A 42,167-nucleotide genomic window follows, 5' to 3' on the forward strand; every position below is an offset into this window, starting at 1 on the left:
GGGGCCTTCGGCCTGTCACGCCGGGCAGCCCCCAAACGTCGGCGCGATCCCGCGTGGTGGGCAAGTTCAGGGAAGCGGCCGGGCGGTGTCAGCGTCGTAGGAAGGCTAGGACGGTGGCTTCCCAGGCCGCTTTTTGCTCGATCATGACCCAGTGGCCGCAGTTCGGGAAGATGTGGATTTCGCCTTTTGGGAGAGTGCGCATGGGGAGCAGGGACATGTCGATGGGGCTCACGCGGTCGTCTCGGCCCCAGGTGATTAGCGTGGGGGTGTTCAGGCGGTGCAGGCGGGCCCAGGCGGGGGTTTCCGCGTTGCGGGCGGCGGCGGCCATGGCGGTGAGGGCTGCGGCGCCGTACATGCGGCGGGAGTTTTCCAGGGTGGCGGGATCTGTTGCCTGGGCCCAGCGTTCCTCGATCAGCTGCTTGGTGACCATGGACTGGTCGTAGACCATCGAGCGCAGCCAGGCGACCAGTGCGTCGCGGGTCGGGTTTTCCACGAACTCGCTCAGGCGGACGATGCCTTCCCCTGGTTGCGAACTGAAGATCGGGGTTCCGATGCCGCCGATCGTGACCAAGCGCTCGACGCGTTCGGGGGACGAGAGGGCGAAGTCCGTCGCGACGAAGCCGCCCATTGAGTTGCCTACCATGCGCACGCGGTCCAGCGACAGACCGTCCAGCAGCGCGCGGACGGCGGTCCCGGCGGACTGCATCGGGTGTGCGGCGCCGAAATCGTCGCTGACGCCGAAGCCGGGGAACTCCAGCACGATGGTGCGGTAGTGCGGGGCGAAGGTCGGAAGGTTGGCGCCGAAGTTGCGCCAGCCTGTCACGCCGGGGCCGGAACCGTGCAGCAGCACCAGCGGCGGGCCGTCGCCGCTTTCGCGGTAGCGCAGGACGCCGTGTTCGGTGGGGAGTTCGCGGAGTTCGGGAGCGGGTTCGGCGGTCATGACTCGACTTTGCCAGCGGAATCTGCCCCGGTCGGACGGCTTTCCCGATCAGCGGACGCTCTCAGGCGGGCACGGTGATGCGTCCGTAGCGGCCGCGGAAGAAGACCAGCGGCTCTTGGTCCGACGAGTGCAGGTGCCGTACGCGGGAGACGACGATCGTGTGGTCGCCCGCCGCGTGCTCGGTGTCGAGTTCCGCTTCGATCCACGCCAGGGAATCGGTGACCACTGGTGCGCCCGAGGGTGACGGCGTCCAGTCGATTCCGGCGAACTTGTCGACGCCGCGGGCCGCCAAGCTTCGGCAGACGGCTTCCTGGGATTCGGACAGGATGCTGATCGCGTAGCAGCCCGCGGCGCGCACTCGTGGCCACGACGTGCTGGTCGCGGCCACGCAGAACGCGACCAGCGGCGGGTCGAGCGACACCGACTTGAACGAGTTCGCCGCCAGGCCGACCGGTGCGCCCGTGTCCGGGTCGATTCCCGTGATCGCCACGACGCCGGTCGCGAAATGTCCCAGCACGGCCCGCATGAGGGCGGGGTCCGACGGTTTGGTCATTCAACTTCTCCCTTGGCCGCAGCGAGTCCGGCCCGGCGTCCGTAGAAGCTGCCGTCTCCCAGTGAAGCGCCGCTGACGTAGCCGCCGGTGCAGATGCCTGCCGTGCAGCGTCCGGCGGCGAATAGGCCCGGGATCGGCGCGCCGGAGACATGCAGCACCCGTGAGTCCAGATCGGTCCGCAAGCCGCCCAGAGGGAATCCGGCGGTGGCGCCCCGCAGGTCGAAGGCGGCGACCGCGCCGGTGAGCGAGCGCAGCCACTTCGGTTTCTTGCCGAACAGCGGGTCCAGGCCTTGCGCGGCATGGGTGTTGTAGACCTCGACCGTGGTCTGCAAAGCGAGTTCCGGCAGGCCCATGTCGGCCTCCAGTTCGGCGACGGTCTCCGCGGCCCAGGTCGGCGGCACGCGGAAGACCGGGGTGGCGGTCTCGGTCGCGAGGGCTTCCTCGTGCGCTTGTTCGTCGATCACCAGGAAGGCCTGGTTGTCCTGATGGAACAGCGTCGCCTGGCCGATCCGGCCCGGGTAGGTGTCTTCGGTGACGTAGCGCTGGCCCTGGCCGTTGACGAGGATGCCGCGCGCCATCATCTGCGGGTCGCCGAAGAAGGCGACTTCGGTGGCGTCCAGGTGCGCGGTCGCCGCGCCGAACGCGGTCGCGGCCAGGATGCCGACGCCGTCGTGTTCCTCGATAGCAGCCCCGGGACGGCCGATCAGCCGCGGCGCGTGGTCGGCGACCATCTGCTCGGAGTAGGCGAACCCGCCGGTCGCCAGGACGACACCGAGTTCGGCCCGGACGGCGATCTCGCGCCCGTAGCGCCGCGCGAGCACCCCGACGACCCGTTCGCCGTCCACGATGAGACGGCTCAGGCGGACGTCGTAGGAAACGCGCACGCCGAGCGCTTCGGCGGTCTCCGCGAGCGGCTTCATCAGCATGTAGCCGCCGCCTCGCTCCCCCGTGCGCTTGTCGCGCATCCTCGGCACGTGTCCGCGCGGCGCGGGGCTGGCGACGGCGTTGAACGGAGCCGCGTTCTCGCCGCCGGAATAGGCCAGGCCCTCGTCGTGCGGCGGTTCCCAGCCCGGTTCGTCCCAGAGCGCTTCGCGGAAGGGCACGCCGTTGCCGACCAGCCAGTCGTAGTGTTCCAGGCTGCCGCGGCAGTAATCGGCGATCTTGGCCGCGTCGGCGCCTGGGCCGACGGCCGCGAGCAGGAACTTCTCCATGTTCTCCACGGAGTCCTCGAACCCGAGCGCGCGCTGGATCGGAGTGCCGCCGCCGAGGTACACGAAGCCGCCGGCCAGCGCCGCCGCGCCGCCCCAGCCGCTCGTGCGTTCCAGGATCAGCACCTGTGCGCCGGACCTCGCGGCCTCGATCGCCGCGGACACGCCAGCGATGCCGTACCCGGCGATCACCACGTCCGCGGTCTCGTGCCATTCGGCGATCGCGGCGGCCGGGACGGGACGCAGCTTGTCGGTCGTCATGGATCAACCTTTCCTAGGCCAGGAGGTCCCGCATCATCTGCCAGAGCTTCTCGCGCGCGGGTTCGGTCAGGGACAACGCCGGGATCGTCAGGAAGCCGTGGAACAGGCCCTCGAACCGGTGCGCGGTGACGGAGACCCCGGCTTCCCGCAGGCGCTGGGCGTAGTCGTCTCCGGCCGTGCACAACGGATCCAGTTCGGCGGTCGCGACCACTGTGGGAGGAAGGTCCACAAGGGACTCCGCCCGGGTCGGCACCAGGTAGGGGCTGTCGGTTCCGTTCGGCGCGTATTGCGCCCAGTACCACCGCATCGCGGTCTCGGTGTTGTAGTAGCCCTCGCCGTAGCGCTGGTAGGACTCGGTGGAGAAATCGTCGTCGATCACCGGGTACAGCAGGACTTGCGCGGCGATCCGCGGGCCGCCGCGGTCGCGGGCCGCGAGGCACACTGTCGCGGCCAGGTTGCCGCCCGCGCTGTCGCCAGCTACGCCGATTCGGTCCGGGTCTCCCCCGTAGTCAGCGGCGTGCTTAGTAGCCCAGACCACCGCCGCGTACACGTCCTCCATCGCTGCGGGACCGGGATGTTCCGGGGCCAGCCGGTAGTCGACCGCGATCACCACCGCTTCGATCGCATCGGCCAGGGAACGGCAGAATTCGTCGTGGCTGTCGAGGTCGCAGAACACGAACCCGCCGCCGTGCGCGAAGACCACGACCGGGAGCGGCCCTTCGTGGTGTGGCGCGTAGATCCGCAGCCTCAGGTCGCCGCCAGGGCCTTCGATCCAGCGGTCTTCCGCGATCCGCATCGCGGGCTGATGCGTCAGCGGCGCCCGGCGCGAGCGGATGAGCGCCCGCAGGTCAGCGGGGTCGTGCTGGGTCACGTCCGGGAAGTCCGCCAGACCGGCCAGCATCGCCTTCACCTCGGCGGCGGGGTCGTCGAGGACGAACCCGCGATACCCGTCGGACGCGACGTCATCGCAGATCGCGCGGTACTTGCCGAGCCCGCCGACGTACGGCATGAACACGCGAGGCTTGCCGGGGATGTTCGCGCCGAGGTACCAGGAGTTGGCGGCCGGGAACAGGGTCGCCGCCGCGTTGGCGTTGCACGTGGCCACCCATTCGGTGACGGCGTCCTCGCTCGCCTCGATCGTCGTCGCGCGGTGCTCGTCGAGATAGTCCAAACAGGACGCGATCCAGTCCACGTGCTGTTCGGCGGTCAGCACCATGTTCGCCAGCACGCTCGGGCTGCCCGGCCCGGACACGACGAACATGTTGGGAAATCCGGAAACCGCCAGCCCGAGGTAGGTGCGCGGGCCCGCCGACCAGGCGTCGCGCAGCGTGCGCCCGTCCCGGCCGCGGAGGTCGATGCGGGACAGCGAACCCGTCATCGCGTCGAAACCGGTGGCGAAGATCAGCATGTCGAGTTCACGCAGACCGTCCGACGTGCGGACTCCGCTGGGCGTGATCTCGGTGATCGGCGTGCGCCGGAGGTTGACCAGCTCGACGTTTTCGCGGTTGTACGCCTCGAAATAGCCGCTGTCGGTGACGATGCGTTTCGTGCCGATCGGATGGTCGTCCGGGACGAGCTGTTCGGCGATTTCCGGGTCGTGCACGAGTTCGCGGATCTTGGCTTCGACGTATTCGCGGGCGGTGTCGTTGGCGGCGAGATTCGTGGTCTGGTCCGGGAAAGCCTTGGCGAACAGGTATCCCCCGCGTTCCCACCACTGGTCGTAGATCCGGGTCCGCTCGGCGGCGTCGACTTCGAGCGCGCCGCGCGGGTGCGGGCTGTTGGGCGTGCCGCCGCCGCTGATCCGCGACAACCGCCGCCGTTCGGGATAACCGGCTTTGATGTCCGCGATGAACTCGGGCGGCAACGGACGGTTCCGCGCGGGAATCGAATAGTTGGGACTGCGCTGGAAAACCGTCACCCGCGCCGCGGTTTCGGCGACGACCGGGATCGTCTGGATTCCCGAAGACCCGGTCCCGATCACGCCGACGCGCTTGCCTGCGAACTCCACGCCGTGGTGCGGCCAGGCTCCGGTGTGGTAGAGCTCGCCCGCGAAACTGTCCCGTCCGGGAATCTCCGGCATGTTGGTGGCCGACAGGACACCGGTGGCCAGCACGAGAAACCGCGCGCTGACGGTCCGGGCGGTGTCCGTGCGGACCGTCCACCGCCCGGACCGATCATCGTACTCCGCCGTCGTCACCCTGGTCGAGAACTCGTACGCCGGGCGCAGGTCGTGCCGGTCCGCGACGTGGCCGAGATACCGCAGGATCTCGTCCTGGGCCGCGAACCGCTCGCTCCACGTCCATTCCTGCTGCAGTTCTTCGTCGAACGAGTAGGAATAGTCGATGCTTTCGACGTCGCAGCGCGCACCGGGATACCGGTTGTGGTACCAGGTGCCGCCCACTCCGGCCGCGCTCTCGAAGCCCCGCACCCGCATTCCGCGCGCACGCAGTTTGTGCACCGCGTAAAGCCCGGCGATGCCGGCGCCGACGACGACTGCGTCGAAAGAGTTTTCCACGTCACGCATCCACAGTGGACTCGGCGGCCTTCTGCGCTTCCTTCATTTCCTTCATCCAGAGCCATTCGTGGCCCCAGTAGCTGTCCGCGGTGATCTCCTCGGCGGTGTAATAGCTTTCGTCGACGGGCTGGCCGCCGTAGCCGTACTCGATGTCCCAGCCGCCGGGGACGCGCACGTAGAACGAGATCATCTTGTCGTTGGTGTGCCGGCCGAGCGTGGAGGACACCGGGAAATCGCGCGCCAGCACCTGGTCGTAGGCGCGGCCGACCGCGTCGAGCGAATCGACCTCCACCATCACGTGGATCAGACCCGGGTCGCGGCCTTCCAGGCTCGGCATGATCGCCAGGCTGTGGTGGCGCTGGTTGATCCCGAGGAACCGGATGCGCAGCGGACCGGCTTCGGGCGGGCCGGGCATCCGGAACGCGCCGCGCGACAGGAAGCCGAGCGTCTCGGTGTAGAACTCGAAGGACTCGTCGAAGCTGGTGGTCGGCATGACCACGTGGCCGAGTCCCTGCGCACCGGTGACGAACTTGTGGGCGTACTTGGTCACCACCGGGCTGTGTTCGAGCACCGGACCGTGGAAGAACTCCAGCGGCGTGCCGCCCGGATCCTTCGCGGAGAAGCCCGCCTCGACCTTGCGCCGGTCCGCGAGTTCCTGCGACATCGGCGTGCACTCCACGCCAGCGTCTTCGAGAGTCGCCCGGAGCCGACGCAACGCCGGAGCGTCGCGCACTTCCCAGCCGACCGCCGTCACGCGGTCCGCGTCGCCCTGCTCGACTGTGATGCGGGACGGACGCTCGTCCATCCGGAAGTGCAGCGCGTCCTTCTCGTCGCCGAAGCCCGGCGCGAAACCGAGCACGTCGAAGCCGAGTTCGCGCCAGCGCTCCAGGTCGGTGGCGATGACCCGGACGTAGCCGAGTCCCTTGATTTCGCTCATGACGGGGGTCCTTTCTCAGATCATCACGCGCAGGGGACCCTGCGGGACTTCGACGTTCAGCGACGCCAGCGCGGCAGCGTGGTAGGTGGTGCTGGTGACGTGGATCGCGTGGTGCAGCCCGGCGTGCGCGTCGCGCCAGAAGCGCTGCAGCGGGTTGTCCATCCGCAACGCGTTTCCGCCGGCGCGGTCGAAGATCTCGTCGGCGGCGCGCACCGCTCGCCACGCCGCGCGGGCCTGGTCGCGGCGGATCTGGGCGCGGGTGGCGAAGTCGATCTCCTCGCCGCGGTCGACCTTGTCCCACACTCGATCCACATTGGACAGCAGCTGCTGGCGCGCGGCGTCGATCTCCGAGGCCGAATCGCTGAGCGCGTGCAGCACGTACGGGTCGTCCTTGACGAGGGTTCCGGTCGCGCCGACACGGTTGCGCTGGTAGTCGACCCCTGCGGCCAGCACCCCTTCGCAAATGCCGATGGTGGCCGAGGTGATGCCCAGCGGGAAGATCGTCGACCACGGCATCTTGTACAGCGTCTCGGTGACGCCGTACTCCCTCGCCGCGGAGCCGTCGATGACCTTGTCCGCGTCCATCACCCGGTACGCCGGGACGAACGCGTCCTTGACCACGATGTCCTTGCTGCCGGTGCCGCGAAGGCCGACGACGTCCCAGGAACCGTCGATGATCTCGTAGTCCGAACGCGGCAGGATCACGTGCATGCTGTGCGGCGGCATCAGCGGCTGGCCGTCCTGGCCGCCGAGCATCGCGCCGAGGAAGATCCAGTCGCAGTGGTCGGTGCCCGACGAGAACTGCCAGCGGCCGTTCAGCACGAAACCGCCGTCGGCCGGAACCGCGACCCCGGCGGGCATGTACGGCGACGCCTGCCACGTGTCGGTGTCCTCGCCCAGGATTTCTTCCTGCACCTTCGGATCCGCGAAGGCCAGCTGCCACGGGTGGACGCCGACGATGCCGCCCACCCAGCCCGCCGAACCGTAGATGCTCGCGGTCTTCATGACCGTCTCGGCGAACTCGCGCGGGTGCGCCTCGTAGCCGTTGTACTTCTTGCGCTGCAGCAAACGGATGACGCCCGCCTGCTTGAGCCGCTTGGCCATGTCGTCGGGAAGGCGGCCGAGCGACTCGCCCTCGTCGGCGGCGGCCCGGAGTTCGTCGGCGATCGCCTCGATGTTGTCGAGCACTGGATTCGGCATAGGGCGCTCCTAGATCTTCGCAGTGGGTCGAGCTTGCCAACCAGGAAGCCGGATCGGACCAGGTCTCCTGATGAGTGGAACAGGGGCCTCAGTACTCGACGGCGATCTCGTCGCTGACCGGTTCCGCCTGGCACGCCAGGACGTATCCGTCGGCGAGGTCGTCTTCGGTGAGAATCTCGTTGCGCGCCAGGTTCACCTTTCCCGAGGTCAGCGCGCACACGCACGCGCTGCAGGCGCCTTCGCGACACGAGTACGGCGCGTCGACGCCTGCGGCCAGGAGGGCGTCGAGGAGTTTTTGCCCGGCATTCCAGGGCACGACGTGGTCGTCGCCGTCGAGCGAGACCGCTACAGTGCACGCGACCTCACCGGTCCCGGTCTCCGGGTCGTCGGCGAACGGATCTTGCTGCAGGGAAAGGAATCGCTCCGAGTGCACCCGGGTCCCGGGGATTCCGGCGCACACGTCCGCCGCCAGGTCCATCAACGGTTCCGGACCGCAGAGGTAGACGTCGCGGCCGGCAAACGGACGCAGCAGCACGGTCAGCAGGTTCCGGCCGGGATAGCCCTGCAGCGACTCCAGCAGGTGAATCACGGTGAAGCGATCAGGAAATTTGCTCTCGAGGGCGGCCAGTTCTCCGGCGAAGATCACCGACGCCTCGTCGCGGTTCGCGTAGATCAGCACGACGTTCCCGCTGCCGCCGAACAGGATCGACTTCGCGATGGCGATCACCGGCGTGATCCCGCTGCCGCCCGCGACCAGCACCACCGGCTGGTCCAGCGACGCGGGTGTGAAGGTCCCGGCGGGCGGGAGCACGTCGAGTTCGTCGCCGGCCGAGACGGTGTCGCACAGCCAGTTGGAACCGTGCCCGCCCCGCACGCGCTTGACGGTGAACTTCATCGCCTGGTCGCTGTGCGGCGAACTCGACAGCGAGTAGCAGCGCGCGGACCCCGTTCCGGCGTCCGGGACCCGGACGGTCAGGAACTGCCCCGCGCGGTAGCCGAACGCGGCGTCCCCGACCGGCTCCACGACGAACGAGCGCGCGTCGGCGGTCTCCTCCACGACGTCGGTCACCCGGACCCGTTTCCCGCGCGAACCCGGCGCGGCCTCGCGGCCGGTACTCGTTTCGGTGGACATCCACCCTCCTGGTCCTCGTCGCCTGATCGGGGAACGGTAGGGCCGCGCCCGGCCGCCGGACCGCGGTCGTTTCGCTGACTGGGAGGCCGGTCGCGAAAGATCTTGTCCGGCAGCGCTTCCGGCCAGGTCAGCGGTGAAATCGGCACCGGCTTCCCACCAAGCGGTTGCTCGGTCTCTGCCCCGGGCCCGGCTGTGCTTGCATCCCCGCATGCCGACCATCGACAAGATCACCCAGACCGTCGCGGAGTACGCGCGCCGGCTCGAAGCAGGCGACGCGGCCAAGATCGCCGAGCTCTACGCCGAGGACGCCACCGTCGAAGACCCCGCGGGCAGCGCCGTCCGCAAGGGCCGTGAAGCCATCGCCGCGTTCTACAGCGAACTCGACGGCCTCGCTCTCACCGCCGAACTGCTGACCGTCCGCGCGTCCGGCGACACGGCGGCCTTCCATCTGCGCGTGATCACCACGACCGAGGAGTTCGTCAGCTCGATCGAGCCGATCGACGTCATGACGTTCGACGAACGCGGCCGGATCACGAGCATGCGCGCGATCTGGAGCCCGGCCGACGTCGTGCACCAACGACGTTCCAGTCAGTGAACTGTGACCGGGTTCAAGGCCACAGCGCTTGTTAGAACCGGAACGCACCGGACTGACAGCTCCCCACCAACCCTTTCCAGGAGAGCGCGATGACTTCTCTGCAACCGGACGAGATCCGCCTGATCGAAGCGGATTCGGCGCCGTCCCGTTTCGCCCGCGGCTGGCATTGCCTGGGTCTCGTCCGCGATTTCGGCGACGGGAAACCGCATACCGTGCACGCCTTCGGCACGAAACTCGTGGTGTTCCGCGGAGAGAGCGGAAAGATCAACATTCTCGATTCCTACTGTCGGCACCTCGGCGGCGACCTGTCCCAGGGCGAGGTCAAGGGCGACGAGATCGCCTGCCCGTTCCACGACTGGCGCTGGGGCGGCGACGGCCGGTGCAAGCAGATCCCGTACAGCAAACGCGTCCCCATGCTCGCACGCACCCGGGCGTGGACCACGTCGGAACAGGACGGCTTGCTGTTCGTCTGGCACGACCCGGAAGGCAAGAAGCCGACAGACGAGGTCGCCATCCCGCGCATCGAGGGCGCGGAAAGCGACGAGTGGACCGACTGGCACTGGTACACGACCGTCGTGAACACCAACTGCCGCGAGATCATCGACAACGTCGTCGACATGGCGCATTTCTTTTATGTGCACGGATCGCTGCCGACGTACTTCAAGAACGTCTTCGAGGGCCACGTCGCGACCCAGTACATGAACGGCGACGCCCGCGACGACTACCCCGCGCCCGAGGGCCAGCCGAAAATGCTCGGCACCACTTCCGTCGCGTCGTATTACGGCCCGTCGTTCATGATCGACGACCTGACGTATCACTACGAGTTCGGCGATCACCACACGGTTCTGCTCAACTGCCACTACCCGATCACCGCGGATTCGTTCGTGCTGCAGTACGGGATCATCGTCAAGAAGTCCGCTTCGCTGCCGGAGGACGCGGCAATGGCTTCGGCGATCGCGCTCGGCGACTACATCAAGGTCGGCTTCGAGCAGGACGTCGAGATCTGGAAGAACAAGGCCCGGATCGACAACCCGCTGCTGTGCGAGGAAGACGGCCCGGTGTACCAGCTGCGCCGCTGGTACGAGCAGTTCTACGTCGACGTCGCGGACGTCCAGCCGGAGATGGTCGACCGGTTCGAGTACGAACTGGATCTCACCCGCCCGACGAAGGCGTGGCACGACGAGGTGGCCGCGAACATCGCCCGGCAGGCCAAGCCGACGGAGACCGCGCCGTGAGCGAACTCAGGACCGACAACCGCCTCGACGACGTGCCGATGCAGCCGCTGCGGTGCCAGCACTGCGCGGCGCGACTGCTGGTGCGCAAGAGCACCGTGCACCAGACGAGCCTGCAGTGGAACGCCGACGCCGTCGAAGCCTGCGCGGAACTCGGCGCGTCGCCGATGCCGGGACCGGCGCTGGCGGGATGTTCGCGGCTCAAGGAGTCCCTCGAGGCCGAAGTCGCGGCAGGACGGCTCCGGATCGTCCAGACGGTGTGACCGCACAGGTGCGCCGTGCCCGGTTCGCCCGGACACGGCGCACTTCTCTGTCCACGAGCCGGTTTACAGCCGAGCGTCGATGTGCCTACACTCCAATGTGTCAGATTCTGACAGGTAGTCTTAATCTGACACACGCAGTCTCTGGAGGTGGTGTTGCAATGGCGCACATCGAGGAAGCCCCCGCGGCGATGATCGACCGCGTCGCGTCGCTGCTGGAGTCCTTCGTGGGCGAACGGCCCCTGACGCTGGCCGAACTCGCCCGCCGCTCCCACGTGCCGCGGTCGTCGGCGCACCGGATCCTGCAGCGGCTGGTCGAACTCGGCTGGGTGGAGCGCAAGGAGTTCACCTACACGCTGGGCGTGCGGATGTTCGAACTCGGCTCGCAGTTCACCCGGCGGCGCACCGTCCCCCGCGCCGCCGTCGCGGTGATGGCCGAACTGCATCGCCGAAGCGGGCTGACCGTGTACCTGAGCATGCTGGTCGGCTCCGAGATCATGCATCTCGAACGGATCGGCTCGTGGCCGTCCGCCTCCGGGCAGTGGAGCGCGGGAGCCCGGCAGCCGGTCCCGCTGACCGCCCCCGGCCGGGCGCTGCTCGCCACCCTGTCCCCTGATCATTGGCCTGAACTGCATTTCGGCCACGCGCCCACCCAGTACTCCATCCAGTCGCGCAGCCAGCTCCTGCGAGACCTGGCCCGGGTCCGCGACCGCGGAGGTGTGGCCGTGGATGCGCAGGGCACTCATCACGGCGTGACTGTCGTGGCCGCCCCGATCACCACGATGGACGACGACGGGCACTTCGCGCTGTCTGTGTGCGGGCCGACCCGGGCGCTCGATCTGGTCTCCACGATCACCGAGGTCCGCAATGCCGCCGCTACCGTGTGGCGGGTCGCCAACGGCGTTCCTACGCTGCGGCCTCGGGCGGTGCCGGAGCTTCCGCCTGCGGTTGAGCTGCAACTGGCCAATGGCGGGCCTGCCGCTGGTTAGTCGGCCCTCGTTGCGGAGGGCCGACCAGCCCGGCCGTCAGGCGGTTTGGCCGCCGTCGATCACGAAATCCTGCCCAGTGCAGTAACTGCTCGCATCACTGGCAAGGAAAGCCACCAACGCGGCCACCTCGGCCGTCGTCCCCGGACGAGGGATTGGCTGACCTGCCACCGCTCCCCCGCCCGCGCGGGTCGTTTCGGAGATCATCTGCGTGTCGATCGCGCCCGGGCAGACACAGTTCACCCGGATACCGAACTCGCCAAGCTCCTTCGCCGCGGATTTGCTGGCACCGCGCAGTCCCCATTTCGACGCGCTGTATCCCAGCCCGCCCGCGAAGCCCATCAACGCCGCGGTCGAGGCGACATTGATGATCGAACCGCCGCGTTCTCGCATCAACGGCAGCACGGCCTGCATCCCGAGGACCGGCCCGATCAGGTTGACGCCCAAGGTTTGCGCCAGGTGCTCCTCCTCGAAACTCTCCAACGGTGCTTTGCGATAGAACCCGGCATTGTTGACGAGCACGTCGATCCGGCCGAACTCGGCGCGGACGCGTTCCATGGCGGCGGCCCAGTTCTCCTTGCTGCGCACGTCCAGTCCGACGGCTCGCCCGTCGATCTCCGCGGCGACCTTCGCGACGGCGCTCTCGTCGAGGTCGGCCAGCACGACGTCCGCGCCCAATCGGGCAGCCGTCCGGGCATGCTCCGCGCCCTGTCCTTGTGCGGCACCGGTGACGAACACGATCTTGTCCCGCAGATCCACGAGTTGGTCGGTCACGTTCCACTTCCTTCGGCTCGGGGTGCGTGGTCGCGCGAAGGTACCTTCGCCAGCGGGAAGAGCGGGGCGCATGCGTCGGCTCAGCGGACGCCTCCGGCTTCCGTTTGACCAGTGCGGCACGGCCTCGTAAGCTCGACCAAGCGTTTGCTTGCTGTCATGCCTGACGGGAGAAGACCGGCCCTTGAACGACTTTCACGGCAAGCCGGGCGTCGCGGTCGTGACCGGCGGCACCGGAGGACTCGGCGCCGCGATCTGCCGGACTCTCGCCGAGCGCGGCTGCGCGATCGCCTTCACCTACCGCAGCAACCGGGAAGCAGCGGAAAGCCTGGCAGCCGAACTCGGCGCGACGGCCGATTCTCTCGACCTCACCGACGCCGCGCGGAGCAAGGCGTACGTCGGCAGCGTGGTCGAGCGTTTCGGGGCGATCCACACCCTCGTCCACGCCGCCGGACCGCTCGTCCCGCAGCAGCATCTGTCTACAGTGGACCCTGACGAGTTCGGCGCGCGTCTCGCCGCGGAAGCCGCCGCGTTCTTCAATCTCGTCCACCCGGCACTGCCCGCGCTGCGGGCCGCCAAAGGATCGATCGTGGCGGTCACCACCGCGGCGACCAGGCGTTATCCGGTCCGCGACGGTCTGTCCGCCGGGCCCAAGGGCGCGGTCGAGGCGACCGCCCGGGCACTCGCCGCCGAGGAGGGCCGGTTCGGCGTGCGCGTCAACTGCGTCGGGCCGGGGATGTTGACCGACGGCATGGCCGCGGACCTGATGGCGCGCGGCGACCTCGACGAACGCGCTCTTGAGGCCGCGCGGCGCGCCATCCCGTTGCGCACTTTCGGCAGTGCGCGGGACATCGCGGAGGCAGTGTGTTTCCTGGCCTCGGACCGGGCCGGGTTCATCAGCGGGCAAAAGCTCGACGTGGACGGCGGATACGGCGTCTGATCTAGCCGTCCCAGACGCTGATGAACTCCTCGACCATCCCCGGCACGTCCGAGGCGTTCCCGACCAGTGCCGCGTGCATCATCCGCACCTGCAAGTCCTCCTGCCGCACCAGATAGTCGAGAAAATCCCCCGGTGTGCCGGACGCGGCCAAGCCGATCACCAGCGAACTCGGCGGGGTGTCGCCGACGATCGTCGTTCCCGGCCGCTGGTCCGCGCGGGACTTGGCGTTCCAGGCTCAGCAGCGATTGGGAGCAGAAGGACGCTTTCCTTGCCGCGCTTCGCAAAGCGTATGCCAAGGCCCGGAAGCGCACTCCTTACTATCCGGGCAGCAACACCCGCTGCGAGGCCGCCCTCGCCGAGCACCCGGCTGCGGAACGCTGGGAAGACCGGATCCTGCTCGACGTGCCCGCGGACGGCGACGTCGCTTTCACCGAGGAGTACTTCGGCCCGGTCCTGGCGGTCACTCAGCTGCCAGGAGATCCGCGGCAGTTCCTCGACCGAGCCGTCGACTTCGCGAACGAGAAACTGGCCGGGACGCTGGGCGCGAACATCGTGCTCCACCCGCGGACGAAACGGCGTCTGGGCCGCAGCTTCACCGAGGCGATCACGCGCCTGCGGTACGGCACCATCGCGATCAACGCCTGGACCGGCGTCGGCTATCTGACCGCCCGCGCCTCGTGGGGCGCGTTCCCCGGGCATGCGCTCACCGACGTCCAAAGCGGAATCGGCGTGGTGCACAACGCGCTGCTGCTCGACCACGTCGAACGGACCGTCGCGCACGGCCCGTTCCGGCCGTTCCCCAGGTCAGCCGCCACCGGGCAGCTCGCGATCTCGCCGCGCCCGCCGTGGTTCGTCACCAACCGGACGGCGCGGGTCACCGGACGCCGCCTGGCCGCCTTCGCCGGACGTCCTGGCTGGTCCAAGCTGCCCGGGATCTTCGCGTCCGCGCTGCGCGGCTAGCGTCCTGACGTGAGGATTTGCCTCTTAAATCATACGTACCACTAATGGTATGTTGCGCTCATGACGCCCGCCCACCCGAAAGGACCCCGGCCATGACTCTCGCCGGAAAGACCGTCCTGATGTCCGGCGGCAGCCGCGGCATCGGCCTGGCCATCGCGACCCGCGCGGCGCGCGACGGGGCGAACGTCGTCCTGCTGGCGAAGACCGCCGAACCGCATCCGAAGCTCGAGGGCACCGTCTACACCGCGGCGAAGGAGATCGAAACCGCCGGCGGCCAGGCGCTGCCGATCGTCGGCGACGTGCGATCGGAGGACGACGTCCTCGCCGCGGCCGAAGCGGCGGCGGCGCAGTTCGGCGGCATCGATATCGTCGTGAACAACGCGAGCGCGCTCGACCGGTCCGGCACCGAAGCGCTCTCGATGAAGCGCTACGACCTCATGCAGGACATCAACACGCGAGGCACGTTCTTGCTCAGCAAGGCGGCGATCCCGCACCTGCGCAAGGCCGCGAACGCGCACATCCTGACGCTGTCGCCGCCGCTGAACCTCTCCCCCGGGTGGATCGGCGCGCACCTGGGCTACACGCTCTCCAAATACGGGATGAGCCTCTGCACGGTCGGCCTCGCCGAGGAGCTGAAAGCGGACGGGATCGCGGCGAATTCGCTGTGGCCGCGCACCCTGATCGACACCGCCGCGGTGCGCAACATCATCGGCGGCGAGAGCCAAGCGCGTACGCCGTCAATCGTGGCCGACGCCGCGTACGCGATCCTCACCCGGCCGTCCCGCGAGTGCACCGGGAACCTCTTCATCGACGACGAGGTGCTCGCCGCCGAAGGCGTCACCGACCTGTCCGGCTATCAGCGCGGCGACGGCGAACTCGCGCTGGACATCTTCGTCGACCCGGCCTGATCCCGCATCCGGTCGAACTCCCCCGGCAGCACGGCGCCCTCGTTCATCTTGGCGAGCAGCTTGTGCAGGGAATCGTGGGAGCGCTGCGGAAGGTCGCTGAGCACGTGCTGGTCGAGGTCGGCCAGCAGCGTGTCGGCCTTGCGCAGCGTCTCCCGCCCCGCGTCGCTGAGGTCGACGACGTAGCGCCGCCGGTCCTCGGGGTCGCGGGCGCGCGCGGCGAGCCCGAGCGACTCCAGGTCGTCCAGGCTGCTGACCATGGTCGCCGGGTCGATCCGCAGGTACGAGCCCAGCGACAGCTGCGACATCGGCCCGTTGTCGGCCAGCGCCCGCAGCACGCTGTAGTGGCGGACCCGCAGGCCCAGCTCGTGCAGCCGGTCCTCGGCGAGGCGGAACACGACCTGGCCGAGCTTGACCAGGAGACAGCTCGTGTGCTCCCCGATCCCGCCCGGCGCCAACGGACCAGACATCGTTTCCCCTGCCCATCGTTAGCGGACCGTACGGTTCCCGATGATACGGGCCGGGGACCGGCGGGCGCGCGGATCGGGTGCGCCGCGCCGCGCCGGGCCCGGCAGGCGTTAATCTGGCCTGACCCGACAGCGCAAGAACACGGAACCCAGGTGAACCAGACCGGAGCACAGCCGCCAGCCGGAACGCAGGCCATCCGCCGGGCGCTCGGCATCCTGCGGCTCCTCATGGACGAGGACGGGGAGCTCACGCTGTCCGCGATCGCCCGCAAACTGGACCTCACGCCGGGCACGACGCACCGGGTCGTTCGCGCGCTGAGCTCCGACGGGCTCGTCGCGCACAACCCCCGCACCGACAGCTACCACCTCGGCCCCGGCGCCATCCTGCTCGGCCAGGCCGCCCAGCGCGTGCACGGGCTGCAGCTGGCGCTGCCGGTCATCCAGCGGATCAACGCGGACACCGGCGAATCGGTCAACATCACGATCCGCGAGGGCGCCGAGTCGGTGGTGCTGCTGCGCGCGCAGTCGACGCTCCCGTTGCGGTTCGAGCAACATCCCGGCGCGCGTTTTCCGTTGTACACCACAGCTTCCGGCAAGGCGATGCTCGCCAACTCTCTTGACGCGGAGTCCTATCTCGCGGGCCTCCCGGATCAGTTGCCCGCACTGACGTCGCACACGCTCGCCACCCGGGACGCCCTCGCGCTGGAGCTGACCGAGACGCGCTCTCGCGGGTACAGCATCGACAACGAGGAGAACGTCGCCGGGGTGCGGTGTGTCGGGGCTGGAGTCCTGGACGAACGCGGTCTTGCGCGGGCGGCTGTGGTGATCCAGGTGCCTACTGTGCGGTTGCCGGAGGATCGGGTTCCGGAGCTGGGGGCGCTCGCGGTCGAGGCGGCGAAGGAAATCGCGCCGTTCCTGCCGCCGGACCGCCTCACTCGCTAGGTCAGGTGTCAGTGAAGGGCTCCTTGAGGGAATCAGATTCCCTCAAGGAGCCCTTCACGGAACACGCCTCACTCGCTGCTGAGCCCCAACGCGCGCGCGGTCAGCGAAGCGAGATGTGCGGGCTCGCGGTCAGACAACTGCCGAATCTGCGTCCGGCAGCTGAACCCGTCCGCGTGCACCACCGTGTCCTCCGACGCCGCTCGCAACGCAGGCATCAGCTGGTGCTCCGCGACAGCGACGGAAACGTCGTAATGCCCCCGCTGAAACCCGAAGTTCCCCGCCAACCCGCAACACCCCTCCCGCAACACCTGCGTCTGCGACGACAACCGGCCGAGCAGCTGCGAATCAGCGTCATAACCGAGATCCGCGTGCTGGTGACAATGAACCTGAGTAAGCACCGGCGCCGAGGATTTCTCCAGAGCAGGCAGCTCCCTCTCCCCCAGATGCTCAGCGAACGTCCGCACACTCCGCTTCAGCAGGGCAGTCCGCGAATCCTCCGGCAGCAGCTCGGCACCGTCCTCCCGCAGGGTCGCCGTGCAGCTGGGCTCCAGGCCGATCACCGGAATCCCCTCCTGAAGCCACGGGTCGAGCGCGTCCAGCGACCGGCGCAGGACCCGGCGTGCCGTGTTCAGCTGGCCGGTGCTGTGCCAGGTCAGTCCACAGCAGACAGTCCGCTCCGGGATGACCACCTCGTGCCCCAGCGCCTCCAGCACGGCGACCGCGTCCCGGCCGACTTGCGGGTCGAAGAAGTTCGTGAAGGTGTCCGGCCACAGGACGACCTTCGACGACGACGTCACTCGTTCCCGGCGGCGGAACCACGAAGCAAAAGTCGGCGCAGCTAGCTGCGGCAGTTCGCGTTCGGCGGCGATTCCGCCCAGGCGGTTCAGTACCGGCCGGAGCGGACCCCCGGCAACGGCGTTGATCGCGCGGGCGAAAGGAGCGCCCAGCCGGAGCCATCGCGGCAGCGCGCCCATCGTGTAGTGCGACATCGGGCGAATCCGGCGTTCGTAGTGGCGGCTGAGGAATTCGGTCCGGTAAGAAGCCATGTCGACGCCGACGGGGCAATCAGACTTGCAGGCTTTGCAGCCGAGGCAGAGGTCGAGAGCGTCCCGGACCTCGGGGGAACGCCAGCCGTCCTCGATGACGTCTCCGGCGAGCATTTCGAACAGCAGGCGCGCCCGGCCGCGGGTCGAGTGTTCCTCCTTGCCGGTGGCGCGGTAGCTCGGGCACATCATCCCGCCGGACTCGGACACGCATTTGCCCACGCCCACGCATCGACGCGACGCCGCGGCCAGGTCGCCGCCGTCGGCGTGCAGGGCGAGGCGGGCGCGGGTCGGCAAGACTGGCGGGGCGATGACCGTGCGCAGGTCCGCGTCCAGCGGCGCGGGGTCGACGACTCGGCCGGGGTTCATGCCGTTCGCCGGGTCGAAGGACGCTTTGAAGTCGGCGAAGGCCCGCATGAGCCGTGGCGAGAACATCAGCGGCAACAGTTCGGCCCGGGCTTGGCCGTCGCCGTGTTCGCCCGAGAGGGAACCGCCGTGGGACACGACCAGTTCCGCGGCCTCGACCATGAACGACCGGTAGGCTTCCTTCGCTTCCGGCGCGGCCATCGGGAAATCGATCCGCACGTGGAGACAACCGTCGCCGAAGTGGCCGTAGACCACGCCTTTCCGGCCGTGTTTGTCCAGCAGCAGGTCGAATTCGCGCAGGTACGCGCCGAGCCGGTCCGGCGGGACCGCGGAGTCTTCCCAGCCCGACCACGCCTCGGATCCGTCGGCCAGCCGCGTCGCGAGACCTGCGCCTTCCTCCCGGATGCGCCAGAGTTTCCGTTGCTCAGCAGGAGCTTCCACGACCAAAGCGGTGGCGCCGACCTGCGGGGCGCGGGCGGCGACCTGGTGGGCGACAGCCACCGCCTCCGCCGCGTCGTCGCCGCCGGTTTCCAGGTACAGCCACGCGGTTCCGTCCGGCAGGGTGCTGCGGTCGCCGGGTTTCCGGGCATCCAATGCGGCGACGAGACCGGCTTCGATGCCTTCCATGGTGAGCACCGGAAGGTCGAGCAGCGAAGGGACCGCGTCGGCGGCGGCGACGCTGTTCTCGAAGCCCAGCACGGCGAGGGCGCGCGTCGCCGGGATCGGGGCCAGGTCGACTACCGCGCTCAGCATGGTCGCGCAGGTCCCCTCGGAGCCGACCAGGGCCTTGGCGACGTCGAAACCGTTCTCCGGCAACAGGTATTCGAGGTTGTATCCGGAGACCCGCCGGGGCAGTTTCGGGTAGCCGAGGCGGATGTCGGCCAGGTATTCGTCGCGCAGGTCTCGCAGGCCGCGGTACAGCGCGCCGACCGAATCCTCGCGGGCGCAGAACTCCTCCAGGTCCGCCGGTGAGGTCGGGCCGACCTCGAGGCGGGTTCCGTCGAGGAGGGCGATGTCCAGCGCGCGGACGTTGTCGACTGTCTTGCCCCACGCCACGGAATGCGAACCGCAGGCGTTGTTGCCGATCATGCCGCCGATCGTGCAGCGGCTGTGCGTCGACGGGTCCGGGCCGAAGGTGAGCCCGTGTTCGGCGGCCCGTTCGCGCAGCCGGTCGAGCACGAGACCGGGTTCGACGCGCGCGGTGCGGGCGGCGGCATCGATGTCGAGCACGCGGTTGAGATGCCGGGTGAAGTCCAGGATCACCGCGCGGTTCGCGGCCTGCCCGCCGATGCTCGTCGCCGCGCCGCGCGGGAGGACCGGCGCGCCGTGCTCCGCGCACACCTTCAGCGCGGCGACCACGTCATCGGCACTGCGCGGCCGCACGACGAGCAGCGGGATGTGCCGGTAGTTCGACGCGTCGGTGGAGTGGGTGGCGAGCGTGGCCGGGTCGCCGGCGACTTCGCCGGACACCGCCCGCGCGAGTGCTTCCTGCAGTGCCGAATGCGTACGGACTCGGGCCGGCATGGGCGTCTCCTGGGAAATCGGGGGTTCACAGCGCCGCGGTCCTCGGGCTACCGTGAAGGCTCGCCACATAGTGGATATAGCTTCCACATGTTGTCAATATCGACGTGAGGAGTGGTCTCCTTGACCGACATGCCCCGCAACGAAAGCGTGTTCACCTGGGCAGCGCCCCCGCTGAAGTTCGGTGCCGGCGCGCTCGACGAGCTGGGCGCGGAGGTGGCCGCCCGGCAGGCCAAGTCGTGCCTGATCCTCACCGACCCCGGCGTCCGCGGCACCGGCATCCCGGATCGGGCGCTCGACTCGATCCGCGCGGCCGGGGTGAAGAGCGAGATCTTCGACGGCGTCGGCGTCGAACCGACCGACGCCAGCATCGACGAGGCGGTCGCCTACGCCCGGCAGCAGGAATGGGACTGTTTCGTCGCGATCGGCGGCGGCTCGGCGATCGACACCGCCAAGGCCGTCAACCTGCTGACCACACACCCCGGCGAGCTGCTCGACTTCGTGACGCCGCCCATCGGCGCGGGCAAGGCCCCTTGGCTGCCGCTGAAGCCGCTGATCGCCGTCCCGACCACCGCGGGCACCGGTTCCGAATCGACCACGATCTGCGTCGTCGACCTGCTCGGCCTGCACCTCAAGGCCGGGGCGAGCCACCCGTCGCTGCGCCCGTCGCTGGCGGTCGTCGACCCGCGCACGACGATCAGCCTGCCCTCGGAGGTGACCGCCGCCAGTGGCATGGACGTCCTGTCGCACGCGCTGGAGAGCTACACCAGCGTCGCGTTCGACGCGAAGCCCGCGCCGGAAGAACCGATGAAGCGACCGGCTTTCTGCGGCTCCAACCCGATCAGCGACGTCTGGTGCGAGATGGCGTTGACCTTGGTGGGCAAGCACTTGCGCGCCGCTGTCCTCAATGGACGCGACCTGACCGCGCGCACCCAGATGGCGCTCGCGTCCACCTACGCCGGAACCGGTTTCGGCAACGCGGGCACGCACCTGCCGCACGCCAACGCCTACCCGATCGCCGGGGCGGTGAAGCAGTACCGCGCCGCGGGCTACCCGGAAATGCCGATGGTCCCGCACGGCCAGGCCGTGTCCGCGACCGCCGCCGAGGTGTTCCGCTGGACCTATCCCGCGTCGCCGGAACGGCATCTGCACGCCGCGCACCTGCTGTCCGGCGGGCAGACGTTCACCACCACGGACGGCGCCGACGCCCTCCCGCACGTGCTCACCGAGCTGATGGCCGACATCCAGATGCCGAGGGGACTGCACGCGTTCGGTTACGGCGACGAGGACATCGACACCCTCGTCGACGGCACGCTCAAGCAGACCCGTCAGCTGGCGGTCGTGCCCCGGCCGGTCACCCGGGCCGCGCTCGAAGACATCTTCCGCCGTTCGCTCTGACCACCGGGAGTTATCAATGGCGACAACTCCGGAGAAGAGCACCGACGTCCGCCTGGTGGTCGCGTCCAGCGTGTTCGGCACGACCGTCGAGTGGTACGACTTCTTCCTGTACGGCACCGCCGCGGGACTCGTCTTCAACAAACTGTATTTCCCCGGCTCCGATCCCCTGGTCGGCACAGTGCTGGCCTTCGCGACCTTCGCGCTCGGCTTCCTCGCCCGTCCGGTCGGCGGCTTCGTCTTCGGCCACCTCGGCGACCGGATCGGGCGCAAGAAGATCCTCGTCGCGACCATGCTCATCATGGGCACCGCGACCTGTCTCATCGGCCTGCTGCCCGACTATCAGATGATCGGACCGGCCGCGCCGATCATCCTCGTCGTCCTGCGGCTGGCCCAAGGCGTCGCCGTCGGCGGCGAATGGGGCGGCGCGGTGCTGATGGCCACCGAATACGCCCCCGCCGGGAAACGCGGCCTCTACGGCAGTTTCCCGCAAATCGGGCTGGCCATCGGGCTCACGCTGGGCACCGGCGTACTGGCCCTGCTCAACGCGATCACCAGCGACGCGGCGTTTCTCGCGTGGGGGTGGCGAATCGGCTTCCTGCTGTCCGCCGTGCTGGTCCTGGCGGGCCTGCTGATCCGGGTCAAAGTCATGGAAACCCCCGCCTTCCGCACCATGGCGGCCGAGGAGGGCACCGCCACCGTCCCGGCCGTCGAACTGGTCCGCGACCGGCTCTCCCGGCGACACCTGTTGCTGGGCATGGGCAGCCGCTTCACCGAGGGCGTGGCGTTCAACGCGTGGGCGGTCTTCGTGATCTCCTACGGCAGCGGAACGCTGAAACTGGACCGGCAGCCGCTGCTGGTCGGCGTGATGATCGCGGCCGCGGTGATGGTGGTGTTCATCCCGGTGTTCGGCAGGGTGTCGGACCGCTTAGGCCGGCGGCGGACCTTCACGACCGGAGCCGTGACGACGCTGGTGCTGGCGATCCCCGCACTGGCGGCACTGCACAGCGGCAATCCCGTGCTGATCACGCTCTCGTTGATTGCGGTGCTGGGCATCAGCTACCCGGTGATGTACGGCCCGCAAGCGGCGTTCTATGCCGAACTGTTCCCGATTTCGCGGCGGTGCACCGGGATCTCGGTCGTCTACCAGCTTTCCGGCGTCGTGGCTTCGGGACTCACCCCGCTGGTCCTCGCCTACCTCGCCGGGAAGACCGGGACGACCGGCATCCTGATCTACCTCGCGGCGACGACCGTGATCAGTGTCGTCTGCACGCTGGCGATCCGCCAGAGCGACCTGTTCGACGACGACGTGCGTGTTTCCCAGCCGGTGAAGGAGGTTCCGCGCGTCAGCTGACGGACCGCGTTCCGGGCGGCTGGCTGCCGCCCGGAACGCGCGCCGCGTTGATCAGCTCAGCGATCCGCTTCCGATCTTCGGGCCGGAGATAGAGGTAATGCCCGGCGTCGGGCAGGACCTCCACCGTCGCGTGCGGGACGAGGCCGCGGAGGTTCGCGGCCGCGGCAACCGGATCGTGGACGACGCTGCGTCCGCCGAACAGCGCCAGCACCGGCATCCGGATCGCGCGGAGTTCGGCCGCACGAGGGCAGGACTGGAGCGGGACCCGGGCACGGTAGTCCCGGATCCCGGCGACGACCGTCCGCGCGGCGGGTTGGTCAAACACGTCCTCGCCCGCCGACCAGGCCACGAAACGCCGCCAGCCGCGGTCGCGGTCCAGCACAATCGCTTTCAGCGCGCGCCATTGAGCGGCCGCCGAGAACTTCGCGCTGACGGTCGTCGGGTCGAGCAAGCACAGTGCGGCGAGCCGGTCCGGGGCGTGGATGGCCTGGTTGACCGCGTGCCAGCCGCCAGTCGACCCGCCGACCAGGAAGACGTCGCGCAGCCCGAGCCCGGCCAGAACGTCGTCGAAGCCGAGTGCGCGGTCGCGGATGTCAGCAAACGGCCTGGTCTGCACGCTTCGGCCGGCCTCGCCGAGAGTGTCGACCGCGTAGACCGGGCCGTCGAGCTCCGGAATCAGCGACGCGTAACACACCGAGGTCGACATGAGGCCCGGGAGGAGCACGATCGGGCGCTCGCCGTCTCCGAAGCGATAGACGCGGGTGGAGCCGTGCCTGCAGGCGACGTCGAAGACCTCGTCAGGCGGCGGGCATTCCCGCAGCGCCCGCTCGTACACCGGGAAATAGCGTTGCTGTGCCTCGGGATTCTTGAACTGTCCGATCTTCTTCATGCCCGGAACGCTATTTCGCGCGCCCCGGCGCGGTCTTGGACGAAAGTAAGATGGCGGCATGGCAGAGTGGTCGCTCGTCGTCCCGCGCAAGGAGATCACGACCTCCCGCGGACGGCATGTCTTCGGGAAGTCACTAGTTCCGGGCGTCCTGGACTACGCGGGCCACGAGTTCCCCCGTTCCGCCGAACAGCCTTGGCGGGTAACGCCGCTGGGCGCGATCACCATGATCCTGGACTTCGAGGCGCCCGCCCGGTCGCTGCCGCGGTCGCCGGTCCTGGGCTTGCGAGACCGCCCCTTGCTCGTCTCCCAAGCCGGGCCCGCTCGAGGAGTCACGGTCGCGCTGACCCCGCCTGCCGCGCACGCGTTGTTCGGCGTGCCGCTGCGCCTGCTGGCGAACGCGAGCGTCGCCGCCTCCGACCTCCTCGGCCGTGCCGCCGACCTGCTCGCCGAACAACTGGCGGCCGCTCCCGGCTGGAGCACGCGATTCGCCCTGCTCGACGACTTCCTGCTCCCCCGCGTGCTCTCCGGCCCCGCCCTGGCCCGCCCGGTGCGGGCCGCCTGGGACCGGCTGACGTCCGGCCCGGCGAGGGTCGAGGCCGTGGCCGCCGAAGTCGGCTGGACGCGCCAGCACCTGACCGTCCGTTTCCGCGAGCAGGTCGGTCTCTCGCCCAGCACCGCGGGACGGATCGCCCGCCTGCACCGCACGGTGGCCCAGCTCCCGGCGGCGCGGTCGTGGGCAGAGCTGGCGATCCGCTGCGGCTACGCCGATCAATCCCACCTGAATCACGATTTCCGCAGCCTTACCGGCTGTACGCCTACCGAATACGTCGTGGGATAGTTCTCCTGCATTGGAATCCGGTTGGCTACGCCTGATCAGCCGCCTCGGTGAGCTGCTCCCGAAGGGTGCTCAACGTCCGGGCCAGCAACCGCGAAACCTGCATCTGCGACAACCCGACCCGCTCCGCGATCTGGCTTTGCGTCATATTCGAGAAAAACCGCATGACGACGATCGCGCGCTCCCGCTCCGGCAGATCGCGCAACAGGGGCTTGAGCGTTTCCCGGTCCTCGAGCTTCTCGATTTCAGGATCGTCTTCGCCGAGAGTGTCGGCCAACGCGGTCGAGCCGGTGTCGTCGTGGGCCGGATAGTCGATCGACGCGGCCTGGTAAGCGTTCCCCGCGTGCAGGGCTTCGGCGACCTCGTCGAGATCGAGGTCCAGGTGGTCGGCGAGTTCGCGCGCGGTGGGCGCGCGGCCGAGGCGCTGGCCCAGTTCCGTGGCGGTCTGGCCGATCCGCAGGTGGAGTTCCTTGAGCCGGCGCGGAACCCGGACCGACCAGGTGTGGTCGCGGAAGTACCGGCGGACCTCGCCCATCACCGTCGGGACGGCGAACGCGACGAAATCCGTCCGCCGCGCCGGGTCGTAGCGGTCGACGGCGTTGATCAGGCCGATGCGCGCCACCTGCAGGAGGTCTTCGGACGGCTGGCCGCGGCGGGCGAACCGGCGGGCGATGTGCTCGGCCAGCGGCAGGTGTTCCTCGATGAGGCGGCGCCGCAGCCGGGAGTGCTCGTCGGTGTCCTCGGCGAGGTGGCTGATCTCCTCGAACAGCACGGCGCAATGCCGGTAGTCGTCGCCGCGCCGGGTGCGGGTCATGGTCGCCGCGGTCATGGAAATCCTCCTGACAGCCGAGGGGAACGTGACTCGTGTAGTGCCATGGAGCGCATCGCGTTGCCGACGCTCATCATCCTTAGTGGACAGTTCCCGGCGTCGCAAGGCGAGCGGGCGGCGGATCCGCGCGCCCGCCCGGGTCGCCACGCGGCCGGAGCGTCATGGCCGGGAGATACCCGCCGGGGAGCAAGATCAACCGGGCGGCCACCCGAATGGGGGCTCAAGTCACACCGCGCAGACGCAGGAGAGTGTCGAGTTCGGCGGAACTGCCCACGGAACGGAGAGCGGGCGGCGCGAGCTGCCCGATGCGGTGATCGTCCTCGCGCAATGCGGTGACGAACCCGAGGAGCTCCGCGGGCGGCGGCGTGACGGTGCCGCCGCCGAGATAGCGGAGCACGATGAAGTCCTCGCCGGAATGCGTTTCGACCGCGATCGCCCATCCGTGGACCTCGTCCCACAGCAACGCGAAATCGCGGCCGGGGTAGCCCGGCAGGCGGCCGTCGAGGCCTACGCACGCCGAAAGCGGCGGGCCCGGGTCGACGGCGCAGGATTCCAGGCCGGTCCGGAGCGCCCGCGCGACTTCGGCGAGGTAGCCCCGCAGCGCGGCGAGAACGGCGTGCTGATCGCCGGACGGGAGGTGCGCGATCACGGGCGCCACGCCCGAGAGCGATCAGCGTCCGGACCGCCAGCGCCCGCGCAGCGAACGGCGGTCGGTGCGGCTGAGCACGCCCGCGGTGTCGCGGGTCCAGTGGCCGCCGCGGGAATCGGTGAAGGAGAGGCCAGGGACGGCGGCCGCCGAGTACAGGTCGTCCACCGGCATGGCGTCCTCGCCGAAGGGCAGCGCGCGGACGGCGGTCGCGCCGGGCGGGATGATCGCGAACCGGGCGCGGTGCGGCTCCTCCTCGTCCGGACGGCAGACCTCCAGCGAGCAGTCGAACACCGGTGCGTCGCCGCTGTTGTGCGCGCACACGACGTAGTCCTCTTCACGCTCATGCCGGACGCCTTCGTCGAGCCACGCGGAGACCGATTGGGCCTGCTGCTCCTGCCGGACTTCCGCCTGGTCCTTCCGGTTGAGCAGCATGATCCACACATACGAGGCGAAGCCCAGCAGCGAGCCCGCGCTCCCGATCGCCGATACCCACGTCGCGGTCAGTTGTGATCCCATTTCCGGCAGGGTTCCCCGATCCGGCCCCGGCGAAACCGGATCGGGGAAAGGTTTAGACCTCCCGGCGACGGGGTAGCAAGATCGCAGCGCGGAACCCGCTCCGCGCACTGGACTTCCGTTGCCGCGGGGACGCCGGTGGTGCCGAGACACCGCCGGCGTTTCTGCTGTCCTCAATGGACCTCAGGCCTTCAGCCAGGCCGGCCGCTTGCCTTTCCGCACCGTGCGCCACTCCTCGGCGAACCTGTCCCGCAACCCGCGCGCCGCGGCCTCGTCACGGCCGTAGAGGAGACCGAAGGCGAACGTGTTCTGGTTCTCGCTGAAGCCGTCGATCGCGAAGTGCCGCAATGCTTCGCGGTCCACCACGGTGTCCTGATGCTTCCCGAGCGTGCCTTGCACTGCCTTGACGTTCTTGCGCCAGGTGCGCAACTTCTTGCCGAACACCGGCCGGACGGCGTCGGCGGCGTAACGGGCGCGCTTGGCCTTCTTCCGGACGTTGTGCAGCGCCTTCTCCAGTTCGGCGCCGCTGAGCCCCTCGGTCGCCGCAGTGGCTCGATACAGCTTGCGCGCGGTTTTGCGCATGGGCTTCCGCAACGCCTTCTTGCCCACGTGCGGGATCGTGTCGAGCAGCGCGGCGATCGACCGCAACAGAGTCGCGTATCGCTTGCCGGACAACGCGTCCATCGCGCGGGCCAGCTCCGTTTGCGAGTTTCGAGCGTACTCGCGGGTCAGATATTGCCGCAGCGGCCCGAAAAGCAGCTCCGGCGGGACCTCGTCGAGACAGGCTTCGAGGCGAGCTTGGCTTACCTCGACGTCGCGCGCGGGGGCGAGTTCGCCTCCCAGCCATTTCAGCTCCGCCGCGACCGCTTCGGCTTTCTTCTTGCCCACCAAGGATTTGAACGTCTGGAGCCCGCTTCGCAACTTCCGCGCCGCGACCCGGAGCTGGTGCACTGAATCGTCTTCCCCGACGCGGAAGCCCAAGTCAGCGCGACGCAATCGCTCGAATTGCTCGCTCAGGTACGCGGGCAGGACCTCGTTCGAGCCACGCTTGCCTTCAGCGGTGTCCCCGATCAGCCGCTCCAGTTTCGACGGCCACCAGGCGTCCTCCGCCCCGCGCTTGCGCAAGGTGCGATCGAGGCGGTCGAGCAGCTCCGGCCCGGACTCCGGCGCGAACTCGACGTCGAGCTCGCGCCAGCGGTCCAGGCGAAGTGCCTGTCCCCCAAGGAACTCTCCGGTGACGTGGTCGTCCGCCAGGGTCGCCAGCGTCCGGCCGGACGCGTCGGCCAACCGGTGCGTGAACCGGTCGGTCCGCAGCTGTGCGACCGGGCGCAGCTTGCGGTCCAGCGTGTACGCGCGGAGCAGCGTCGCGATCGGAACGGGTGTCTTCGGGTCGTCGTCGAGCGGAAACCGCAGCTCTTGGCCGGGCAATCGCAGGGACCATCCGGTGTCGCTGCTTCTTCGCAGCGCGATCCCGGCTCTGGTCAACCGGAAGTCCTTGGTGTCGTAATAGACGGTCTCCAGCGTCCGCTCGGCGGGAGATTCCTGTGTGATCCCCTTGCTCGCCAGCTGCGGCACCCGGGCCTTCAGGCTCAGTTCGTACTTGCGTCCGGACTGTGCGCTTCGCATTTCCCGCTCCTTCAGTCGTTTTCCGCCGCGCCGCCGACGCCCTCGGCGATCGCGGGCACCAAACCCTCGTCGAAGACGCTGGGCACGAGGTGGTCGAGGTCGAGGTCGTCGCCGACTGCCGCGGCCAGCGCGTGCGAGGCCGCGAGCAGCATCCGCGCGGTCACCCTCGGCGCGCCCGAGTCGAGCAGCCCGCGGAACATCCCCGGGAACACGAGGACGTTGTTGATCTGGTTGGGCAGGTCGCTGCGGCCGGTCGCGACGATCTCCGCGTGCTCGTGCGCGGCGTCCGGGTCGACCTCCGGGTCCGGATTGGCCAGTGCGAACACGATCGCCCGGTCGGCCATCCGGGCGAGGTCGTCGCCCTTGAGCAGCCCGCCGACGCTCACGCCGATGAAGACGTCCGCGTCGCGCAAGGCGTCTTGAAGGCTCCCCCGGACGGCGTCGCCGCGATTGGTGTTTTCCGCGAGCCACTGCTTCTCGCCGGTCAGGTCGCGTTCGCCCTGCAACACACCTTTGCTGTCGCAGACCACGATCCGCTCCGCACGGAAATCCGCCTTCAAGAGGAGACGGGCGATCGCGGACCCGGCCGCCCCCGCGCCGGAGATCACCACCGACGTCTCCCCCGGCGTGCGATCAGTCAGCTTCAGCGCATTGTCCAAAGCGGCCAGCACGGCTACCGCGGTCCCGTGCTGGTCGTCGTGGAAAACCGGGATGTCCAGCTCGTCGTGCAACTGCCGCTCCACGGTGAAGCACCGGGGCGCGGCGATGTCCTCCAGGTTGATCGCGCCGAAGGAGATCGCCAGATCCTTGGCGGTGCGCACGAGGTCCTCCGGTTCGCGGCTGACCGGGCAGATCGGCCAGGCGTCGACGTCGGCGAACCGCTTCAGCAGCGCGGCTTTGCCCTCCATCACCGGCAGCGCGGCGGCCGGGCCTTGGTCGCCGAGGCCGAGCAGCGCGGAACCGTCGGAAACGATCGCGACCGAATTGCTGCGCACGGTTTCGCGCGCCAGCACCGAGGGATCCTCGGCGACGCGCTTGGCCAGCTCGGCGACGCCGGGCGTGTAGTGCTCGGCGAGGTCGTCGGCGTCGTCGAGCCGCACTCGGGTGCTGACTTGGATCTTTCCGCGACTGCTCATGGGAGCCGGATACCCGGCTGCGGGGCGGAGGAATCCTGGGTCAGTCGAGGACGAGTGCTGCGTCCGGTTCGGTGACCCGGAAGCTGAAGCTCTCCTCCAGGTACAGCGTCAGCGTCTCGGCATCGTGGTGGCGGTAGCCCACCGAGAGATCCTGGCCGAGTTCCATGACGAAATCCCCGCCAGCCAAGCTCACCACAGCCGCACCGGTCAGCCCCGGGGTCCGCTTCACCCGGCCACCGCCCAGCGCCCGGCGAAGGTGGTCGAGCACGAGAAGACCGCCGTGCTCGGTGCTTTCCACAATGGAGGTGTACCCCTCAGGATTGATCGCCAGCGCGTACGGGTCCTCAATCCCGTTGCACCGCAACGTATTCACCGCATTGGCCACCACATGCGGATACCGCTCCGGATCGGTGCCCAGCGTCCCGTGGTCGTACGGGCTCGCCTCGACGATCCCGGTGATCCCCGCATCCGGCCAGCCGTGGAAGACCGCGCGGTTCTCCACCAAGCCGACCTGGGCAGCAGCCTGGTCGAGATCGTCGAACTCCAGGTCGTCGGCACCCCGCTCGGCGTCCTCCAGTTCCTTCCGCGCCACGGTGAACGGCACGCGCACCTCCACCAGCGGCAGCACCCGGCGCTGCTGCGCCAGAGTCTCGCGGGCGGCTTCCGGCGGATCGATCCGCCGGGTCCGGCCGAGTGGCGTGGCCGAGTGCGTCCAGCCGTGCGGGCCTTCGACGTCGACCATCTTGCGGGCCGCGAGGTGGGTCGCCAGCCGTTCCCGCGCCTCGTCGTCGATCTGGTTCCAGCCGTCGGCCGGGATCGGCGCGAGGTCGCGCATCAGGTGGTTCATCGTGCTCCCTTCAGGCCGCCGATGCCCAGCGAACCGTCGTCCGGCGGGGTTTTCCCGGCTTTGCGTTCCTGTTCCTCGACGTAGCGCTCCGGGTCGACGTCCCCGGTGTCGACGTCGCCCTCGTGCTCGGCCTTGAACGCGAGGAACTTCCGGCCGAGTTCCTCGCGCAGGCCCGGATCGGCGTGCTTGCGGAAGTCTGCGAGCGCGTCGTCCTCCTCCTCGGCCATGTGCTCGCTGTTGGCGGTGCGCGCTTGCCGGACCGCGGCGTGCCAGGCCGCGCTGCCCGCCGGGTGCCGCCGCGTTTCGGCGACGGCGTCCCGGATGTCGTTGTGGTCGCCGACCGCGTCGAGCGTCTCGTCCTCGGCGTCGGCGCCGCGCTGGATCAGCTCGGGGTAGAAGACCGCTTCTTCGGCTGCCGCGTGCAGGTCCAGCAGCGCGGCGAGCGGCTCCCACGCCCGCGCCAGCTCGTCCGGGCCGGCGAGGTCGTCCAGCTCCGCGAACGCCCGCCGGAACCGCTCGTGATCGTCGAGGATCAGGCTGGTGATGTCGCTCATGGCCCTCGACGTTAACCCGCCCGACGCGGTCGCGCCCATCGTGTTTGCGCGAGGCCCGTTGCGGGTAACGGGTTCCGGTGGTCTCGCATCAGGAACCGGGAGCCGAGCCGCCGGACACCACCAGCCTCGACGCTCTCCGCGCAGCAGCCCGCGATTGCCGCGGCTGCGGGCTGTACCGCGACGCCACCGCCACGGTTTTCGGCGCGGGCCCCGGGCGAGCGGACATCTTCGCCCTCGGCGAGCAGCCCGGCGACCAGGAGGACCGGCGCGGCGAACCCTTCGTCGGCCCCGCCGGGCGGCTGCTCGACCGGGCGCTCCGCGACGCGGGCCTGGAGCGCGATCGCCTCTATCTGACCAACGCGGTCAAGCACTTCAAGTTCCAGCTCCGCGGCAAACGCCGGATCCACGACAAACCGGCGCGGTCCGAGGTCGTCGCGTGCCGGCCGTGGCTGGTCGCCGAACTCCGGGCCGTCCGGCCGCGGCTCGTGCTGTTGCTGGGCGCGACGGCGGCGCAATCGGTGTACGGCAGCAGTTTCCGGCTCACCCGGCACCGCGGCGAGCAGCTGGATCCGCCGGAAGAGTTCGCCGGGATGTTCGCCTCGGCGGTCGCCACCGTGCACCCGTCCGCCGTGCTGCGCGCGCCCGACCGCGGCGCCGCCTACGACGATTTCGTCGCCGACCTGCGCGGCCTCTGACGTTTGCCCGTCCCGGCAAGGGGAATCCGGCCGCTATGAAAGCAGTGACCTGGCACGGCAAGCGGGACGTGCGAGTCGAGCACGTCCCGGACCCGAAGATCGAGCAGCCGACCGACGCCGTCGTGCGGGTGACCTCCACCGGCATCTGCGGTTCGGACCTGCACCTGTACGAGGTCCTCGGCCCGTTCATGACCGAGGGCGACATCCTCGGCCACGAGCCGATGGGGATCGTCGAGGAAGTCGGCAGCGGCGTGAGCGCGCTGAAGCCGGGCGACCGCGTAGTGGTGCCGTTCAACATATCCTGCGGGCACTGCTGGATGTGCGAACGCGGCCTGCAGTCGCAGTGCGAGACCACCCAGGTCAAGGACCAGGGCAAGGGCGCGGCGCTGCTCGGCTACACGAAGCTCTACGGCCAGGTGCCCGGCGGGCAGGCCGAGTACCTCCGCGTCCCGCAAGCGCAGTACGGGCCGATCAAGGTGCCCGACGGCCCGCCGGACGAACGGTTCGTGTACCTGTCCGATGTGGTCCCGACGGCGTGGCAAGCCGTGGCGTACGCGGACATTCCCGACGGCGGTTCCGTCGTGGTCTTCGGGCTCGGCCCGATCGGCCAGATGGCCGCGCGGGTCGCGCAGCATCAGGGCGCGGGCAAGGTGATCGGCGTCGATCTCGTGGCCGAACGACTGGCCCGGGCCCGCGCACACGGGGCGACGACGCTGGATCTGCGCGACCACCGGCGGATCGGCGACGCGATCCGCGACCTCACCGGCGGCCGCGGCGCGGATTCGGTGATCGACGCGGTCGGCATGGAAGCGCACGGCGCGCCGCTCGGGAAACTCGCGCACAACCTGGTCGCGCTACTGCCGCAGGCGGTCGGCGCCAAGGTGACCGAGAAGGCCGGGATCGACCGGCTGAGCGTGCTGTACGCGGCCATCGACAGCGTCCGGCGCGGCGGCACGATCTCGCTGTCCGGGGTGTACGGCGGGATGGCCGACCCGATCCCGATGATGGACCTGTTCGACAAGCAGATCCGGCTGCACAGCGGGCAGGCGAACGTGCGCCGGTGGATCGACGACATCCTGCCGGTGCTCACCGCGGACGGCGATCCCCTTGGCGTCGAAGGCTTCGCGACGCACAAACTCCCGCTCTCCGAGGCGCCGCGGGCGTATGAGATGTTCCAGAAGAAGCTGGACGGCGCCCAAAAGGTGCTGCTGGAGCCCGCGGCATGAAGACTCCGCTGAAAACGCTGCGGAAGGCTGTCGTGAGCCGGTCGCGGCTGCGCATCCCGGAACGCGCGTCCGACACGGAAACCGCCACACTGCGGTACTTGCTCTACGGCATCCTCCCGGCGTGGCTCGTGCCCGGGCTGCTCGACTGGTGGCAGCACCGCCGCACCCGGATCGAGGACACCGCCGGAGTCCGGGAATCGCTGATCCACCTGCTGATGATGGCCGAGGTCGGGCTGCCGATCACGCTCGCGCTGCTCTGCGAGATCAACCCGCTCGTGCTGACGATCATGGCCGCCACGATCGCCGCGCACGAGGCGACGGCGCTGTGGGACGTCAAGACGGCGGTGGAGAGCGACCGCGAGGTAAGCCGATCGAACAGCACATCCACAGTTTCCTGGAGTCGCTGCCGTTCATGGGGACCGCGGCGATCGCTTGCCTGCACTGGAAGGACGTCCGGGAGCTGCTGCACGCCGACGACCGGCGCAGCGCCTGGCGGCTGCAGCCCAAGCGCCGTCAGCTGCCGGGCGGCTATCTCGCCGGGATCGGGGCCGCGATCGCCGGGTTGATCGCGGTGCCGTACGGCGAAGAACTGTGGCGGTGCGTTCGGGCCGCCCGTTAATGGCCCGAACGCTTCTCCGCAAGCCGTTCCCGCTGCGGCACAACGACATACTTCGGGTCCTTTGTGGACTCAACTCCAGCCGCATAAACCCCGAACCGCGTGCACAGCCCCGACGCCAGATAAGCGGCCCCCGCGGCAACTCCCGCCGCGCGGTTCTTGCGGGCAGCCAACGATAACGTCGCGCCTGCCGCGGTAAGCACCTTGGCCGCCTTCAACAACCGTCCGGCCCGGCCGGTCCGGTACGGCTCCGAAGCCAAACCCAGACCGGTCTCCAGGTGGTGCTCCGCAGCCAACTCCGCGACAGCCCCGGCGATCCCGGCCCGCACCACCGGGCCATTCTCCTTCCGCGGCACCGAAATCAGCGCGATCCCGGCCCCGCTGGTCACCGCGCTGCCCGCGAACAGCACTGGCAGCGTCCCGTGCGCTTCGTGCCAAGACGGCGTCGCGGTGTCGGCGAGCAGCACCGCGGTGTACGTGCACATCGCCGGTCCGAGCACGCCCGCCCCTGCCCCGGCCAACCGGCCCAGCCGGGGGAAACGTCCGGTCATCGCCGTAAAAGCCGACACCGCGGCGAGACCGGAGAACGGCGACAGGATCCACGAACCCACCGACAGCGGCGAAGTCGGCTTGAGCACGCGCAGCATGTTCAGGAACCGCGTCGGCTTGCCGAGGTCGTGGATCAGCGCGACGACGCTGGCGATCGACCCGCCGGAAGCAGCCAGCCGACCGACCTTGGCCAGTTCCGGACGTCCGGTCGCATCAGCGAGCGCGGCCAGGGACGCCGACGCACCGGCCGCGCCGCCGAGGAACAGGTACAGCGGGACGTCCGGCTGTTTCCAGGCGGGCTCCTTGAGGATCGGCCTCCCGTAGTAGGAACGGAATTCGGCGGGCTCGACCATCGCCCGCTCGCGCCGCGGGCTCATCGCCGCCGTCCCAGGAACGACACGACCAGCGCCGCGGCCACCCCGGCGGCGGTCGTCGCGGCGCGCTTCCACATCTGCGGCAGATCACGCGTCGTCACGACCGGGTCCGGCGGGAAGCCGTAGACCTCGGGTTCGTCCAGCAGCAGGAAGAACGCGCCATCTCCGCCGACTCCGTCCTCGGGATCGTGCCCGTAGAGCCGCGCTTCCGGCACGCCGTCCTCGTGCAGCGTCGACACCCGCGCGGCGGCACGTTCGCGGAGTTCGTCCAGTTCGCCGAACTGGATGGAGTCTGTCGGGCAAGCCTTGGCGCACGCGGGTTCCATCCCGGCACCGAGTCGGTCATAGCAAAGGGTGCACTTGAACGCGCGGCCGTCGCTCTCGCGCTTTTCGATGACCCCGTACGGACACGCGGGCACGCAATAGCCGCAACCGTTGCAGATGTCCTGCTGCACCACGACCGTGTCGAATTCGGTGCGGAACAACGCGCCGGTCGGGCAGACGTCGAGGCAGGCCGCGTGCGTGCAGTGCTTGCAGACATCGCTCGACATCAGCCAGCGCACGCCCGGCTCCTCGGGCTGCTGTTCCGGCGCCCCGACCGTCGGCATGCCGAGATCCACCCCGGGCTTTTCCTGTTCGATGAACGCCACGTGCCGCCAGGTGTTCGACCCGAGGTCGCCGGTGTTGTCGTACGACAGCCCGAGCAGGTCCTGCCCGCCCGCCTCCGGGACGCCGTTCCACTCCTTGCACGCGACCTCGCACGCCTTGCACCCGATGCACACCGACGTGTCGGTGAAGAAGCCCATCCGGGCCTGGGCGCCGTATTCAGCCATGGGCTCGCCTCCGGTACTCCGCCACGAAGTCCAGCAGCGCCGGCCCGCGCGGCCGCCGTCCGGGACGGATGTCGCAGGTGGCCGCTTTGGCCTCCTGGATGTGCACGTTCGGGTCCAGCACGATCGACAGCAGGTCGTTGGCCGCGTCGCCGCGCGACAGGCCGTTCGGGCCCCAGTGGTACGGCAGCCCGACCTGGTGGACGGTGCGGCCGCGCACCTTGAGCGGCTTGACGCGGTCGGTGACCAGCACGCGGGCCTCGATGGCCGTCCGCGACGAGACGATGGTCGCCCAGCCGAGGTGTTCCAGGCCACGTTCGGCCGCCAGCGCGGGCGAAACCTCGCAGAAGAACTCCGGCTGCAGCTCGGACAGATACGGCAGCGTCCGGCTCATCCCGCCCGCCGTGTGGTGCTCGGTGAGCCGGTAGGTGGTGAACACGTACGGGTAGACCTCGCTGCGCGCCGGGTTGTACTGGTTGACCGGGCTGTCCAGCGTCTGCCGCACCGGCGAGGACTGCTGGCCGTAGAGGGCGTTGCCGACCGGGCTTTCGAAAGGCTCGTAGTGCGTGGGCAGCGGGCCGTCGGCCAGCCCGGCGGGGACGTACAGCCAGGCTTTGCCGTCGGTCTGCATGATGAACGGATCGCGGCCGCTCAGCGCGTCCTGTGCCTTCGCCCCGTCCGGCGGTTCGTAATCGGGTGCCTTGCCGGATTCGAAATCCGGGACGTCCGGGCCGGTCCACTTGGCCTCCGCCGCGTCCCAGCAGACCAGCTTTTTGCGTTCGCTCCAGGGTTTCCCGTCCGGATCCGCCGAGGCGCGGTTGTACAGGATCCGCCGGTTCGCCGGCCACGCCCAGGCCCAGCCGTTCGCGATCCAGTCCTGTTCGGAGCCCGGCTGCCGGTTCGCGGCGTGGTTGTGGCCGTCGGCGCGGACGCCGCAGTAGATCCAGCAGCCGCACGACGTCGAACCGTCGTCCTTGAGCTGGGTATACGCCGAGAGCGGGCCTTCCGGTCCGTGGCCGTTGATCTCCGCGAGCACGGATTCCGCGCTCGGGTCGGCCATCGGGCCTTCGGTCGGATAGCTCCACGCGAGGTCGCGGAGCGGGGCGTCGCGCGCGTCGCCGCCGATGCGTTCCCGGAGCAGCCTGCCCAGGTGGTAGTAGAACCACAGGTCGCTGCGGGCGTCGCCGGGCGGTTCGACCGCCTTGTGGTGCCATTGCAGCAGGCGCTGGGTGTTGGTGAAGCTGCCGTCCTTTTCGGTGTGCGCGGCGGCGGGCAGGAAGAAGACCTCGGTGCCGATCTCCTCGGTCTTCAGCTCGCCGGTCTCGATCTCCGGGCCGTTCTTCCAGAACGTCGCGCTTTCGATCAACTGCAGGTCGCGGACCACCAGCCAGTCGAGGTTGGCGAGGCCGAGCCGCTGGAACTTGCCGTTGGCCGAGCCGACCGCCGGGTTCTCGCCGACCAGGAAGTAGCCCTTGCACTCCCCCGCGATCTGTTTCTGGACGGTCGCGTACGTCCCGTGGTCGCCGGTCAGCCGCGGCAGGTAGTCGAAGCGGAAGTCGTTGTGCGGCTGGGCGTTCTCGCCCCAGTACGCCTTGAGCAGGCTCACCGTGTAGGAGCGCATGTTGCCCCAGAACCCGGTCTTGCCCGCGTCGGCTGCGACGAAACTGTCCAGGTCCAAGTGCTGGTGCGCGTGCGGCATCGGGATGTAGCCGGGCAGCAGGTTGAACAGCGTCGGGATGTCGGTCGAGCCCTGGATGCTGGCGTGCCCGCGCAGCGCGAGGATGCCGCCGCCCGGACGGCCGATGTTGCCCAGCAGCGTCTGCAGGATCGAGGCGGTGCGGATGTACTGCGCGCCGACCGTGTGGTGCGTCCAGCCGACCGAATACACCCAGGCCGTGGTGCGGTCTCGGCCGGAGTTCGCGGTGATCGCCTCGGCGATTTCGGTGAACTGCTCGACCGGCAGGCCGCAGACGTCCGCGACCGCCTCGGGCGTGTAGCGGGCGAAATGCCGTTTGAGGACTTGGAAAACGCACCTCGGGTGTTGCAGTGTCTCGTCGGTCTTGGGCTTGGTTTCGATCGCCGCGCCGCCGCTGCCGTAGGACTCGGCGCGCGCGGAACTCTGGTGCTTCTCGCCGCCGTGGTGGCCGCCCGGCTGATCCGGGTCGCGGGCGCCGGCCGCCGGGCTGGCGTCAGCGTCCTCGTACGCCCAGCTCGAGTTGTCGTACTGGCGGCTTTCCGGGTCGAAGCCGGAGAACAGGCCGTCGAGGTCCTCGGTGTCGGCGAACTGTTCGGTCAGGATCGCGGCGGCGTTCGTGTAGGCCACGACGTACTCGCGGAAGTCGAGGTCGTGCTGCAGGACGTAGTTGATCAGCCCGCCGAGGAACGCGATGTCCGACCCCGCCCGCACCGAGGCGTGGACGTGCGCGACCGCGCTCGTGCGGGTGAACCGCGGGTCGACGTGAATGATCTTCGCGCCGCGGGCCTTCGCCTCCATCACCCACTGGAACCCGACCGGATGGCATTCGGCCATGTTCGAGCCCTGGATGACGATGCAGTCGGCGTTGGCGAGGTCCTGCTGGAACGTCGTGGCGCCGCCACGACCGAAGGAGGTCCCCAGACCGGGAACCGTGGCGGAGTGTCAAATACGGGCCTGATTTTCGATCTGTATCGCGCCGAGCGCGGTGTACAGCTTCTTCATCAGGTAGTTCTCTTCGTTGTCCAGCGTCGCGCCGCCGAGGCTCGCGAAGCCGAGCGTGCGGTTGAGCTTGCGGCCCTGGTCGTCGGCGTCCTGCCACGTTTCGGCGCGCGTCTGGAGCACGTGGTCGGCGATCATGTCCATCGCCTGGTCGAGGGACAGCCGCTCCCATTCGGTGCCGTACGGCCGCCGGTAGAGGACCTCGGTCACGCGGCTCGGGCTGGTCACGAGCTGCTTGCTGGCCGACCCCTTCGGGCACAGCCTGCCCCGGGAGATCGGCGAATCCGGGTCGCCCTCGATCTGGGTGACCGCGCCGTCCTTGACGTACACCTTCTGGCCGCAGCCGACGGCGCAATACGGACAGACCGACCGGACTACCTGGTCGGCGTCCTCGGTGCGCGCGTGCCAGCGCTCCGAACCGGCCGACTTGGCCGCCGAGGCGCGCGCGGTGCGGTCGGGACCGGCCAGCTGCCGGTACACCGGCCAGCCTTCGATCCACTGCCGCATGCCCACGCTGTCACGGTAATCCGTTTTCCGGGCGCTCGCAGCACGTCCGGCGGGTCCCGTCGCCGAGCGGTTCGGTGAGCCCGGCCGCGTCGAGGTGCTCCAGCAGCGGGATCATCACCCGGCGGGTGCTGTCCAGCGCCTTTCTCGCCCGCGACACGGTGAACGGCTCGCCGAGCGCGGCCAGGACTTCCACCGCGCGCTCCGGCGCGTCCGGCGCCAGCACCACTCCGTCGGCGATCGCCCGCAACCGGCCCACGCGGACGGCGGCGGCCAATTCCCGTTTGCCCAGGCCGAGTTTCCGCAGTTCGTCCGCTTCCGGTGCGCGGAACGGGTGCTCGGCGAATCGCGCTTCGAGGACTTCGATGGCTTGGGCGACTTCGGCGGTCAGCCCGGCGCCGGGCTTGCGGACGAGACCGTCCTCGAGGATCAGCCCGTCGCTGAGGACTGCCGGAACGAGTCCCGAGTCCGGCAGCCCGAGCCGTTGCCGGAGCGCTTCGGCCGGGATCCCCGCGGCCAGCGGATGCTCACGAGTCCAGGCCGCGACCACTTCGCCGACCTCCGCTCGCGACTGGCGGAGACGGGCCGGGTCGGCGTGCCAGCCGCCGAGCCGCTCGCCCACCGCGGGCAGCCCCAGCGCACGGAAGTCCTCGTGGCGCACGAAACCCTCGCGGCGGAGGTAATCCCAGCCCGGTTCCACGGCGGTCAGCTCTTCGCCCCGGGCTCGCGCGGCGCCGCGACGCGCGAGCGACGGCGGCCGGACGTCCACCACGTCGAACCCGGCCGGGATCCGGTGCTCCCCCGGGTCTCGCAGCAGCCCCCGGTCGCCGGTCCGAAGCGGCAGCGGGTGTGCGAGCAGCAACCGGGCGGTGTCCGGTCCGAGCGGACGAATCCGGGCGGGCACCGCCGCGGAACCGAAGTGCAACACCAGATTCCGATGCAGCTCGCCGGACGGTGCGCCGCGCAACCGGACATCGACTTCCGTCGCCGGACGCCACGCGCCCGGGGTCAGCAGAACGTCGCCCCGGCCGACGGAACCCTTTGCCACGCCGCGTAAATTCACCGCGACCCGAGCCACTGCGGACACGCTTTCGCGCGGTTCGCCGAGTGCTTGCAGGCCGCGGATCTGGACCCGGTCCGCACCGAGTGTCACCTCGTCGCCGATCTGCAGGGTTCCGCCCCCGAGGGTTCCGGTGACCACCGTGCCCGCGCCCTTGATCGTGAACGCGCGGTCGATCCAGAGCCGAACGTCCGCCTCCAGATCCGGCGGCGGCAACCGGCTGGCCTGCTTGGCGAGCTGAGCTTTTAATTCTTCGAGCCCCGCGCCGGTCGTGCCGCTGACGCTGACGGCGGGCACCTCGCCGAGCGCCGTCGCCGCCATCTCCGCGAGCGCCGCCGCTGTCGCCGGGCCTGGGTCGGCACGGTCGGATTTGGTGACCGCGAGCAGGCCGTGCCGGACACCGAACGCGTCCAGCGCGGCCAGGTGTTCCGCCGACTGCGGCATCCATCCCTCGTCCGCGGCCACGACGAACAGCGCGGCCGGGACCGGGCCGACGCCCGCCAGCATGTTCGGCACGAAGCGCTGGTGCCCGGGGACGTCCACGAAGGCGAGTTCCTCGCCGCCGAGGCGGGTCCAGGCGAAGCCGAGGTCGAGGGTCAGGCCGCGGCGGCGTTCCTCGGCCCACCGGTCGGGTTCCATGCCGGTGAGGCTGCGGATCAGGGTGGATTTCCCGTGGTCGACGTGCCCGGCGGTGGCGATCACCCGCATCGGGAAACCGCCTCCCGCACCGTCGCGTCGTCCGCCGGGGAAACCGTCCGCAGGTCGAGCAGGCACCGGTCCCGCACGATCCGGCCGACGACAGCGGGCTCGCCCAGCCGCAACGCCTCCGCATACCGGGCGGGCAACGCGACCGCCGCGCTGGGCAGCTCGACACCCGGCGCGCCACCGCCACCGACGACCGCCGTCGAGTCCACCGCCTCGGCGTCCACGCCCGCCGAACGCAGCGACGCGGCCAGCGCTTCGGCGCGCTGGTGGAGATTCTCCGCGAGAAGTGCCGCCCGCACCGGTGGTTCCGGCCCGCGCAGGGTGGCTTCGAGCGCGGCGAGGGTCAGTTTGTCGACCCGCAGCGCACGAGCCGCCGGATGCCGCCGCAACCGTTTCAGGAGTTCGGCATCTCCGAAGAGCAAGCCCGCCTGCGGACCGCCTAGGAGCTTATCGCCGCTCGCGGTGACGACGTTCGCGCCGTCGGCCAGCGCGGTCGTGACGTCCGGCTCGTCCGGCAGCAACGGATGCGGCGCGAGGAGCCCAGACCCCACGTCGGCGACCACCGGCACGCCGAGCCCGGCCAGTTCGGCGACGCTCGCTGCCGAGGTGAACCCGGTGACCTGGTAGTTCGAGGGATGGATTTTGAGCACGAAGCCGGTGTCCGGACCGATGGCCGCCGCGTAATCGGCCGCCGAAGTCCGGTTGGTGGTACCGATTTCCCGCAGCCGGGCACCGGTCGAGGCGAGCAGATCCGGGATGCGGAAACCGTCGCCGATTTCGACCAGCTCGCCGCGGCTGACCACGATTTCCTTGCCTGGAGCCAACGTCAGCGCGCACAGCAGCAGGGCCGCCGCGTTGTTGTTGACCACGTGCACCGCCTCCGCACGCGGCACCGACTCCGCCAGCGCGGCCAGGGTGCCACGCCCGCGTTTCGCCCGTTCCCCGGTTTCGAGCGCGAATTCGACGTCGGTCGAACCGCCCGCCGCGACGATCGCGTCCAGCGCAGCGGCGGACAGCGGCGCGCGGCCGAGATTGGTGTGCACGAGAACGCCGGTCGCGTTGAGCACCGGCCGCAGCGACGACACCGTCGCGGGCAGCCGGGCTACCACCTCCGCGACGACCTCGCCAGGCTCGATCTCGCCCGCCCGGGCCCGCTGCTGCGCCGCCGCGACCAGCGATTTCACCAGGTCGCGGCCGAGGGTTTCGGCGGCTTTCGCGATCCTCGGCTCGCCGAGCACGGCGTCGGTGCGCGGGATCGCCCGGCGCGGGTCACCCATGGCGGAGGCGGACGGGAATCGAACCCGCCAGCGGCAGGACCTGCCGCTCAACGGTGTTGAAGACCGCGCCGGTCACCAGGCCGGATACGCCTCCCTGGGGCATTCCGCCATCCTGCCAAGACCGTCGCGCCCCCGCATCATGAGGACATGAGCGTCCGGCTGACCCAGTACGCCCACGGCGGCGGCTGCGCGTGCAAAATCCCGCCCGGAGAGCTGGAAACCATCGTCCGCGGCCTGTCCGGAGCCGCACCTTCAGACCCGCCCGGCGAGTTGCTGGTCGGCCTCGACGACGGCGACGACGCGGCGGCCGTCCGCATCGCCGGGAACGTCGCGCTGATCGCGACCACGGACTTTTTCACCCCGGTCGTCGACGATCCGTACGACTGGGGCCGGATCGCCGCCGCGAACGCGCTGTCCGACGTCTACGCGATGGGCGGCGTCCCGGTGGTCGCGGTCAATCTCCTCGGCTGGCCCCGGGAAGTGCTGCCGTTCGAGCTGGCCGCGGAGGTGCTGCGCGGCGGCCTGGACGTCTGCGCCGCGGCTGGATGCCATCTCTCCGGCGGGCACAGCGTCGACGACCCGGAGCCCAAGTACGGCCTCGCCGTCACCGGCACCGCGGATCCGGAACGCTTGCTGCGCAACGATTCGGGCAAGCCGGGCACGCCGCTGACGCTGACCAAGCCGCTGGGGATCGGCGTGCTGAACTCGCGGCACAAGGCCACCGGCGAACGGTCCGAGGAGGCGATCGCCGCGATGACCACGCTGAACCGCGCCGCGTCGGCCGCCGCGCTGGAGGCGGGCGCGGTGTGCGCGACCGACGTCACGGGCTTTGGTTTGCTCGGCCACCTGCACAAACTGGCCCGAGCGAGCGGCGTCACCGCCCGGCTGGACCCGGCGGCGGTTCCTTATTTGGCCGGTGCCCGGGAAGCTCTGCGCGACGGCTACGTCAGCGGCGGGACCCGCCGCAACCTCGACTGGGTGCGGCCGCACGCCGACCTGTCGCGGATCTCCGAGGACGAGGCCCTGCTGCTCGCCGACGCACAAACCTCCGGCGGGCTGCTGGTAGCGGGCGAACTGCCGGGCTGCCCCGTGATCGGCGAACTCGTCTCCCGCACCGACCACACCATCGTGGTGGGCTGAGGTCCCGCTTCCGCCGCCGCCCGCAGCGGTCCGTGAGGGGAACCCTGAGGGACTCTGAGTCCCTCAGGGTTACCCACGACACCCCCCCAGGTTCCCCCCGCCCCGGGGCGCCGTAGCGGCGAACGGAACAACAAA

The 42,167-nt window shown here is 69.6% G+C and carries 39 protein-coding genes and 1 tRNA gene; 15 read left to right on the forward strand and 25 right to left on the reverse strand.

Going from position 1 to position 42,167, the window contains the following annotated elements; genetic code table 11:
• Positions 1–88: 88 nt before the first annotated feature.
• From ABZX37_RS41835 to ABZX37_RS41865, 7 genes are all read right to left on the reverse strand, one after another.
• Positions 89–940, reverse strand: a complete 852-nt coding sequence (locus tag ABZX37_RS41835) for an alpha/beta fold hydrolase (protein WP_354749340.1) — start codon at positions 938–940, stop codon at positions 89–91.
• Between the two features lie 61 nt (positions 941–1,001).
• The gene (locus ABZX37_RS41840) at positions 1,002–1,493 is read right to left on the reverse strand and encodes a flavin reductase family protein (RefSeq protein WP_354749342.1); all 492 of its coding nucleotides are present in this window, start codon (positions 1,491–1,493) and stop codon (positions 1,002–1,004) included.
• Positions 1,490–2,962: an FAD-dependent oxidoreductase gene (locus ABZX37_RS41845; RefSeq protein WP_354749344.1), complete on the reverse strand. Its 1,473-nt coding sequence runs from the start codon at positions 2,960–2,962 to the stop codon at positions 1,490–1,492. Before ABZX37_RS41845 ends, ABZX37_RS41840 begins: the two co-directional genes overlap by 4 nt.
• 13 nt (positions 2,963–2,975) lie before the next feature.
• A complete protein-coding gene (locus tag ABZX37_RS41850) occupies positions 2,976–5,486 on the reverse strand; it encodes an alpha/beta hydrolase fold domain-containing protein (protein ID WP_354749346.1) in 2,511 nt (836 codons plus the stop codon).
• Complete coding sequence (locus tag ABZX37_RS41855) at positions 5,479–6,414, reverse strand: VOC family protein (protein WP_354749348.1); 936 nt, start codon at positions 6,412–6,414, stop codon at positions 5,479–5,481. The genes ABZX37_RS41850 and ABZX37_RS41855 overlap by 8 nt, the downstream gene beginning before the upstream one ends.
• A 15-nt stretch (positions 6,415–6,429) precedes the next feature.
• Positions 6,430–7,614 carry an acyl-CoA dehydrogenase family protein gene (locus ABZX37_RS41860; protein ID WP_354749350.1) on the reverse strand — a complete coding sequence of 395 codons (1,185 nt, stop codon included), beginning with the start codon at positions 7,612–7,614 and terminating at the stop codon, positions 6,430–6,432.
• Positions 7,615–7,702: 88 nt separating this feature from the next.
• On the reverse strand, positions 7,703–8,746 hold the full coding sequence (locus ABZX37_RS41865) for a ferredoxin--NADP reductase (protein WP_354749352.1): 1,044 nt from the start codon (positions 8,744–8,746) through the stop codon (positions 7,703–7,705).
• 208 nt (positions 8,747–8,954) lie between these two features.
• Here ABZX37_RS41865 and ABZX37_RS41870 point away from each other — a divergent pair, with 208 nt between their 5' ends.
• From ABZX37_RS41870 to ABZX37_RS41885, 4 genes are all read left to right on the forward strand, one after another.
• The gene (locus ABZX37_RS41870) at positions 8,955–9,341 is read left to right on the forward strand and encodes a nuclear transport factor 2 family protein (protein WP_354749354.1); all 387 of its coding nucleotides are present in this window, start codon (positions 8,955–8,957) and stop codon (positions 9,339–9,341) included.
• Between the two features lie 89 nt (positions 9,342–9,430).
• Positions 9,431–10,576: a Rieske 2Fe-2S domain-containing protein gene (locus tag ABZX37_RS41875; protein ID WP_354749356.1), complete on the forward strand. Its 1,146-nt coding sequence runs from the start codon at positions 9,431–9,433 to the stop codon at positions 10,574–10,576.
• Positions 10,573–10,836, forward strand: a complete 264-nt coding sequence (locus ABZX37_RS41880; RefSeq protein ID WP_354749358.1) for a ferredoxin — start codon at positions 10,573–10,575, stop codon at positions 10,834–10,836. Before ABZX37_RS41875 ends, ABZX37_RS41880 begins: the two co-directional genes overlap by 4 nt.
• A 158-nt stretch (positions 10,837–10,994) precedes the next feature.
• Positions 10,995–11,822: an IclR family transcriptional regulator gene (locus tag ABZX37_RS41885; protein ID WP_354749360.1), complete on the forward strand. Its 828-nt coding sequence runs from the start codon at positions 10,995–10,997 to the stop codon at positions 11,820–11,822.
• 36 nt (positions 11,823–11,858) lie between these two features.
• Here ABZX37_RS41885 and ABZX37_RS41890 read toward each other — a convergent pair whose 3' ends face one another.
• Entirely contained in the window at positions 11,859–12,593 is a 735-nt protein-coding gene (locus tag ABZX37_RS41890; protein WP_354749362.1) for an SDR family NAD(P)-dependent oxidoreductase, read from the reverse strand.
• Positions 12,594–12,774: 181 nt separating this feature from the next.
• Here ABZX37_RS41890 and ABZX37_RS41895 point away from each other — a divergent pair, with 181 nt between their 5' ends.
• The gene (locus ABZX37_RS41895) at positions 12,775–13,530 is read left to right on the forward strand and encodes an SDR family oxidoreductase (protein WP_354749364.1); all 756 of its coding nucleotides are present in this window, start codon (positions 12,775–12,777) and stop codon (positions 13,528–13,530) included.
• A gap of 1 nt (position 13,531) precedes the next feature.
• Here ABZX37_RS41895 and ABZX37_RS41900 read toward each other — a convergent pair whose 3' ends face one another.
• Positions 13,532–13,690 (reverse strand): hypothetical protein, encoded by a 159-nt coding sequence (locus ABZX37_RS41900; RefSeq protein ID WP_354749366.1) that lies wholly within the window; start codon positions 13,688–13,690, stop codon positions 13,532–13,534.
• Positions 13,691–13,932: 242 nt separating this feature from the next.
• On the opposite strand from ABZX37_RS41900, the gene ABZX37_RS41905 reads away from it, so the two are divergent.
• Both ABZX37_RS41905 and ABZX37_RS41910 read left to right on the forward strand, forming a co-directional pair.
• Positions 13,933–14,490 (forward strand): hypothetical protein, encoded by a 558-nt coding sequence (locus tag ABZX37_RS41905; RefSeq protein WP_354749368.1) that lies wholly within the window; start codon positions 13,933–13,935, stop codon positions 14,488–14,490.
• A 92-nt stretch (positions 14,491–14,582) separates the two neighbouring features.
• Positions 14,583–15,398, forward strand: a complete 816-nt coding sequence (locus ABZX37_RS41910; protein WP_354749370.1) for an NAD(P)-dependent oxidoreductase — start codon at positions 14,583–14,585, stop codon at positions 15,396–15,398.
• Here the strand turns inward: ABZX37_RS41910 and ABZX37_RS41915 are convergent.
• Positions 15,347–15,865, reverse strand: coding sequence for a MarR family winged helix-turn-helix transcriptional regulator (locus tag ABZX37_RS41915; RefSeq protein ID WP_354749372.1), 519 nt, complete (start codon positions 15,863–15,865; stop codon positions 15,347–15,349). The two genes, ABZX37_RS41910 and ABZX37_RS41915, sit on opposite strands and share 52 nt — an antisense overlap.
• Positions 15,866–16,015: 150 nt before the next feature.
• On the opposite strand from ABZX37_RS41915, the gene ABZX37_RS41920 reads away from it, so the two are divergent.
• A complete protein-coding gene (locus ABZX37_RS41920) occupies positions 16,016–16,804 on the forward strand; it encodes an IclR family transcriptional regulator (RefSeq protein WP_354749374.1) in 789 nt (262 codons plus the stop codon).
• 68 nt (positions 16,805–16,872) lie between these two features.
• Here the strand turns inward: ABZX37_RS41920 and ABZX37_RS41925 are convergent, their stop codons facing one another.
• Positions 16,873–19,737, reverse strand: a complete 2,865-nt coding sequence (locus ABZX37_RS41925) for an FAD-linked oxidase C-terminal domain-containing protein (RefSeq protein WP_354749376.1) — start codon at positions 19,735–19,737, stop codon at positions 16,873–16,875.
• A 129-nt stretch (positions 19,738–19,866) separates the two neighbouring features.
• Between ABZX37_RS41925 and ABZX37_RS41930 the strand changes: the two genes are divergently transcribed.
• Both ABZX37_RS41930 and ABZX37_RS41935 read left to right on the forward strand, forming a co-directional pair.
• The gene (locus ABZX37_RS41930; protein WP_354749416.1) at positions 19,867–21,132 is read left to right on the forward strand and encodes a hydroxyacid-oxoacid transhydrogenase; all 1,266 of its coding nucleotides are present in this window, start codon (positions 19,867–19,869) and stop codon (positions 21,130–21,132) included.
• A gap of 16 nt (positions 21,133–21,148) precedes the next feature.
• The gene (locus tag ABZX37_RS41935) at positions 21,149–22,483 is read left to right on the forward strand and encodes an MFS transporter (protein WP_354749378.1); all 1,335 of its coding nucleotides are present in this window, start codon (positions 21,149–21,151) and stop codon (positions 22,481–22,483) included.
• Here the strand turns inward: ABZX37_RS41935 and ABZX37_RS41940 are convergent.
• Positions 22,476–23,372: an alpha/beta hydrolase gene (locus ABZX37_RS41940; RefSeq protein WP_354749380.1), complete on the reverse strand. Its 897-nt coding sequence runs from the start codon at positions 23,370–23,372 to the stop codon at positions 22,476–22,478. The two genes, ABZX37_RS41935 and ABZX37_RS41940, sit on opposite strands and share 8 nt — an antisense overlap.
• A gap of 58 nt (positions 23,373–23,430) precedes the next feature.
• Here ABZX37_RS41940 and ABZX37_RS41945 point away from each other — a divergent pair, with 58 nt between their 5' ends.
• Positions 23,431–24,210, forward strand: coding sequence for an AraC family transcriptional regulator (locus ABZX37_RS41945; protein ID WP_354749382.1), 780 nt, complete (start codon positions 23,431–23,433; stop codon positions 24,208–24,210).
• 25 nt (positions 24,211–24,235) lie between these two features.
• Here the strand turns inward: ABZX37_RS41945 and ABZX37_RS41950 are convergent, their stop codons facing one another.
• The 7 genes from ABZX37_RS41950 to ABZX37_RS41980 all read right to left on the reverse strand — a co-directional run bounded on the left by ABZX37_RS41950 (position 24,236) and on the right by ABZX37_RS41980 (position 30,361).
• Positions 24,236–25,036: a SigB/SigF/SigG family RNA polymerase sigma factor gene (locus ABZX37_RS41950; protein ID WP_354749384.1), complete on the reverse strand. Its 801-nt coding sequence runs from the start codon at positions 25,034–25,036 to the stop codon at positions 24,236–24,238.
• Between the two features lie 220 nt (positions 25,037–25,256).
• A complete protein-coding gene (locus ABZX37_RS41955) occupies positions 25,257–25,694 on the reverse strand; it encodes a DUF6292 family protein (RefSeq protein ID WP_354749386.1) in 438 nt (145 codons plus the stop codon).
• Between the two features lie 12 nt (positions 25,695–25,706).
• Complete coding sequence (locus ABZX37_RS41960; protein WP_354749388.1) at positions 25,707–26,201, reverse strand: hypothetical protein; 495 nt, start codon at positions 26,199–26,201, stop codon at positions 25,707–25,709.
• 180 nt (positions 26,202–26,381) lie between these two features.
• Entirely contained in the window at positions 26,382–27,824 is a 1,443-nt protein-coding gene (locus ABZX37_RS41965; RefSeq protein WP_354749390.1) for a CYTH and CHAD domain-containing protein, read from the reverse strand.
• 11 nt (positions 27,825–27,835) lie between these two features.
• The gene (locus tag ABZX37_RS41970; RefSeq protein ID WP_354749392.1) at positions 27,836–28,960 is read right to left on the reverse strand and encodes a malic enzyme-like NAD(P)-binding protein; all 1,125 of its coding nucleotides are present in this window, start codon (positions 28,958–28,960) and stop codon (positions 27,836–27,838) included.
• Positions 28,961–29,000: 40 nt separating this feature from the next.
• Entirely contained in the window at positions 29,001–29,807 is an 807-nt protein-coding gene (locus tag ABZX37_RS41975) for a family 1 encapsulin nanocompartment shell protein (protein ID WP_354749394.1), read from the reverse strand.
• Complete coding sequence (locus tag ABZX37_RS41980) at positions 29,804–30,361, reverse strand: hemerythrin domain-containing protein (RefSeq protein ID WP_354749396.1); 558 nt, start codon at positions 30,359–30,361, stop codon at positions 29,804–29,806. The genes ABZX37_RS41975 and ABZX37_RS41980 overlap by 4 nt, the downstream gene beginning before the upstream one ends.
• 77 nt (positions 30,362–30,438) lie before the next feature.
• Between ABZX37_RS41980 and ABZX37_RS41985 the strand changes: the two genes are divergently transcribed.
• The 3 genes from ABZX37_RS41985 to ABZX37_RS41995 are packed head-to-tail and all read left to right on the forward strand — an operon-like array spanning position 30,439 to position 32,848.
• Entirely contained in the window at positions 30,439–31,056 is a 618-nt protein-coding gene (locus tag ABZX37_RS41985) for a UdgX family uracil-DNA binding protein (protein ID WP_354749398.1), read from the forward strand.
• A 35-nt stretch (positions 31,057–31,091) separates the two neighbouring features.
• Positions 31,092–32,282, forward strand: coding sequence for a zinc-dependent alcohol dehydrogenase (locus tag ABZX37_RS41990; RefSeq protein ID WP_354749400.1), 1,191 nt, complete (start codon positions 31,092–31,094; stop codon positions 32,280–32,282).
• A complete protein-coding gene (locus ABZX37_RS41995) occupies positions 32,279–32,848 on the forward strand; it encodes a hypothetical protein (protein WP_354749402.1) in 570 nt (189 codons plus the stop codon). Before ABZX37_RS41990 ends, ABZX37_RS41995 begins: the two co-directional genes overlap by 4 nt.
• A gap of 49 nt (positions 32,849–32,897) precedes the next feature.
• Here the strand turns inward: ABZX37_RS41995 and nrfD are convergent, their stop codons facing one another.
• The 6 genes from nrfD to ABZX37_RS42025 all read right to left on the reverse strand — a co-directional run bounded on the left by nrfD (position 32,898) and on the right by ABZX37_RS42025 (position 40,986).
• Positions 32,898–33,824 (reverse strand): NrfD/PsrC family molybdoenzyme membrane anchor subunit, encoded by a 927-nt coding sequence (gene nrfD / locus ABZX37_RS42000; protein WP_354749404.1) that lies wholly within the window; start codon positions 33,822–33,824, stop codon positions 32,898–32,900.
• Complete coding sequence (locus ABZX37_RS42005; RefSeq protein ID WP_354749406.1) at positions 33,821–34,654, reverse strand: 4Fe-4S dicluster domain-containing protein; 834 nt, start codon at positions 34,652–34,654, stop codon at positions 33,821–33,823. Before ABZX37_RS42005 ends, nrfD begins: the two co-directional genes overlap by 4 nt.
• A complete protein-coding gene (fdh, locus tag ABZX37_RS42010; protein ID WP_354749408.1) occupies positions 34,647–37,859 on the reverse strand; it encodes a formate dehydrogenase in 3,213 nt (1,070 codons plus the stop codon). The genes ABZX37_RS42005 and fdh overlap by 8 nt, the downstream gene beginning before the upstream one ends.
• Positions 37,860–37,863: 4 nt before the next feature.
• Positions 37,864–39,618 (reverse strand): selenocysteine-specific translation elongation factor, encoded by a 1,755-nt coding sequence (gene selB, locus ABZX37_RS42015; RefSeq protein ID WP_354749410.1) that lies wholly within the window; start codon positions 39,616–39,618, stop codon positions 37,864–37,866.
• Complete coding sequence (selA, locus tag ABZX37_RS42020; RefSeq protein WP_354749412.1) at positions 39,609–40,892, reverse strand: L-seryl-tRNA(Sec) selenium transferase; 1,284 nt, start codon at positions 40,890–40,892, stop codon at positions 39,609–39,611. The genes selB and selA overlap by 10 nt, the downstream gene beginning before the upstream one ends.
• Positions 40,892–40,986, reverse strand: a tRNA-Sec gene (locus ABZX37_RS42025). Before ABZX37_RS42025 ends, selA begins: the two co-directional genes overlap by 1 nt.
• 53 nt (positions 40,987–41,039) lie before the next feature.
• Here ABZX37_RS42025 and selD point away from each other — a divergent pair.
• Complete coding sequence (gene selD / locus ABZX37_RS42030; RefSeq protein WP_354749414.1) at positions 41,040–42,032, forward strand: selenide, water dikinase SelD; 993 nt, start codon at positions 41,040–41,042, stop codon at positions 42,030–42,032.
• Positions 42,033–42,167: the final 135 nt, after the last annotated feature.

It is taken from the genome of Amycolatopsis sp. NPDC004079 (assembly GCF_040610415.1).
GTDB lineage: Bacteria > Actinomycetota > Actinomycetes > Mycobacteriales > Pseudonocardiaceae > Amycolatopsis > Amycolatopsis halotolerans.

Bases quoted from the DNA above. Each gene is read 5' to 3' on its own strand.
- ABZX37_RS41945 (WP_354749382.1), top strand. From the start codon at position 23,431: ATGGCAGAGTGGTCGCTCGTCGTCCCGCGCAAGGAGATCACGACCTCC.
- ABZX37_RS41940 (WP_354749380.1), bottom strand. From the start codon at position 23,372: ATGAAGAAGATCGGACAGTTCAAGAATCCCGAGGCACAGCAACGCTAT.
- ABZX37_RS41870 (WP_354749354.1), top strand. From the start codon at position 8,955: ATGCCGACCATCGACAAGATCACCCAGACCGTCGCGGAGTACGCGCGC.
- ABZX37_RS42005 (WP_354749406.1), bottom strand. From the start codon at position 34,654: ATGGCTGAATACGGCGCCCAGGCCCGGATGGGCTTCTTCACCGACACG.
- ABZX37_RS41885 (WP_354749360.1), top strand. From the start codon at position 10,995: ATGGCGCACATCGAGGAAGCCCCCGCGGCGATGATCGACCGCGTCGCG.
- ABZX37_RS41925 (WP_354749376.1), bottom strand. From the start codon at position 19,737: ATGCCGGCCCGAGTCCGTACGCATTCGGCACTGCAGGAAGCACTCGCG.
- ABZX37_RS41930 (WP_354749416.1), top strand. From the start codon at position 19,867: ATGCCCCGCAACGAAAGCGTGTTCACCTGGGCAGCGCCCCCGCTGAAG.
- ABZX37_RS41995 (WP_354749402.1), top strand. From the start codon at position 32,279: ATGAAGACTCCGCTGAAAACGCTGCGGAAGGCTGTCGTGAGCCGGTCG.
- ABZX37_RS41875 (WP_354749356.1), top strand. From the start codon at position 9,431: ATGACTTCTCTGCAACCGGACGAGATCCGCCTGATCGAAGCGGATTCG.
- selA (WP_354749412.1), bottom strand. From the start codon at position 40,892: ATGGGTGACCCGCGCCGGGCGATCCCGCGCACCGACGCCGTGCTCGGC.
- selB (WP_354749410.1), bottom strand. From the start codon at position 39,618: ATGCGGGTGATCGCCACCGCCGGGCACGTCGACCACGGGAAATCCACC.
- ABZX37_RS41950 (WP_354749384.1), bottom strand. From the start codon at position 25,036: ATGACCGCGGCGACCATGACCCGCACCCGGCGCGGCGACGACTACCGG.
- ABZX37_RS41845 (WP_354749344.1), bottom strand. From the start codon at position 2,962: ATGACGACCGACAAGCTGCGTCCCGTCCCGGCCGCCGCGATCGCCGAA.
- ABZX37_RS41915 (WP_354749372.1), bottom strand. From the start codon at position 15,865: ATGTCTGGTCCGTTGGCGCCGGGCGGGATCGGGGAGCACACGAGCTGT.
- ABZX37_RS41910 (WP_354749370.1), top strand. From the start codon at position 14,583: ATGACTCTCGCCGGAAAGACCGTCCTGATGTCCGGCGGCAGCCGCGGC.
- ABZX37_RS41990 (WP_354749400.1), top strand. From the start codon at position 31,092: ATGAAAGCAGTGACCTGGCACGGCAAGCGGGACGTGCGAGTCGAGCAC.
- ABZX37_RS41840 (WP_354749342.1), bottom strand. From the start codon at position 1,493: ATGACCAAACCGTCGGACCCCGCCCTCATGCGGGCCGTGCTGGGACAT.
- ABZX37_RS41975 (WP_354749394.1), bottom strand. From the start codon at position 29,807: ATGAACCACCTGATGCGCGACCTCGCGCCGATCCCGGCCGACGGCTGG.
- selD (WP_354749414.1), top strand. From the start codon at position 41,040: ATGAGCGTCCGGCTGACCCAGTACGCCCACGGCGGCGGCTGCGCGTGC.
- ABZX37_RS41960 (WP_354749388.1), bottom strand. From the start codon at position 26,201: ATGGGATCACAACTGACCGCGACGTGGGTATCGGCGATCGGGAGCGCG.
- ABZX37_RS41835 (WP_354749340.1), bottom strand. From the start codon at position 940: ATGACCGCCGAACCCGCTCCCGAACTCCGCGAACTCCCCACCGAACAC.
- ABZX37_RS41860 (WP_354749350.1), bottom strand. From the start codon at position 7,614: ATGCCGAATCCAGTGCTCGACAACATCGAGGCGATCGCCGACGAACTC.
- ABZX37_RS41980 (WP_354749396.1), bottom strand. From the start codon at position 30,361: ATGAGCGACATCACCAGCCTGATCCTCGACGATCACGAGCGGTTCCGG.
- nrfD (WP_354749404.1), bottom strand. From the start codon at position 33,824: ATGAGCCCGCGGCGCGAGCGGGCGATGGTCGAGCCCGCCGAATTCCGT.
- ABZX37_RS41970 (WP_354749392.1), bottom strand. From the start codon at position 28,960: ATGAGCAGTCGCGGAAAGATCCAAGTCAGCACCCGAGTGCGGCTCGAC.
- ABZX37_RS41855 (WP_354749348.1), bottom strand. From the start codon at position 6,414: ATGAGCGAAATCAAGGGACTCGGCTACGTCCGGGTCATCGCCACCGAC.
- ABZX37_RS41850 (WP_354749346.1), bottom strand. From the start codon at position 5,486: ATGCGTGACGTGGAAAACTCTTTCGACGCAGTCGTCGTCGGCGCCGGC.
- ABZX37_RS41865 (WP_354749352.1), bottom strand. From the start codon at position 8,746: ATGTCCACCGAAACGAGTACCGGCCGCGAGGCCGCGCCGGGTTCGCGC.
- ABZX37_RS41965 (WP_354749390.1), bottom strand. From the start codon at position 27,824: ATGCGAAGCGCACAGTCCGGACGCAAGTACGAACTGAGCCTGAAGGCC.
- ABZX37_RS41935 (WP_354749378.1), top strand. From the start codon at position 21,149: ATGGCGACAACTCCGGAGAAGAGCACCGACGTCCGCCTGGTGGTCGCG.